Origin of the sequence: Methylobacterium iners, assembly GCF_022179305.1 — a bacterium.
Lineage (GTDB): Bacteria > Pseudomonadota > Alphaproteobacteria > Rhizobiales > Beijerinckiaceae > Methylobacterium > Methylobacterium iners.
Genome location: NZ_BPQP01000036.1, coordinates 56148 through 111559 on the forward strand (window position 1 = coordinate 56148; position 55412 = coordinate 111559).

55 protein-coding genes and 1 pseudogene (2 of these 56 cut by a window edge) are annotated in these 55412 nt (G+C 67.6%); 25 read left to right on the plus strand and 31 right to left on the minus strand.

Annotated features, from left to right (window positions below):
* On the plus strand, window positions 1–278 hold the final stretch of the coding sequence (locus MFF55_RS13125; protein ID WP_238244542.1) for a hemerythrin domain-containing protein. Its footprint begins 292 nt before the window's first position; 278 of the gene's 570 nt are visible here — the last part of the coding sequence; its start codon lies beyond the left edge, outside the window; its stop codon occupies window positions 276–278.
* Between the two features lie 78 nt (window positions 279–356).
* Window positions 357–590, plus strand: a complete 234-nt coding sequence (locus tag MFF55_RS13130; RefSeq protein WP_238244543.1) for a WGxxGxxG family protein — start codon at window positions 357–359, stop codon at window positions 588–590.
* 65 nt (window positions 591–655) lie between these two features.
* Here MFF55_RS13130 and MFF55_RS13135 read toward each other — a convergent pair whose 3' ends face one another.
* From MFF55_RS13135 to MFF55_RS13145, 3 genes are all read right to left on the minus strand, one after another.
* Complete coding sequence (locus MFF55_RS13135) at window positions 656–1033, minus strand: hypothetical protein (RefSeq protein WP_238244544.1); 378 nt, start codon at window positions 1031–1033, stop codon at window positions 656–658.
* Complete coding sequence (locus MFF55_RS13140; RefSeq protein ID WP_238244545.1) at window positions 1033–2559, minus strand: ADP-ribosylglycohydrolase family protein; 1527 nt, start codon at window positions 2557–2559, stop codon at window positions 1033–1035. The genes MFF55_RS13135 and MFF55_RS13140 overlap by 1 nt, the downstream gene beginning before the upstream one ends.
* Window positions 2560–2880: 321 nt before the next feature.
* Window positions 2881–3105 (minus strand): hypothetical protein, encoded by a 225-nt coding sequence (locus tag MFF55_RS13145; RefSeq protein ID WP_238244546.1) that lies wholly within the window; start codon window positions 3103–3105, stop codon window positions 2881–2883.
* 1090 nt (window positions 3106–4195) lie between these two features.
* Here MFF55_RS13145 and MFF55_RS13150 point away from each other — a divergent pair.
* The 4 genes from MFF55_RS13150 (at window position 4196) to MFF55_RS27145 (ending at window position 6720) form a co-directional block, all read left to right on the plus strand.
* Window positions 4196–4402, plus strand: coding sequence for a hypothetical protein (locus tag MFF55_RS13150; protein ID WP_238244547.1), 207 nt, complete (start codon window positions 4196–4198; stop codon window positions 4400–4402).
* 4 nt (window positions 4403–4406) lie between these two features.
* Window positions 4407–4841, plus strand: coding sequence for a LexA family protein (locus tag MFF55_RS13155; RefSeq protein WP_238244548.1), 435 nt, complete (start codon window positions 4407–4409; stop codon window positions 4839–4841).
* A complete protein-coding gene (locus MFF55_RS13160) occupies window positions 4838–6118 on the plus strand; it encodes a Y-family DNA polymerase (protein WP_238244549.1) in 1281 nt (426 codons plus the stop codon). Before MFF55_RS13155 ends, MFF55_RS13160 begins: the two co-directional genes overlap by 4 nt.
* A gap of 452 nt (window positions 6119–6570) precedes the next feature.
* On the plus strand, window positions 6571–6720 hold the full coding sequence (locus tag MFF55_RS27145; protein WP_373874803.1) for a DUF4113 domain-containing protein: 150 nt from the start codon (window positions 6571–6573) through the stop codon (window positions 6718–6720).
* Window positions 6721–6995: 275 nt separating this feature from the next.
* Here MFF55_RS27145 and MFF55_RS13165 read toward each other — a convergent pair whose 3' ends face one another.
* Both MFF55_RS13165 and MFF55_RS13170 read right to left on the minus strand, forming a co-directional pair.
* Window positions 6996–7196, minus strand: coding sequence for a hypothetical protein (locus MFF55_RS13165; protein ID WP_238244550.1), 201 nt, complete (start codon window positions 7194–7196; stop codon window positions 6996–6998).
* Between the two features lie 572 nt (window positions 7197–7768).
* On the minus strand, window positions 7769–8026 hold the full coding sequence (locus MFF55_RS13170) for a DUF6894 family protein (protein WP_238244551.1): 258 nt from the start codon (window positions 8024–8026) through the stop codon (window positions 7769–7771).
* Between the two features lie 221 nt (window positions 8027–8247).
* Between MFF55_RS13170 and MFF55_RS13175 the strand changes: the two genes are divergently transcribed.
* Window positions 8248–8958 carry a sigma-70 family RNA polymerase sigma factor gene (locus MFF55_RS13175; protein ID WP_238244552.1) on the plus strand — a complete coding sequence of 237 codons (711 nt, stop codon included), beginning with the start codon at window positions 8248–8250 and terminating at the stop codon, window positions 8956–8958.
* 93 nt (window positions 8959–9051) lie between these two features.
* Here the strand turns inward: MFF55_RS13175 and lpdA are convergent, their stop codons facing one another.
* The 8 genes from lpdA to MFF55_RS13215 all read right to left on the minus strand — a co-directional run bounded on the left by lpdA (window position 9052) and on the right by MFF55_RS13215 (window position 16475).
* Window positions 9052–10491, minus strand: a complete 1440-nt coding sequence (lpdA, locus tag MFF55_RS13180) for a dihydrolipoyl dehydrogenase (protein WP_238244553.1) — start codon at window positions 10489–10491, stop codon at window positions 9052–9054.
* Window positions 10492–10983, minus strand: coding sequence for an endonuclease domain-containing protein (locus MFF55_RS13185; RefSeq protein ID WP_238244554.1), 492 nt, complete (start codon window positions 10981–10983; stop codon window positions 10492–10494).
* A gap of 187 nt (window positions 10984–11170) precedes the next feature.
* The gene (locus MFF55_RS13190; protein ID WP_238244555.1) at window positions 11171–12586 is read right to left on the minus strand and encodes a pyruvate dehydrogenase complex dihydrolipoamide acetyltransferase; all 1416 of its coding nucleotides are present in this window, start codon (window positions 12584–12586) and stop codon (window positions 11171–11173) included.
* A 17-nt stretch (window positions 12587–12603) separates the two neighbouring features.
* Window positions 12604–13197 (minus strand): Uma2 family endonuclease, encoded by a 594-nt coding sequence (locus tag MFF55_RS13195; protein ID WP_238244556.1) that lies wholly within the window; start codon window positions 13195–13197, stop codon window positions 12604–12606.
* A gap of 10 nt (window positions 13198–13207) precedes the next feature.
* Window positions 13208–13483 (minus strand): DUF5076 domain-containing protein, encoded by a 276-nt coding sequence (locus tag MFF55_RS13200; RefSeq protein ID WP_238244557.1) that lies wholly within the window; start codon window positions 13481–13483, stop codon window positions 13208–13210.
* A 9-nt stretch (window positions 13484–13492) separates the two neighbouring features.
* Window positions 13493–14941, minus strand: coding sequence for a pyruvate dehydrogenase complex E1 component subunit beta (locus MFF55_RS13205; protein ID WP_238244558.1), 1449 nt, complete (start codon window positions 14939–14941; stop codon window positions 13493–13495).
* 50 nt (window positions 14942–14991) lie between these two features.
* Window positions 14992–16068 carry a pyruvate dehydrogenase (acetyl-transferring) E1 component subunit alpha gene (pdhA, locus tag MFF55_RS13210; protein WP_238244559.1) on the minus strand — a complete coding sequence of 359 codons (1077 nt, stop codon included), beginning with the start codon at window positions 16066–16068 and terminating at the stop codon, window positions 14992–14994.
* Between the two features lie 95 nt (window positions 16069–16163).
* On the minus strand, window positions 16164–16475 hold the full coding sequence (locus MFF55_RS13215) for an FtsB family cell division protein (RefSeq protein WP_238244560.1): 312 nt from the start codon (window positions 16473–16475) through the stop codon (window positions 16164–16166).
* A gap of 53 nt (window positions 16476–16528) precedes the next feature.
* On the opposite strand from MFF55_RS13215, the gene MFF55_RS13220 reads away from it, so the two are divergent.
* Both MFF55_RS13220 and mntR read left to right on the plus strand, forming a co-directional pair.
* On the plus strand, window positions 16529–17419 hold the full coding sequence (locus MFF55_RS13220; RefSeq protein WP_238244605.1) for a LysR substrate-binding domain-containing protein: 891 nt from the start codon (window positions 16529–16531) through the stop codon (window positions 17417–17419).
* Window positions 17420–17523: 104 nt separating this feature from the next.
* Window positions 17524–17976 (plus strand): manganese-binding transcriptional regulator MntR, encoded by a 453-nt coding sequence (mntR, locus tag MFF55_RS13225; protein ID WP_238244561.1) that lies wholly within the window; start codon window positions 17524–17526, stop codon window positions 17974–17976.
* A 58-nt stretch (window positions 17977–18034) separates the two neighbouring features.
* On the opposite strand, the gene MFF55_RS13230 is transcribed toward mntR, so the two are convergent.
* Together MFF55_RS13230 and MFF55_RS13235 are read right to left on the minus strand one after the other, a co-directional pair.
* Window positions 18035–18571, minus strand: coding sequence for a Dps family protein (locus MFF55_RS13230; protein ID WP_238244562.1), 537 nt, complete (start codon window positions 18569–18571; stop codon window positions 18035–18037).
* A 101-nt stretch (window positions 18572–18672) separates the two neighbouring features.
* Window positions 18673–19563, minus strand: a complete 891-nt coding sequence (locus MFF55_RS13235) for a L,D-transpeptidase (RefSeq protein ID WP_238244563.1) — start codon at window positions 19561–19563, stop codon at window positions 18673–18675.
* 225 nt (window positions 19564–19788) lie between these two features.
* Between MFF55_RS13235 and MFF55_RS13240 the strand changes: the two genes are divergently transcribed.
* Window positions 19789–20022 carry a hypothetical protein gene (locus MFF55_RS13240; protein ID WP_238244564.1) on the plus strand — a complete coding sequence of 78 codons (234 nt, stop codon included), beginning with the start codon at window positions 19789–19791 and terminating at the stop codon, window positions 20020–20022.
* Window positions 20023–20112: 90 nt separating this feature from the next.
* Window positions 20113–21339, plus strand: a complete 1227-nt coding sequence (locus MFF55_RS13245; RefSeq protein WP_238244565.1) for an exonuclease SbcCD subunit D — start codon at window positions 20113–20115, stop codon at window positions 21337–21339.
* A 227-nt stretch (window positions 21340–21566) separates the two neighbouring features.
* On the opposite strand, the gene MFF55_RS13250 is transcribed toward MFF55_RS13245, so the two are convergent.
* Both MFF55_RS13250 and MFF55_RS13255 read right to left on the minus strand, forming a co-directional pair.
* Window positions 21567–22085 (minus strand): GNAT family N-acetyltransferase, encoded by a 519-nt coding sequence (locus MFF55_RS13250; RefSeq protein ID WP_238244566.1) that lies wholly within the window; start codon window positions 22083–22085, stop codon window positions 21567–21569.
* On the minus strand, window positions 22082–23644 hold the full coding sequence (locus MFF55_RS13255; protein ID WP_238244567.1) for an OpgD/OpgG family glucan biosynthesis protein: 1563 nt from the start codon (window positions 23642–23644) through the stop codon (window positions 22082–22084). The genes MFF55_RS13250 and MFF55_RS13255 overlap by 4 nt, the downstream gene beginning before the upstream one ends.
* Before the next feature lie 703 nt (window positions 23645–24347).
* Between MFF55_RS13255 and MFF55_RS13260 the strand changes: the two genes are divergently transcribed.
* From MFF55_RS13260 to MFF55_RS13285, 6 genes are all read left to right on the plus strand, one after another.
* Entirely contained in the window at window positions 24348–25514 is a 1167-nt protein-coding gene (locus MFF55_RS13260) for a type III PLP-dependent enzyme (protein ID WP_238244568.1), read from the plus strand.
* Between the two features lie 202 nt (window positions 25515–25716).
* Window positions 25717–26274: a GNAT family N-acetyltransferase gene (locus tag MFF55_RS13265; protein ID WP_238244569.1), complete on the plus strand. Its 558-nt coding sequence runs from the start codon at window positions 25717–25719 to the stop codon at window positions 26272–26274.
* Between the two features lie 175 nt (window positions 26275–26449).
* Complete coding sequence (locus tag MFF55_RS13270) at window positions 26450–27895, plus strand: homospermidine synthase (RefSeq protein WP_238244570.1); 1446 nt, start codon at window positions 26450–26452, stop codon at window positions 27893–27895.
* Window positions 27896–27967: 72 nt separating this feature from the next.
* Window positions 27968–28534: a Uma2 family endonuclease gene (locus MFF55_RS13275; RefSeq protein ID WP_238244571.1), complete on the plus strand. Its 567-nt coding sequence runs from the start codon at window positions 27968–27970 to the stop codon at window positions 28532–28534.
* A gap of 25 nt (window positions 28535–28559) precedes the next feature.
* A complete protein-coding gene (locus MFF55_RS13280) occupies window positions 28560–28901 on the plus strand; it encodes a hypothetical protein (RefSeq protein WP_238244572.1) in 342 nt (113 codons plus the stop codon).
* Window positions 28902–28946: 45 nt separating this feature from the next.
* Entirely contained in the window at window positions 28947–30938 is a 1992-nt protein-coding gene (locus MFF55_RS13285; protein ID WP_238244573.1) for an SDR family NAD(P)-dependent oxidoreductase, read from the plus strand.
* 28 nt (window positions 30939–30966) lie between these two features.
* On the opposite strand, the gene MFF55_RS13290 is transcribed toward MFF55_RS13285, so the two are convergent.
* From MFF55_RS13290 to MFF55_RS13300, 3 genes are all read right to left on the minus strand, one after another.
* A complete protein-coding gene (locus MFF55_RS13290) occupies window positions 30967–31899 on the minus strand; it encodes an NAD-dependent epimerase/dehydratase family protein (protein ID WP_238244574.1) in 933 nt (310 codons plus the stop codon).
* Entirely contained in the window at window positions 31896–32921 is a 1026-nt protein-coding gene (locus MFF55_RS13295) for an MraY family glycosyltransferase (RefSeq protein WP_238244575.1), read from the minus strand. The genes MFF55_RS13290 and MFF55_RS13295 overlap by 4 nt, the downstream gene beginning before the upstream one ends.
* A 225-nt stretch (window positions 32922–33146) precedes the next feature.
* On the minus strand, window positions 33147–35201 hold the full coding sequence (locus MFF55_RS13300) for an ethylmalonyl-CoA mutase (RefSeq protein ID WP_238244576.1): 2055 nt from the start codon (window positions 35199–35201) through the stop codon (window positions 33147–33149).
* A gap of 273 nt (window positions 35202–35474) precedes the next feature.
* Here MFF55_RS13300 and ccrA point away from each other — a divergent pair, with 273 nt between their 5' ends.
* On the plus strand, window positions 35475–36761 hold the full coding sequence (gene ccrA, locus MFF55_RS13305; protein WP_238244577.1) for a crotonyl-CoA carboxylase/reductase: 1287 nt from the start codon (window positions 35475–35477) through the stop codon (window positions 36759–36761).
* Between the two features lie 6 nt (window positions 36762–36767).
* Here the strand turns inward: ccrA and MFF55_RS13310 are convergent, their stop codons facing one another.
* Window positions 36768–36941 (minus strand): hypothetical protein, encoded by a 174-nt coding sequence (locus MFF55_RS13310; protein ID WP_238244578.1) that lies wholly within the window; start codon window positions 36939–36941, stop codon window positions 36768–36770.
* Between the two features lie 203 nt (window positions 36942–37144).
* Here MFF55_RS13310 and leuD point away from each other — a divergent pair, with 203 nt between their 5' ends.
* The 3 genes from leuD to MFF55_RS13325 all read left to right on the plus strand — a co-directional run bounded on the left by leuD (window position 37145) and on the right by MFF55_RS13325 (window position 39398).
* The gene (gene leuD / locus MFF55_RS13315; protein WP_238244579.1) at window positions 37145–37747 is read left to right on the plus strand and encodes a 3-isopropylmalate dehydratase small subunit; all 603 of its coding nucleotides are present in this window, start codon (window positions 37145–37147) and stop codon (window positions 37745–37747) included.
* Between the two features lie 80 nt (window positions 37748–37827).
* Window positions 37828–39015 carry a lytic murein transglycosylase gene (locus MFF55_RS13320; RefSeq protein ID WP_238244580.1) on the plus strand — a complete coding sequence of 396 codons (1188 nt, stop codon included), beginning with the start codon at window positions 37828–37830 and terminating at the stop codon, window positions 39013–39015.
* Window positions 39012–39398 (plus strand): RidA family protein, encoded by a 387-nt coding sequence (locus MFF55_RS13325; RefSeq protein WP_238244581.1) that lies wholly within the window; start codon window positions 39012–39014, stop codon window positions 39396–39398. The genes MFF55_RS13320 and MFF55_RS13325 overlap by 4 nt, the downstream gene beginning before the upstream one ends.
* Before the next feature lie 21 nt (window positions 39399–39419).
* On the opposite strand, the gene MFF55_RS13330 is transcribed toward MFF55_RS13325, so the two are convergent.
* Genes MFF55_RS13330 through MFF55_RS13340 form a run of 3 tightly spaced genes read right to left on the minus strand, consistent with a single transcriptional unit; the run spans window position 39420 to window position 46161 of the window.
* The gene (locus MFF55_RS13330) at window positions 39420–40334 is read right to left on the minus strand and encodes a transglutaminase family protein (protein WP_238244582.1); all 915 of its coding nucleotides are present in this window, start codon (window positions 40332–40334) and stop codon (window positions 39420–39422) included.
* On the minus strand, window positions 40331–42880 hold the full coding sequence (locus tag MFF55_RS13335) for a circularly permuted type 2 ATP-grasp protein (RefSeq protein ID WP_238244583.1): 2550 nt from the start codon (window positions 42878–42880) through the stop codon (window positions 40331–40333). Before MFF55_RS13335 ends, MFF55_RS13330 begins: the two co-directional genes overlap by 4 nt.
* Complete coding sequence (locus MFF55_RS13340) at window positions 42877–46161, minus strand: transglutaminase family protein (RefSeq protein ID WP_238244584.1); 3285 nt, start codon at window positions 46159–46161, stop codon at window positions 42877–42879. Before MFF55_RS13340 ends, MFF55_RS13335 begins: the two co-directional genes overlap by 4 nt.
* Before the next feature lie 223 nt (window positions 46162–46384).
* Here MFF55_RS13340 and MFF55_RS13345 point away from each other — a divergent pair, with 223 nt between their 5' ends.
* The gene (locus tag MFF55_RS13345; RefSeq protein ID WP_238244585.1) at window positions 46385–47533 is read left to right on the plus strand and encodes a zinc-binding metallopeptidase family protein; all 1149 of its coding nucleotides are present in this window, start codon (window positions 46385–46387) and stop codon (window positions 47531–47533) included.
* Window positions 47534–47539: 6 nt separating this feature from the next.
* On the opposite strand, the gene MFF55_RS13350 is transcribed toward MFF55_RS13345, so the two are convergent.
* Window positions 47540–48199 (minus strand): response regulator, encoded by a 660-nt coding sequence (locus tag MFF55_RS13350; RefSeq protein WP_238244586.1) that lies wholly within the window; start codon window positions 48197–48199, stop codon window positions 47540–47542.
* A 165-nt stretch (window positions 48200–48364) separates the two neighbouring features.
* Here MFF55_RS13350 and MFF55_RS13355 point away from each other — a divergent pair, with 165 nt between their 5' ends.
* The gene (locus MFF55_RS13355; protein ID WP_238244587.1) at window positions 48365–49528 is read left to right on the plus strand and encodes an FIST N-terminal domain-containing protein; all 1164 of its coding nucleotides are present in this window, start codon (window positions 48365–48367) and stop codon (window positions 49526–49528) included.
* Between the two features lie 10 nt (window positions 49529–49538).
* Complete coding sequence (locus MFF55_RS13360) at window positions 49539–50879, plus strand: ATP-binding response regulator (protein WP_238244588.1); 1341 nt, start codon at window positions 49539–49541, stop codon at window positions 50877–50879.
* A gap of 1 nt (window position 50880) precedes the next feature.
* Here MFF55_RS13360 and MFF55_RS13365 read toward each other — a convergent pair whose 3' ends face one another.
* The 6 genes and pseudogenes from MFF55_RS13365 to MFF55_RS13385 all read right to left on the minus strand — a co-directional run bounded on the left by MFF55_RS13365 (window position 50881) and on the right by MFF55_RS13385 (window position 54353).
* Window positions 50881–51471 (minus strand): histidine phosphatase family protein, encoded by a 591-nt coding sequence (locus MFF55_RS13365; protein ID WP_238244589.1) that lies wholly within the window; start codon window positions 51469–51471, stop codon window positions 50881–50883.
* Window positions 51468–52088, minus strand: coding sequence for a cysteine hydrolase family protein (locus tag MFF55_RS13370; protein WP_238244590.1), 621 nt, complete (start codon window positions 52086–52088; stop codon window positions 51468–51470). The genes MFF55_RS13365 and MFF55_RS13370 overlap by 4 nt, the downstream gene beginning before the upstream one ends.
* Before the next feature lie 211 nt (window positions 52089–52299).
* Window positions 52300–52956 carry a sigma-70 family RNA polymerase sigma factor gene (locus MFF55_RS13375; protein WP_238244606.1) on the minus strand — a complete coding sequence of 219 codons (657 nt, stop codon included), beginning with the start codon at window positions 52954–52956 and terminating at the stop codon, window positions 52300–52302.
* Between the two features lie 217 nt (window positions 52957–53173).
* Window positions 53174–53575 (minus strand): sigma factor-like helix-turn-helix DNA-binding protein, encoded by a 402-nt coding sequence (locus MFF55_RS27150; RefSeq protein WP_373874804.1) that lies wholly within the window; start codon window positions 53573–53575, stop codon window positions 53174–53176.
* A pseudogene (locus MFF55_RS27155) lies at window positions 53526–53903 on the minus strand (sigma factor); the annotation flags it as partial. The gene MFF55_RS27150 and the pseudogene MFF55_RS27155, both read right to left, overlap by 50 nt.
* Before the next feature lie 141 nt (window positions 53904–54044).
* Window positions 54045–54353 carry a helix-turn-helix domain-containing protein gene (locus MFF55_RS13385; protein WP_238244592.1) on the minus strand — a complete coding sequence of 103 codons (309 nt, stop codon included), beginning with the start codon at window positions 54351–54353 and terminating at the stop codon, window positions 54045–54047.
* A gap of 327 nt (window positions 54354–54680) precedes the next feature.
* On the opposite strand from MFF55_RS13385, the gene MFF55_RS13390 reads away from it, so the two are divergent.
* A protein-coding gene (locus MFF55_RS13390; protein WP_238244593.1) for a type I secretion system permease/ATPase crosses the window boundary here: on the plus strand, window positions 54681–55412 show its start. The gene runs 1032 nt beyond the window's last position; 732 of the gene's 1764 nt are visible here — the first part of the coding sequence; its start codon is at window positions 54681–54683; its stop codon lies off the right edge, out of view.

A 55412-nucleotide genomic window follows, 5' to 3' on the forward strand; every position in this document is an offset into this window, starting at 1 on the left:
GGCTCAACAACTTCGAAGACACAACATACCTTATTGATCATCATCTTCACAGATATAAGCATGAACTGATCCCAGCGGCACGTCAGCTTCTTGGGCTCGAGGAAGTTACTGACATCACTCGTCTATTCATTCGAGCGAAGGTGCGCCTGATTAAATCGAGAAACCCTACCATCCTAAGTAGGTTCATCTCAAAAGACCTTGCTCTTGGCTTCGTTTTTTGTGCAACGGTTCTCGGGCTTGTATTCTTAGCTAAACGTAGCACATATTCACATCGATAAAAATGGGGAACCATCAACTATTATTGTCGGTTATACGAGTACGATCGGTCGCTTGTGACTGTGCGTAGGAGGAATATTATGAAGATTGTTCATGCTTCACTTTTGGCGCTGACGCTTGTGACTGCGGCTCCGGCTCTTGCCCAGAACACAAGCCCGGCCACTCCTTCCACTACGGCTCCTCGCGTGGAAAAAGACGATAACGATTTTGACTTGGGTTGGCTCGGTCTACTCGGTCTTCTTGGCCTTGCAGGCTTGATGGGACGCAACCGCCGTCATGATACTGTCGCAGGTGTGAACACAAGAACACACTAGTAATATCTGCCGTGGAGGGTTCCCTTACTCCACGGCCAACCCATATCCTGATATATATTAGCTGACTATTTCAGTGATAGTACAACACTGCCCTTCGTAGTAGCAGTGATTGCTGTTCCGAACGTCATTGACCTAGACAAATGCTTAGTCACGTTGCCCTTCAAGTCGAAGATGGTTGCACGATCACTGGCAAAGTTGATGCATAATCCGGTCGGTTTGCCGAAGGCCGGAAGCTGCCCGGAACCGTTGCTACCGATGTTCCATCGTTCAAGCCGTTCTCTAAGCTCTGTCACGGCCTGATCAAGGAAGGTGACCTCCGGCTGGGTAACGTCCAGATCAATACGCTTCAGCTTGTCCACGCCTATGATGCCTGCAACCCATATGGGTGATGGCACCGATCGTTCAGTGATGATGATCGCGTGTGGTTTGAAGGCGTCGTCCATCAGAGGCTCGCATCGAACAATTGTTGTGCGCGATCCTCGATCCGATCACGCCAAGCGACCCGGTTCAGCCAACGATCTGGAATGCCGGACAGCCCATAAAAAGCGCCGGCAAGCTGGCCCACGATGGCCCCTGTCGTATCCGCGTCATCTCCTAAATTCGCGCCCTTAAGAACGGCTCCCTCGAACGATCCGGACGACCCTACGCACCAAAGGGCGGCTTCTAGGGAATGGATCACGTATCCGGACGATTGGACCTGATCGCGGGCCTTCCCACGCCATGATCCGTCGAGGATCGCTTGGACCTGATCGCCGAATGCACCGTAGAACCCCCTCAGCACGTCCGTGAGCGCCTTTCCCTGGATCGCCTTCGCTAGGATCGTCCCAAAGGCTTCACAGGCATCTACGGCTTCCCTGGCACCATGCGTTGTGTAGCTCTGGCGTCTGGCAGCGTCCCTCAATCGTTCGGGGTCATTCCAGAATCGGATTGCGACCGGGCTGAGCCGCATAAGTGATCCATTTCCTGCCGTTCTTGGGTCGGTAGGACCAGCGTAGATGTCTCCGGTCGATTCGAACCGTTCAAGGGCCGTGCGGGTGACATTACCGATATCAAAACATGTCCCGGTGACGCTGTTCTCCCCATTCCGAAACCAGCGGCAGAACCGTTCGAGAAGGTTGCGTTCGTTCAAACCGTCGTGGGCAAGGAGACTATCGGCAAGGCACCGGGACATGGAGGTATCGTCAGTCCACTCCCCGGTTTTCAGACCGAAGGGGCCACCACCGACCATGTCCGTTAACGGTTCGTAGGTATCGCGTTCCCGAAACTCGAGGGTCGTCCCCACAGCATCACCGACCGCAAGGCCAACCATGGCACCCAAGGCCCTGTCGCGGATCGCATTTAGTGTTGTTGAGGGCTGACGTTCCCGGACTGGCGTTTGATCGCGAACGTAGGCTTCCTGTTCCTCGGTCTCGATCGCACCGGGTCTTATCGAACGAACGGCATCGATAGCGTCAGAAGGATTGGACCCAAGTTCCACCAACAGCTTCGCGGCTATAGAACCGGCGCGGCCGAGCCCTCCCTTACAGTGCACGACAACGTTGAAGCCGTTCCGTAAGCGCGACCTCAAACCCTCACCAACGGTCGTCCATCGCGCCTCGAACACCGCATCAGGAACGGACACGTCGTGGATCGGCAGGTGGAGCCAATGAATCCCGTGCTTCTGGCAAACAGCCCCTAGCTCACGGACATGTAGCGCCTCAATCTCGTGGTCCTCGATGAGCGTTACGAGAACGACCGCACCGAACGCCTGTATCGCCTTGATATCGGTTGCTAGGTCGCGGCTCCATGATCCGGACGCAGCGTCAGCCTGCCGTTTCCCGGGACAAAAACAAAGCCCAATCCTTCCGCCACCATCGACCGTTCCAACAGAAGCAATCTTAAGCGGATGCGTTTCACTTGTTCTGTCTTGTCTCACTCGACTATGAGAACCAAATACGGTTTGAAAGACGTGGTATTCATCTCCTGACATTGCATTACTCCCTCCTGAAACAATAAGGGAGTTTGTCATAGAACGCAATAATACTTCTCTGATGGAAACAGGAAATGCACGCTTGCGATGAAGCTAGGTTCTACGCTCGGGCATAAGATCAGCAATGCCTACCAGTAGCCGCGCATCATTGATAGTTAACCTATGAAATGTCGCGTCAAGTCTAGCCTTTGGGCCAACTAATGCCTTGTCCTCGCTAACTTCTTCGAACATATAGGCAAGCAGCACTTTCTTTGCATAAGACCAAGGTCTCACAAGCTTACGAGAACAATGTTCTTGTCGGGCTTTAACGGCAACGCGAACTCACGTGCTAGTCGGATTAAGCTGTTCGATGAAGCGTGTGCCCTCCCAAAGTTCGACGGCATGACCATCGACCATGCTTTTGGCAATCGTGAGAGCCGCATTGTCGTCAAAGGCAGAAAAGCTGACAGCATTCAGGACATGCCCATCCGTATGGAGCATGATCGCGCGATATCGGCGGACCCCATCAGCACGATCAATCTCGTGGGCTTGAAGATCGACCGTCATCCAAGTTGGGCCTATTTAGAACGGATCGCACTATACCCTTTGTTGTTCATCGACATCAACTCACGATGCCATCTAGGCCCTCTGGTTGTGTCATGTAGATTGGAAACTGAGGATTGAGAGTTGTTGCTGCGGACGGACCCAGGTCTGACTGCCAGCTTGGCCCTGTAGAGCCTATAACCAACACGTTCGCCTCATATCGCGCCCCTCAGAAGAGCAATCTGGCACAACACCGAACGACGGGCCCGAACGAGACGATCCCTCAACGCGCGGATTTCTACGCCATCGAAGCAAGCTTCTTCGACCTCCCTGCAAAGACGAGAGAAGCCGATGAATCCAAGAGAACCAGCCGCAGACACCATAACGTGGGCCTGATACGCCAGAGTCGCGCTATCATTGCACGTGGCAGCGAAGAGTTCCTGAAGCTCTGCGGCGAGAAGACCAAGTAAACTTTGCATTTGTTCGTATCCTAGTTGGGATCGAACGTCATCCAGCACCTTAAGATCGAGTGATGTTGGACCAGCGCAATCAAGCGCAGTTGGGTTATAAGAGCTAATGTCCATATCACTATCAACCAATGATCCGAGGCCGAAGCCGCATCAAAGTCTTCAACGCACTGAACGCAACGAAGCAGGGTTACAAATCGATTGTTGCAAAAATATAATATTAATAGATCATTGTCATACTATGCTTCAAAAGTCAAGGGAAGCTTGACCATTAAGAAGTATCTCGTGGATCATTTCGTATCGGGAACAACCTTAAGTCGGACACTCTAGCCAATACTTCGAAGGTGGATCTCGGCTGCTAAACCGTTGATGATGGTTGGCAATCAGCGGTCTTGACTGAGAGTGGCGTCCTTCCCACGCCAGATTGATGATCCAAGACGCTTATCCAACAAGTTGAACCGCATGGCCCGATCACTGTCGACGTGACGCTCACGATGTCGAGTGCCACACCCAGACGATCCTTAAACCCTTGATATGTAGCGATAATACGATAACCCTCCCCGAAATCCACAGGCTCCCCTTCCGATCTTGACCCCCGCGACGTGATCCTATGTTCTGCATATGTTCTTACTCGACGGATGGCTACGATGACGGCAAGCGAGATGGCAGCGTTCGCGGATATGAGCGATGCCGAGACTACCGCCGTTGCCTATGTGGAAGCGGCTGGCGGTGATCCGAATCGTGCGTTGCTATGGGCCATCGAGGACCTGATCGCGCTGGAACACCGATTCGCTCAGGCCCAACGTTCAGTGTCCAAGGGCTATATCCGCGCAGCTGCGATGGAACGGGCCTAAGACCATGGACATCTTTGGCGTCACCATCGGCTTGCCCGTTCCCCTCCCATTGCTTCGCCGTCCTGTGCGCGCAGGGTTTCCATCCCCGGCCGACGACTTCATCGAAGAGACAATCGACCTTCAGCGCCTACTGATCACGAATCGACCGGCTACCTTCCTTGTGCGTGTCGTGGGTGATTCGATGATCCTGGCCCGGTTGTTCGATGGTGACCTCGCTGTGGTCGATCGTTCCCTAACACCTGCGAACGGTGACGTGGTGGTCGTGGATATCGACGGTGATCGGTCGTTCAAGGTGTGGTCGAGACAAGGCCCCCGCATCCGCCTCTCGTTCGCGAACCCTCGTTATCCTGAGTTCCGTCTGTCCCCTGATGCCTTGGTTGAGGTTTGGGGGGTGGTGTCATCATCCATCAGTCCGAAGCGCCGTGCGGCGAAGGGGTGACCCGGGCCTACGCTCTCTCGGATGGAAACAGCTTCTATTGTTCTTGTGAGCGCGTCTTTGATGCTCGATTAGCGCGCGTTCCCGTCATCGTCCTATCCAACAACGATGGCTGCGCGATCGCGAGGACGGTGGAAGCTAAGGCTCTCGGGATCAGGATGGGTGCTCCATTCTTCATGATCCGGGACCTGTGCCGGCATCGTGGGGTTCGGGTCTACTCGTCGAACTACGCCCTCTACGGTGACATGTCGGCTCGGGTGAACGAGGTTTACCGCCGGTTCTCACCCCGCATCGAAGTCTACTCCATTGACGAGAGCTTCCTTGATCTGAGCGACGTGAGGCCGAAGGATCGTGTCACCCTCGCCCGTGATATGCGGTCTGCTGTCTTAAAGTGGACTGGCATTCCAACTTGCGTCGGCATCGGCCCCACAAAGACCCTTGCCAAGCTAGCCAACGCTCTTGCGAAAGGCATTCCGGAACTCAGTGGTGTGTGCGACCTAACCGACGAGGACGAACGGGCCGCTTGGTTGGGTCGCACGCCGATGAATGAGATTTGGGGCGTTGGACCGGCTACCACCCGCAAGCTGGAAGCACTCGGCTGCGATTCGGTAGCCGACGTTCGCGATCTTGATCCACGTCTTGCCAGGAAAGGTCTGACAGTCGTCGGCGAGCGGTTGGTCTATGAGCTTCGTGGGATTGCGTGCCTGGACCTAGAGACGTTGGCGGCGACGAGGAAGGGTTGTGCGGTCACTCGGTCATTCTCGAGCCGCGTGGACGAGCTTGCGACCATGCAACAGGCCGTTTCAACTCACGCGGCACGGTTAGGCGAGAAGCTACGGCGTGAAGGGCTTGGAACGGACCACCTGACGGTCTTCTTCCACACGTCCGAACATGATCGCGGCGACCCACAACGATCCGTATCGGCAGTGGTCACGTTCCCGGAGGCTACTAACGACACGCTGATTCTATCGAAGGGCGCGATGTCGGGCGTTCGTCGAGTGTGGAAGGACGGCTACCGCTACAGCAAAGTGGGCATCATCACGACTGATCTGATGGACCTGGATGGTTCGCCACGTGCCCTAATCAACGGCTTCAATCGTGAGCGGAGCGGACCACTGATGAACGCCTTGGACGATTGTAATCGACGATGGGGACGGAGATCGGTCGTCGTGGGGTCATCGGGTTGGACGAAGGACCAATCATGGTCGACCAAGTTCGAGATGCGGTCTCCGCGATACACGACACGGCTCGAAGAGTTGCCAAAAATCAGGGCTGCGTAACGTTGGGCATCGGAGGAAACTGAGACTGGACTCGAACCCACGGTTTGTTCCCGACGACATCGACCATACGAGCTTTGCCATATTCAGGCCACCTTAGACCTCTCGATTAACCATCCGTTAACCATGATACGTTTCCGTATGGTCAAGCTTGGATGGAGCGTTCTATGTCGACGATCACAATCCTTGATCCCATCTCGGGCAAGTTGATTACGATCCAAAGACCTAGACCGAGGGTGGGGCAGGCGAAGTTCAAAGCATCGTGCTATGGCGACGCTTGACCGCCGATGATCCGGTAGACTTGCATTCAAGAGCATCCTAGGCCCTTGGCGATTGCAGCCGGTCCCGTGCCCTCCGCCATCATCACGACTGACCTGATGCCTCTCGATGGATCGCCAGGTGCCCTAATCGATGGCTTCAATCGTGAGCGAAGCAGACCACTGATGGATGCATTGATGATTGTAATCGACGATGGGGGACGGGGATCGGTCGTCGTAGGATCGTCGGGGTGGGTTAGGGACCGATCGTGGTCAACCAAGTTCGAAATGCGTTCGCCGCGCTACACAACGAGGATCGACGAACTTCCTGCAATCAAGGCTGCGTAATTATGGCTAAGGTCGAACAATCCACGCCAATGGTGCGTTGAGAGTCATGCAGTGTGTCGGACTTGCCTAGCTTAATCCGACCACATTCCTAATACGGGAACAAACAAATGGCACTCTTCTTCGCGCTTCTGCTTATTGGAACTCCACTGGCGTTCGCAGTAATGAACCTTCTTAGCATGGGCAAGCATTCACCGGCCGCGACACGACAGCTTTAACATTATCTGCCATAATAATATGAGTCTGGAAGCCTCTTAGGTACTCAGGCTCATTCTCGTTCAGGCGGCAAGTTCTAAACTGAGTGGCCGAGTTTCAGAGGTCAACGCAGCTTCTTCTAGGCCACGACAGTAGAGCTTTGCCACAATCTGCCAGAAGTCTATTTGCTCCCCGGTTGCAAGAGCATTGATACGTGTGTCGATGAATGCGCGGGCCTCGTCGGCAGCTAGGATATCGTCGGGTTCGAGACGCGGGCCCATCATACCGAACTCTCCCGTCAGATATGTTAATGTCCGTAACATCAACGATCACGCCGGACATTCGATCCCGGGAGAACGACATCAATCGGTCAAGCTAGCTCGTTCGATAAAAAAGCCGTGCCTACCCTTCAATCGAGCGTAGGCACGGCGGAAATGACAAAGGCTCGTTCAGTTGGCCCAGGAACCGAGCGCTTGTTCAGCGAAGGCCGAAGAACGACAACACGGCAAGAACCACGACGATCAAGCCGATGATGTAAATGATGTTTCTCATAAGTGCCCCCTTGTTGATGCTGATCGGCAACATGCGGAGTGGGCATACCGTTCCCAAAACATCTATGCGTCCATGCGTATCGGCTCGGTTGGATGCGCATTTTCTCGGTAGGACTAGGACCATTGTCACGCCGGAACGACAAGGGCTTTGTAGACTTGCATCCGGGAACATCCGAGCGCCTTTGCGTTGACGGTCGGCTCAGTCTCGTCGGCTTTCATTGCTGACACGCGGTCACGATCAGCCCCGCGTAGTACCCCCTTTGTAGGATGGGAACTCTGTCTATGACGACAACGTCGGCTTCAGCTTAGTGGACCGTCTTGATCCCCTCAGGAGGCGGCGTAAGGGCCTCCGCAAACGGAAACTCTAGCACCACCTCGCCGGCCTCGTCAGTGACAACTAGAGAAGCCGCTAGGAGCGTCGTTTGCGTAGCCGGGTCTTGGAGCATGGCATGGGCTGTGTCCCGCGCGACCTCCCAAGCCTGTTCAGGATCGCGTAGCTCCGCGCCTCCCTCGTCCTTGATGAAGTCGCCTTCAATGCGCGTGTTGAAGAAGTAGCGGGGCATTGTTGCTTGTCCTTGCCTGAGCCTCCCGACACCAACATCTATGACGAGCGTCCGGCCCACTCCTAGCGCCCACATCACAAGTTTCCTATCGCGCACGCCGCCTTGTCGAAGATCGGCAATACGCTTCGTTAGGAGGCGCGCCGCATCCCTCTGCCAGCCGCTCCCACGCGATCTCCCGGATCACCCCGGAGACAGTCCTGGAGCGACAAGCGGACATTGTGATGCAAGCTGATCAGGTTGGTGCGGTGCTCTCTCAGGCGGATCGTGAATCGACACCCGTTCCAACGTGCGAATTGCCCCGACAGGTTCAGTACCACCTCGGCGCGGAGCTTAAAGGGCTCTATGCCGCGTTGATCGTTGAGGAGCAGCCGCGTCGCTTCCTTGATCTGATTGCTCAACTCGACGCGTCCCTCACGACAGGTGGGCCAGCGATCGTCTCAGACTTCCGCAAGGACCTTGTGGCCGCACTTCCAGGCCTTCGAGCGTTTGCCCTCTCGCTCACTAACAGTCCCACCCAAGCCGACGACCTTCTCCAAGAGACGCTGTTGAAGGCATGGCAGTACCAGAGCAGCTTCCAGGCGGGCACCAACTTCATGGCTTGGCTGTGCACCATCATGCGCAACCACTTTTACAGCGTTTGCCGGAAGCGTAAGCGCGAGGTCGAAGATGCGGACGGGGTTCATGCTGGCAAGCTGGTCGTGTTGCCGGCCCAGGAGCATCGGATCGAGTTGCAGCAAGTCTGGACAATGCTCGCCAAGCTGCCGCTCCTCCAGCGTGAGGCGCTTCTGCTCGTGGGTGCACAAGGTTTGACCTACGAGGCCGCAGCCGAGGTCACGGGCTGCCAAGTTGGCACCGCAAAGAGTCGGGTGTGCCGTGCGCGGGCGTTCCTGGCGGGATCACTCGGGCTGTCGGATGACCGCCTTACGGCCTGAGTAGGGGTTAGAGGCCGCTACGGCCCACTTGAATAGGTCGTAGCTAGTGTGTCAAGTGATTGAAAGGGCTATGGTATTTAGGATCATCGAAGCTTAAGTGTGGATCACCCGCCCATACGCATCGAGCACGCTCTCGTGCATCATCTCCGAGAGCGTCGGGTGCGGGAAGACCGTGTGCATCAGGTCCTCCTCGGTGGTCTCGAGGTTCATCGCCACCACGTAGCCCTGGATCAGCTCGGTGACCTCGGCCCCGACCATGTGGGCGCCGAGCAGCTGGCCGGTCCCCGCGTCGAAGATCGTCTTCACCAGCCCGTCGGGCTCGCCGAGCGCAATAGCCTTGCCGTTGCCCGCGAAGGGGAAGCGGCCGACCTTCACGGCGAAGCCGAGCTCCTTCGCCTTGGCCTCGGTGAGGCCCACGGAGGCGATCTGCGGCTGGCAATAGGTGCAGCCGGGGATCTTGGCCTTGTCCATGGCGTGGGTGTGCAGGCCCTTGATGGTCTCGACGCAGAGCACGCCCTCGTGCTCGGCCTTGTGGGCGAGCATCGGCGGACCGGCGACGTCGCCGATCGCGTAGAGGCCGGGCACGTTGGTACGCCCTAAGCCGTCCGTGACGACGATGCCGCGCTCGATCTTCACGCCGAGCTTTTCGAGCCCGATCCCCTCGATGTTGCCGACGACGCCGACGGCCGAGATCAGCTTCTCCGCCGTGAGGGCCTGGCTCTTGCCGTCGCCGGTCTCGATGGTGGCAGTGACGGAATCGACCGCCTTCTCCACCTTCGTCACCTTGGCGCCGGTGAGGATCTTGATGCCTTGGCGTTCGAAGCGCTTGCGGGCGAGCCCGGCGATCTCGGCATCCTCGACGGGCAGGATCTGCGGCAGGAGCTCGATCACCGTCACCTCGGCGCCCATGGTGCGGTAGAACGAGGCGAACTCGATGCCGATGGCGCCCGAGCCCATCACGAGCAGGCTCTTGGGCATGCTCTCGGGGACCATGGCCTCGTAGTAGGTCCAGATCTGCTTCTTGTCCGGTTCGATGCCCGGGATGGCGCGCGGCCGCGCGCCGGTCGCCACGATGATGTGCTTGGCCTCGTAGGACCCCGCCCCGAGCGCGCCCTTCGGCGCCGGCGCGCGGGCGGTCTCCTTCACGGTGACCCGGCCCGGCTGGTTGCCCTTGGCCGCCGCATCGACCGAGGCCTCGCCCCAAATGACGTCGACCTTGTTCTTCTTGAGCAGCATGCCGACGCCGCCGTTGAGCCGCGACGAGACCCCGCGCGAGCGCTTCACCACCGCCGCGGTGTCGAACGAGACCTCCTTGGCCGAGAGCCCGTAATCGCCTGCGTGCTGCATGTAGTGGTAGATCTCGGCCGTGCGCAGCAGCGCCTTCGTCGGGATGCAGCCCCAGTTCAGGCAGATGCCGCCTAAGTGCTCGCGGTCGACCACCGCAGTCTTGAACCCGAGCTGCGCGGCCCGAATCGCCGCGACGTAGCCGCCGGGGCCGGCGCCGATGATGAGGATGTCGTAGGTGTCGGGCATCTATCGCTCCGCGAATTCTCCTCCCCCTTGCGGGGAGGAGGTAGGAGGTGGGGGTGGCGCCGGATCAGGCTGTCGCGGTGCTGCCTGCACCACCCCCGGCTCCTCCCCGCAATTACGCAGGGAGAGCTCGGCAAAGATCGTATCGAGACCGACGTCAATCTCGCGCATCACGTCGGCGTTGGTGAAGCGCAGCACTTGGAAGCCGTAAGCGGCGAGGGTTGCGTCGCGCTGGGTATCGTAGGCGGTGTTTCGGTCCGTGCCATGCTGCCCGCCATCGACCTCGACGATGAGCCGCGCCGAGAGGCAGCAGAAATCTGCAACATAGGCGCCGATTGGAACCTGTCGGCGGAAGTGAGTTCCGTGGATTGGTAGGCGGTGACGGAGGTGCCACCAGAGACGCCGCTCAGGTTCAGTCAGTGCCTTGCGCAGCGTCTTGGCATTCGTGGCGGCACGAGGGGTGACAGGTTTGGTCGAATCCTCACGCCAAGCCATCGTCAGCACAGAAAATCCGGGCTCGTCGCTACTGCCCTATACAGGCGAGACTCTTCCCTCCCCCTTGCGGGGAGGGGTAGGGGTAGGGGTGGGGGTGGTGCAGGATCGAGCGTCACGGTGCCTTCTGCACCACCCCCACCTCCAACTCCTCCCCGCAAGGGGGAGGAGAGCCCGTCAAGCAAGCCCCTCACACCAGCATCCCCATCGGCTTCTCGATGAGCCCCTTGAAGGCCGAGATCAGCTCGGCGCCGAGCGCGCCGTCGAGGACGCGATGGTCGCAGGAGAGCGTGCAGGTCATCATCTGCACGACCGCCGGCGCGCCGTCCTTCACCACCACGCGCTTCTCGCCTGCGCCGACCGCCAGAATGGTCGATTGCGGCGGGTTGATCACCGCCGTGAAGTGCTTGATGCCGAACATGCCGAGGTTCGAGACCGAGGTGACGCCGCCCTGGTACTCCTCGGGCTTCAGCTTCTTGGCGCGCGCCCGGCCCGCGAAATCCTTCATCTCGTTGGAGATGGTGGACAGCGTCTTCTGGTCGGCCTTGCGGATGACGGGCGTGAAGAGGCCACCGTCGATGGCCACGGCGACGCCGACCTCGGCGTTGTTGAAGCGCAGGATCCGGTCCTCGGCCCAGACGGCGTTGGCCGCCGGCACCCGCATCAAGGCGAGGCCCATCGCCTTGATGACGAAGTCGTTGACCGAGAGCTTGAAGGCCGGCTTGCCGTCCTTGTCCTTGCCCGCGCTGGCGTTGATCTGCTCGCGCAGGGCCATGAGCGCGTCGAGCTCGCAATCGACGGTCAGGTAGAAGTGCGGGGCCACCTGCATCGCCTCGGTGAGGCGCTTGGCGATGGTCTTGCGCATCCCGTCGAGGGGCACCTCCTCGAAGCTGCCCTTGGCGTAGAAGCCGCGGACCTGGTCGGCCGTCAGCCCGGGCGTGGCCGAAGCGGCCTTCGCCGGGGGCAACGGGACCTCGGTCGCCTTGCCCACCTCGGGCGCCGCCTTCGCGGCCGGGGCCGCCTTGCCCGTGCCGGCCTCCAGGGCCGCGCGCACGTCGCGCTCGATCACCCGTCCGTGCGGCCCTGAGCCCTTCACCGCCGAGAGATCGATGCCCTCCTGACCCGCGATGCGGCGGGCGAGCGGCGAGGCGAAGACGCGGCCCTCCGGTGCCGCGCCGTTCGCCGTCGCCGGCGCGCCCTGCGCAGGCCTGGCACCCTCGGGCGCCTCGTTCACCCGGGCATAGGACATGGTCCCCTCGCCCGGTGTTGCATTCGCGGCGCCCGCCGCCTCGGGCTTCGGCGCCTCGGATTTGGGCGGCGCGGCGCCGTCACCGGCCGGAGCCTGCACGCTGCCCGGGTCCTCGCCGTCGGAGGCGATGATGGCGATGAGGTCGTTCACCGGCACGTCGGCCGTGCCCTCCGGCACCAGGATCTTGGCGAGCACGCCCTCGTCGATGGCCTCGACCTCCATGGTCGCCTTGTCGGTCTCGATCTCGGCGAGCACGTCGCCGGACTTGACCGCATCGCCCTCCTTCTTGAGCCACTTGGCGAGGTTGCCCTTCTCCATCGTCGGCGACAGGGCGGGCATCAGGACGTTGATCGGCATGGGAACGATTCCTGGCGTCAGGTCTCTGGCGAGTTGGGGGCGGCCGGATCGTCGAAGGCGAACAGGTCGTCGAGCGGGAACGAGACGGCATCGAAGGGCGGCAGGCTGACCGCCTCGCCGCGCTGGACGGTTCCGAGCAGCAGCCATTGCCCGTCGGTGGGGGCAAAGGCTTCGAGCACCCCGTCCGCCGGATCGAGCAGCCAGAGATGGCCGACGCCCGCCTCGGCGTAGATGCGGTGCTTCGGTCCGCGATCGAGCCTGGCGGTCGGGGGCGACAGGACTTCGCAAACCCAGTCCGGCGGCGTCTCGATAAATGCGGCATCGAGTTCCGCCAGCATCCGACCGTTTTGCCAGCCGGCCATATCCGGAACCACCACTTGAGAACCGAAATGAAATTCCGGCCGCCAGCAGAACATCCAATTGCCTGGCCTTCCCTGAGGACGGCCGAACGCCGGGCCCAACTCGCCCATCAGCGCCGTTGCCGCAGCCCCATGCCGAGGCGGCAGAGACGATTGTGTCTCCAGCCTCCCATCGATGATCTCGGCCACGAGATGCGCCGGGACCGCCTCAGGATCGGCGTAGGTGGCTTCGCGGATCGCGGCCTCGGCCATCGGACCCCCGTCAGTTCAACCCGCCGGGGTCGAGGCTCTCGGCCTCCCACCCGGCGCGGATGCGCTCGAACGCCTCCTCCTCCGACATCTCGGTCTCGAGGCTGTACGCACGAGCGGCCTGCCGGGCGAGGTCGATGAGGAGACGGCCCCAGGTCGAGGGGTCCTCGAAGGAGCGACGCAGGGCCACGCTCACGGCCCCGTCCACGACGGCCGCGCGCAAAACCTCCACGCCGCCCTGTTCGAGGGCGTCCGGGGGCACCGAGAGTTCGGCGAAGGGCTCGCTCACGATCCCGCCCTAACAGTAGCACACCGCCTTCGCCGCCTCGATCACCTCGGCGACGTTGGGCAGCGCGAGCTTTTCGAGGTTGGCCGCGTAGGGCATCGGCACGTCCTTGCCCGTGATGCGCAGCACCGGCGCGTCGAGATAATCGAAGGCGTCGACCATCAGCCGCGCCGCGATCTCGGCGCCGATGCCCGATTGCGGGAAGCCCTCCTCCACCGTGACGCAGCGACCGGTCTTCTTCACCGACTCCACCACCGTGTCGGTGTCCATCGGCCGGAGCGTGCGCAGGTCGATCACCTCCGCCTCGATGCCCTCCTCGGCGAGCGCCTGCGCCGCCTTCAGCGCGTAGGTCATGCCGATGGCGAAGGAGACGATCGTCACGTCCTTGCCCTCCCGGTGGACCTTCGCCTTGCCGATGGGCAGCACGAAATCGTCGAGCTTCGGCACCGGGAAGCTCTGGCCGTAGAGGATCTCGTTCTCGAGGAAGATGATCGGGTTTGGGTCGCGGATCGCGGCCTTGAGCAAGCCCTTGGCGTCCGACGCCGTGTAGGGGGCGATCACCTTGAGGCCCGGCACGTTCGAGTACCAGGCGGAGTAATCGTGGCTGTGCTGGGCGCCGACGCGGGCCGCCGCGCCGTTGGGGCCCCGGAACACGATCGGCGCGCCGAGCTGCCCGCCGGACATGTAGAGGGTCTTGGCCGCCGAGTTGATGATGTGGTCGATCGCCTGCATGGCGAAGTTGAAGGTCATGAACTCGACGATGGGCTTCAGGCCCGAGAGCGCCGCGCCGACGCCGATGCCGGCGAAACCGTGCTCGGTGATCGGCGTGTCGACGACGCGCCGCGCCCCGAATTCCTGCAGCAGCCCCTGCGTGACCTTGTAGGCACCCTGGTACTCGGCGACCTCCTCGCCCATCACGAAGACGGCATCGTCCCGGCGCATCTCCTCGGCCATGGCGTCGCGGAGCGCCTCGCGCACCGTCATGGTCACCATCTCGGTGCCTTCCGGGAACTCGGCCATCACCGGCTCGCGAGCCTTGTTGGTGATGGTGGCGGGCGCCGCCGGCGCGTTCGGCTTGTCGTCCGGGGTCCTGGCCGTCGGCGCGCTCTTCTCGGCTTGGCCCTCGGCCTGCATGTCGGGCGTGGGGGCCGGCTGCGGCTCGGAGGCCCCGTTCGGCTTAGGCCCCCCGCCGGAGGCCGCCGCGGCCGAGACGTCCTCGCCCTCGCCTGCGATCACCGCGATCGGCGTGTTGACCTTCACGCCCTCGGTGCCCTCGTCGACGAGGATCTTGGCGAGCACGCCCTCGTCGATGGCCTCGACCTCCATGGTCGCCTTGTCGGTCTCGATCTCGGCGAGCACGTCGCCGGACTTGACCGCATCGCCCTCCTTCTTGAGCCATTTCGCGAGCTTGCCCTCCTCCATGGTGGGCGAGAGCGCGGGCATCAGGATGTCGGTCGCCATGGATTACTCGTGCGGTCGGGGTTGGCGGGAGCCTCGCGGGGTCGGACGCGTCAGGCTCTCGCTTCGAGCAGGATGTCCGTCCAGAGCTCGGAGGGATCGGGCTCGGGATCGTGGGTGGCGAATTCCGCCGACTCGTTGACGATCTCGCGCACCTTGGCGTCGGTGGCCTTGAGGTCGCCCTCCGGCACGCCATGCGCTTCGATCAGGCGCTTGCGCACCATCTCGATGGGGTCGTGCTCGTCGCGCATCTTCGAGACTTCGTCCTTGGTCCGGTACTTGGCCGGGTCGGACATCGAGTGGCCGCGATAGCGGTAGGTCTGCATCTCCAGGATGTAGGGGCCTTCCCCCGAGCGGGCATGCGCGATGGCCCGCGTCGCCGCCTCGCGCACGGTGCGGACGTCCATGCCGTCGACCTGCTCGCCCGGGATGCCGAAGGAGATGCCACGCTTGGAGAAATCCGTCTGCGCCGAGGCGCGGGCGACCGAGGTGCCCATGGCGTAGCGGTTGTTCTCGATCACGTACACGACCGGCAGCTTCCAGAGCTGGGCCATGTTGAAGCTCTCGTAGACCTGGCCCTGGTTGGCCGCGCCGTCGCCCATATAGGTGAGGCTGACCTTGCCGTTCTTCGTGTAGGCGTCGGCGAACGCCAGCCCGGTGCCGAGCGAGACCTGGGCACCGACGATGCCGTGGCCGCCGAAGAACTGCTTCTCGCGGGAGAACATGTGCATCGAGCCGCCCTTGCCGCGGCTGTAGCCGCCGCGCCGGCCGGTGAGCTCGGCCATGACGCCTTTGGGGTCCATGCCGCAGGCGAGCATGTGGCCGTGGTCGCGGTAGCCGGTGATGACCTGGTCGCCCTCCTCCGAGGCCATCTGCATGCCGATGACGACGGCCTCCTGGCCGATATAGAGGTGGCAGAAGCCGCCGATCAGACCCATGCCGTAGAGCTGGCCGGCCTTCTCCTCGAAGCGGCGGATCAGCAGCATCTCGTGATAGGCGTGAAGGTCGTCCTCGCGGCTGAATTGCGGGATGTTCGGGGCCGGCGCGTGGGATTGAGAATCCTGGGACGCGGAGTTCTCAGCGGCGACCGGTTCGACCTTGGCGGGGCTCGCCTCTTTCGCGGCATCCATCGGCAACCTCCCGTGAACGGCTCTTGGCAGAGGTTCTAGGGCAGGGCCTCCCGGAAAGCGAGGGCTTACGCCGGCGGAAGGCGGCGCCGATACAGTCAGGGATTGATGATGACGACGTCGTTGGCGTGGACGCGGCCGAGCACGACGCGGGCCCGCTCCTCCAGGAGGTCGCGGTCGATCTGCTCGCTGCGCAGCAGCGCGACCCGATGCTCCCAGACCGCCCGCTCCGCCCGGGCGGCGGCGAGCTCCTGGTTGAGGCCGTAGGCCTGGATCTTGAGGGCGCGCTTGGCCTCGAGGCCGCGATTGCCGCTCTCGGCCTGATGCACGAAATAGCCGACGCACAAGCCCGACACGGCGTAGAGGCCGAGCGGCAAGAGGACGGAACGGACGCGACGGCGGACCACCATGGCGCCAGGATCGCGCCCTACGGTTAAGGAAAGCTTTCAAGGCACACACCATGATGCGCTTCGACCTCGTCGATCTCGGCCTGTTCCGCCACGTGGTCGAGGCGGGCTCGATCACCCACGGCGCGGCGCGAGCGAACCTGGCGCTCGCCGCGGCCTCCGTGCGCATCCGCGCGATGGAGGAGACGCTGGGCGCGGCGCTGCTCACGCGCGGGCGGCAGGGCGTGACGCCGACGCCGGCCGGGCGCACGCTGCTCGCCCATGCCCGCGCGCTCATGGACGGCATCGACCGGATGCAGGGCGAGCTCGCCGCCTATTCCGGCGGCACCGTCGGCCAGATCCGGGTCCTGTCGAACACCAATGCCCTGACCGAGTTCCTGCCGGAGGTCCTGAGCGCCTATCTCGCCCGCCACACCGGCGTCAGCGTCGACATCGAGGAGCGGACCTCGGACGAGATCGTCGGTCTCGTCGCGGAGGGCACGGCCGACCTCGGCATCGTGGCCGGCACCGTCGATACCGGGACGCTCGAGACCTACCCGTTCCGCCAGGACCGCTTCGTCGTGGTCGTGGCCCCGACCCATCCCCTGAGCCGCCGCGAGGCGGTCACCTTCGCCGAGGTCCTGGCCCACGACCTCGTCGGCCTCGACAGGGCGAGCGCGCTGACCCGGTTCCTCGCGGACAAGGCGGCGCGCAGCGGCACCCCCATGCGCCTGCGGGTGCAGCTGCGCAGCTTCGACGCGATCTGCCGCTTGGTCGAATGCGGCGTCGGCCTCGGCATCGTGCCCGAGACGACCGCCCGGCGGGCCGTGCGCGTCATGGACATCGCGCTGGTGCCGCTCACCGACCCCTGGGCGGCCCGCGATCTCACGCTCTGCCTGCGCGCCCTGGAGAGCCTGCCCGCCTTCGCCAAGGATTTCGTCGCCCATCTGCGCACGTCGACGCTGTGAGCGCGGGGACTCCCCTCGGGCCGCCGGCTTGGGCTAAACAAGGGGACGACGCGCGTTCAGCGCCTCCAAATGATGCGCCTTCAAGAAGCGGGAGCAGGCCGCAGATGCGGGATTCGTCGCGATCCGCGCCCGAGGCGGCGCTCATCGACCCGGACGTGCATGTCGAGAGCTTCCGTCAGGCCCGCGAGGCGCGGCGCCTCGAACTCGTCGAGGATTACGTCGAGCTCATCGCCGACCTGATCGGCGATGGCGGCGAGGCGCGCCAGGTCGACATCGCCGCCCGCCTCGGCGTCGCCCAGCCGACGGTGGCCAAGATGCTCAAGCGCCTCGCCGAGGACGGGCTCGTCCTGCAGCGGCCCTATCGCGGCGTGTTCCTGACGCAGGCGGGCCAATCGCTGGCCGAGCAGAGCCGCGAGCGCCACCGCATCGTCGAGCAATTCCTGCGCGCGCTGGGCGTCAGCGCCGAGACGGCGCGACGCGACGCCGAGGGCATTGAGCACCACGTCAGCGCCGAGACGCTGGACGCCTTCCGCCGCTTCTCGGAACGGGCAAGCTAAGAAAAAGGCTCCCCGTCGGCGACGGGGAGCCCTCCAGCGGCCGGATCGTCGGGCGCGATCAGTGGCCCGTCTGGGTGGCGGACCGGGTCGCCTCATAGAGGAACCAGGTACGCTCTTCGGCCTGGTCGATCCATTCCTCGATCAGGCTCGTGGTCGAGAAATCGTTGTGCTCGTCCGTCATCTCGTGGAGCTCGCGCAGGTTGGCGGTGAGCGCTTTGTTGTCGTCCCTGAGCTCCGCCAGCATGTCGAGCGGGTTGACGTACTCGGCGTCGTTGTCCCGGATGCGCGACTTCGCATGCGCCTGGCCGAGCGAGCGCAGCGTGGTGCCGCCGATCTTGCGGGCGCGCTCGGCGACGTCGTCGGTGATCGCGAAGATCTGCTCGGATTGCTCGTCGAGCATCAGGTGATAATCGCGGAAGTTTGGGCCGCTGACGTGCCAGTGGAAGTTCTTGGTCTTCAGATAGAGGGCGAAGAGGTCCGAGAGCAGGACCGTCAGTCCCTCGGAGATCTTCTTGGTCGCCTCGGGCGACAGGTCGGTCGGGGTGTTCAGGCGGTCGGCCTCGACGCGCGTGCGTCCGCTCAAGCTCTTGGCCATGGTCGTGCAGTCTCCGAAATGAATGGCGTGCGGGCGCGCGCCCTCAACGGCGCGCCTCATGCCCTGGGCCAATTCGACGGCTGCGCGATGGTTCCCCGGCCTCAGGTGAGCACGACGACGCGGGTGCCGATCTCGACGCGGCCGTAGAGGTCGATCACGTCTTGATTGATCATCCGGATGCAACCCGACGAGACGCTCTGCCCGATCGTCTCGGGCTCGAGGGTGCCGTGGATGCGGTAGAGCGTGTCCTTGTTGCCCTGCCAGAGGTAATGCGCCCGGGCGCCGAGCGGGTTGCGAGAGCCGCCGGGCACGCCGAGGCCGCTCTGGAGCTTCGTCACCTCGCGCGCGATCCTCGGCGTGCGGGCGATCATCTCCTTGGGCGGGTACCAATCCGGCCAGGCCTGCTTCGAGTTCACCGTCGCGACGCCCGACCAGGCGAAGCCCTGCTTGCCGACGCCCACGCCATAGCGGCGGGCGCGGCCGCCGGCCTGGACCAGAAACAGGTGTCGGGCGCGGGGATCGACCACGATCGTGCCGGCGGGCTCGCGGCCGGAATAGGCGATCTCCTGGCGCAGGAAGACCGGGTTCGCGCGGCGCCAGTTGAAGGCCGCGATGGGGAACGGCTCGTCGGTGATGGCGGCGTAGGCGCGGGCGTAATCGATCGGGCCGTCGTCGACGGGGCGCGAGGCGGCCGCCCGGCCGCTCGGCCGGGCCTCGCCGGAGCCCTCCCGCAGCGGATCGAGGTCGGGCTGCCGGCGCGGGGCGGCGGAGCGGCCGTCATACGGCTCGTAGCGTCCGCCGCGCTTGCGGAAGAGCTGGCCCGCCTCGTCGCGGTAGATCAGGTCGTCGTCGAAGGGATAGCCGCCGTCGATGGCATCGTCGGGCAGCGGGCCGCGCCGCTGCGCGAAGGCGGGTCCGATCGTACCGAGGATCAGGCTTGCGCCGGCCCCGCCGAGAAGCAGGCGGCGGGTGGGGGTGATCGAATCTGACATGGCGGGCGCTCTGCATCTCCTGCGGCGGCGAATTCAAGGCGGCCCCTAGCAAGACGGCCGCGTCCCGTCACTCCGCATCCGCCGCGGTCAGGGTGCCGGACCGCACCTGCCTGTGCGCAGGCCACGAAAAGGGAGGGAAAAGGATCGTCCGGGCGATTGCGGAATCGCGCGCACCACCAACATACGATGAAGCCTTCCGGCCAAGCTCACCCTCGGAGTCGATTCGTGCCGGTTTTTCACCGCAGCCGCCTCGCGATCGCCCTCGTCGCCCTGGCGCTTCCCCTCGCGGCGGCCGCGGAGCCCGCGCCGCGGAAGCCGACGGCCGTCGCATCCGGCGTCAAGGCCACGAACCCGACCTGGACCTCGGCAGAGCCGGAGCCCTCCTGCCACCGCAGCCGCCGCAAGCTCTGGCAGGACGGCGAGGGTTGGGTGGTCAAGACCGTCACCGTCTGCCCCTGATCCGAGCCCCTCTCGAACGCGTCCTCACTCCGCGCTACAAGCCCCGCCCATGAGCGGGGCGAGGGCCGCCCGCGCGATGGGAGGGCTCCGGTGATCCGCGTCCTGCATACGGGCGACTGGCATATCGGGCAGAGCCTGCGCGGCCACACCCGCGAGCGCGAGCACCGCCTCGTCTTCGCGCGGCTCGAGTCCATCGTCGTCGAGCGCGAGGTCGACGCGCTCGTGGTGGCGGGCGACGTCTTCGACAGCCAGAACCCGTCGGGCGAAGCGCAGGCGCTCTTCTACGGTCTGCTCCTGCGCCTGCACCGGGCGCGACCGGGCATGACCATCGTGATTACGGCCGGCAACCACGACGCCGCCGGCCGGCTGGAGGCGCCCCGCCCGCTCCTCGACGCGATCGGGGTTCACGTCATCGGCAACATCCGGCGCCGCGACGGCGCCATCGACATCGCCCGCCACCTCGTGCCGCTGAAGACGAGCGGCGGGGTCGCCGCCCAGGTCCTCGCCGTGTCCTATCCCACGGCCGCCTGCCTGCCCTCCCTCGCGACGCTCGCCGAGGCGGAGGGCTCGCCGATCGTGCGGGCGGTGCGCAGCCTCTACGAACAATTGTTCGAGGCCGCCCTCCCCCGCCTCGACGGCCTGCCCCTCGTGGTGACCGGCCACCTGCACGTCGCGGGCGGGCTCGAATCGGAAGGGGCGGAGCGGCGCATCCTGGTGGGCGGCGAGCATGCCGTTCCTGCCGACGTCTTCCCGGCCGAGGCCCGCTACATCGCGCTCGGGCACCTGCACAAGGCGCAGGGGATCGGCCGCGCCAGCGTGCGCTATTGCGGCTCCCTGATCCCGCTCTCGGCCGCCGAGCAGCCCTACGATCACGGCGTCACCCTCGTGACGCTCGACGGCGGACCGGCCCGGATCGAGCACATCCCGATCGCGCGCCCCGTCGCCTTCCTGCGCCTGCCGACCTCCGGCGACATGCCGCTCTCGGAACTCGCCGACCGCCTGGCCGCCCTCGACCTCGATCCGGGCCTGCCCCAGGACGAGCGGCCCTACCTGCAGATCCGGCTCTCGCGCGAGGGGTTGAGCGCCGGCTACCGGGCCGAGGTCGACCGGATCGCGGAAGGCTTCCCGGTGCGCGTCGTCGATCTGCGCGTGACGCCGCAGGCCGCCCCCGCGGCGGAGCCCGAGCCGGTCCCGGCCGCCCGCCTCGCCGAGCGCGATCCGGAGGATCTCTTTCGCCTCGCCTTCGCCCGGGCCCGGGGCGCACCGCCCGAGCCCGCCCATCTCGACGTGTTCCACCGCGTGCGCGCCGAGGCCTGAGGTCTGAAACCGCGTCCGGTCGATCGCTTTGGCTGCGCCGCCCTTTCCCGGACGCCTGGAGCGTCAGCGGAAGGCGATCCGGGATCCAGCGATTGAACTTGCCGCGCCAGCGGCTCTCGACAGATGGCGCCGACGTTCGGCCGCTTCGCGGCTTCTCGCGCTGGATCCCGGATCGGGGTTCGCTTCGCGCCACCCGTCCGGGAAAGGGGAGAGTGACGCGACCGAAGCTATTGACCGAAGCCGATACGCGGCGACAGCGCCCTGACGTAGCGCCAGGCCTCCATCCCGTCCTCGTAGTAATCCGGGATCACGCCGAACCGCGTATAGCCGTGCCGCTCGTAGAGCCGGATGCCGGCGCCGTTATCGGCGCGGACCTCCAGGCGGAGATGGCTGCAGCCATGCGCCCGGGCGTCCGCCTCCGCCGCATCGAGCATGATGCCGCCGAGCCCCGAGCCGGCGCGGGCGGGCGAGACCGCGATCGACGAGAGCCGGGCGTTGCGACTGTTCCGCCGGCGCTCCAGCGTCGCGGCGCCGACGAGGACCTCCTCCCCCGCTCCGTCGTCGCCCAGCGCCACGAGAACCGACATGGTCGGCGAGCGGATCGCGTGGCGGATCGCCCGCCGCTCGGCGCGGTCCCCCGCGAAGGCGGCGTGTTCGAGAGCCACCAGCGCGTCGAGATCGTCGATGCTCGCCGTGCGGATGCGAACGGCCGGTGCCGTCCGGGACCGGCTGGGATGCGGGCTCACGCGGCGGTCCAGGGATAGAGCCAGGTCTCGGTCAGCGCCCGGTCGCCCGCCCGCAGGAAGGCGCGCAGCTCCGTCGATTGCCCGATCGCGTCGAGCGCGAGGTCGAGCGCCGCGCGAAGCCCCCCGGTCTCGGGGTTCGGCGTGATCGAGGTCGCGGTGATGCGCCCTGCCGAGGCGCTCGCGACGACGGCGATGCCGGATGGGTCCGCGAAATGGTCCCCGAGATTGCCGCCCGCGAAATCGATGAGGAAGCGCCGGCGCAAGCCCGAGCCCGGTTCCCTGGCGCCCGGCGCCGCGCCGCTGGCGGCCGGCGCGGCGGTGAAGGTGTTCAGGACGCGCCCGCCCGGATGAAGCGCGCCGCCGGTGCTGCGAAGGCGGTAGGACAGGCTCACCGGCCGGCCCGCGGGGTAGGGCTCCTTCGGCCGCCAGAACGCGACCACGTTGTCGTTGATCTCGGTGTCGGTGGGCAGCTCCACCAGCATGACGCTGCCCTCGCCCCAGGCGCCGTCCGGCTCGACGAAGTAGCCCGGCCGCCGGTGATAGGCGGCCTCCAAGTCCTGGTAATTCGCGAAGAGCCGGTCGCGCTGGATCAGGCCGAACCCCTTCGGGTCGGTATCCAGGAAGGACGAGATCCGACGCGCCGGAGGATTGCCGAGCGGCCGCCACAGCCACTCGCCGGACGCGGTCGCGATCTGGAGCCCGTCGGAATCGTGGAGCTCGGGCCGGTAATCGTCCACGTGCCGCCGGTCGTTCTCGCCGGCGAGGTACATCGAGGTCAGGGGCGCAAGCCCGACTGCGTCGAGGGCGACGCGGGGATGCAGGCTCGCCCGCACGGCGACCTGCGTCTCCTCTCCCGGCGCCACCGTGAACCGGAAGGCGCCCGCGAGCGAGGGGGAGTCGAGCAGCGCGTGCACGATGCAGGAATCCGGGTTCGCCTCCGGCACCTCGACCCAGAACTCGCGAAACAGAGGAAACTCCTCCGGGCCGCCCCGGCCCTCGACGTTGAGCGCGAGCCCGCGCGCCGACAAGCCGTAGAGCTGGTCGCGCCCGAGGAACCGGAAGTAGCTCGCGCCGACGAAGACGATGAGCTCGTCGAGCCGGTCCGGCTTGTTCAGGTTGGTGTGGAGCCGAATGCCCGCGAAGCCGAGATCGCCGGGCAACGGCGCCTGCATCGTCGTGCGCCCGAAATCGAACAGGTCCGCCCGGTACGCGATCGGCGTGGCGACGCGATCGCGGACGAGGTTCACCCGCACCGGCTGCTTGTAGAGGAAGCCGAGGTGGAAGAGCTGAAGCCGGAACCGGGTCTTCTCCAGTAGGGCCCGGTCCGGGCGGAAGCGGATGTCGCGCCAGGCATCGTAGTCGAGCCGCGCGATGGGCTCGGGCAGGGCCGGGAGCGAGGGGTCGTAGGGTCGCGTCGCGAGGTCGCGCGCACGGCGGTCGACCAGCTCGAAGCCGAAAGGCCCCAGCTCCTGCGCCGAGGCCGCGCCCGGCAGGACCTGATCCGACAAGGCAGCGGCGGCGAGGCCCGTGACGACGGCGCGGCGAGTCGGTTGCGTCATGGATCCTGCGCTTCTGGCGGCCTGTCCTGCCGCGTCCGGGCAGGCTGCCGGGCGGGGGCCTCCCCGCGAACCGCCCGCTTGATGGCCGGTCCGGGCCGGCTTGAAAAGGCCCGCCGGGGCCGAGCGCGACCATTCTGCAACAATGGCGGTGCGCGATCGAGTTTCTTCACCCCGGGGCGCGATTTTTCCTTGTCCCGCGAACCCCCTCCACGTATATGCGCCTTGCCCAATTTCGCACGTGCCTGTGGCCGCGTGTCGGTTGGTGGGCATCCGGCCAACTGCCGGACAGCCGCCAGGGGTCTTAAAGGAGCGATGGTCGACAGGGTGGATTCCCTCCGGCCGGCATCCAGGTGGCAACACCGGACCCCGACAACAACCGGCAGCCGGAGGCGAAACCGGCGAACCCCGCTCTCCACGGGGGACGCAGCTTAAAGCAACGACGAACGGGCTTTTTTGGTCTCGTCGGCCCTCCAAAGGCCGGCACCGAAGAGGCTTGTTTCTCTTTGCCCGGCGTGCGGTAGGGACACCCCCACCAATCCACGGCAGCTTCCGGGTGCTCTCGCGCCCGTATCGTCCGCGTGTCTCCAAAGCACGCGGCGCGATGCGACGCAGCGCCCCCAGACGCCGGACGACTCACGTCGTCCAGACATTCGACAGCGCGTCCCCGCGAAACGGGGCGCTCGCGAACCTGTGGGTTGGAAACATGACCGATCGCATCCGCGACTTCCTGCGCGCTCGCCGCGAGATGGGCCAGGACGAAGGTCCGGTGATGGTGCTCGACCTCGACGTCGTGCGCGACAACTACACGGCCTTCGCCCGGGCGCTTCCCGACACCCGCGTGTTCTACGCCGTGAAGGCGAACCCGGCGCCGGAGGTGCTGCGCCTGCTCGCCGAGATGGGCTCCTGCTTCGACACGGCCTCCGTCGTCGAGATCGAGATGGCGCTTGCCGCCGGCGCCACCGCGGACCGCGTCTCCTTCGGCAACACCATCAAGAAGGAGCGCTGCATCACCCGCGCGCTCAAGCTCGGCGTTCGCCTCTTCGCCGTCGATTGCGAGGCCGAGGTCGAGAAGATTTTCCGCGCGGCCGAAGCGGCTGACGTCGAGGCGGGCGACGTGCAGGTGTTCTGCCGCATCCTCTGCGACGGCGCCGGCGCCGAGTGGCCGCTCTCGCGCAAGTTCGGCTGCGTGCCGGAGATGGCCGTCGACGTGCTGGAGCACGCCCACCGCCAGGGGCTCACCGCCTACGGCGTCTCGTTCCATGTCGGCTCGCAGCAGGGCAACACGGGCGCCTGGGACGGGGCGCTCGCCTCCGCCTCCATGATCTTCCGCGAATGCGCCATGCGCGGCATCGCGCTCTCGATGGTCAATCTCGGCGGCGGCTTCCCGACCAAGTACCTCAAGGCGGTGCCGGGCGTGGAATCCTACGGCGACGCGATCTTCCGGGCGCTCACCAAGCATTTCGGCAACCAGCTGCCCGAGACCATCATCGAGCCGGGCCGCGGCATGGTCGGCAATGCCGGCATGATCGAGGCCGAGGTGGTGCTCGTCTCGAAGAAGTCCGAGGCCGAGGACGAGATCCGCTGGGTCTACCTCGACATCGGCAAGTTCGGCGGGCTCGCCGAGACCATGGACGAGTCGATCCGCTACCGCGTCCGCACCGAGCACGACGAGGACCGTATGAGCCCTTGCGTCCTTGCCGGCCCGACCTGCGATTCCGCTGACGTGCTCTACGAGAAGGTGCCCTATCCGCTCCCCGTGTCGCTCTCCATCGGCGACAAGGTCCTGATCGAGGGGGCGGGCGCCTACACCACGACCTACGCGGCGGTCGCCTTCAACGGCTTCCCGCCCCTGCAGCAATACGTGATCTGACGGTCACCTCTCCTCCCCTTGTGGGGAGTGGAGGTGGGGGTGGCGGGGCGACCCTGCCGCCCGCCAGGCGGACCGACTCCTCCCCATGAGGGGGAGGAGATTCCCGCGTCTCATCTTCGTTCCATCGTCCCGGACGGCCGGCCTCGAAGGGCTCGGTGCGAGGGCTGTTTTCTCCCGCCTTGAGCCTAGGGAGGCTACGGCCGTGATCCAGATCCGCGAAGAGCGCCCCCAGGACATCGCAGCCCGCGAGGCGCTTCTCCATGCCTGTTTCGGGGCATCGCGCTTCGCCAAGACCTCGGAGCGCCTGCGCGAGGGCCGCCTGCCGGCCGAGGGCCTCGCGCTGAGCGCGGAGCGGCAGGGCCGCGTCGTCGGCACCGTCCGCCTGTGGCACGTCGAGGCCGGTCCCGACCGCCCTGCCCTGCTGCTCGGCCCGCTCGCCGTCGATTCCGGTTTGCAGGGTCTCGGCCTCGGCTCCGGGCTGATGCGCGCCGCCCTCGCCCGGGCTGAGCGCCTCAGCCACGGCGCCGTCCTGCTGGTGGGCGACGCACCCTACTACGCCCGCTTCGGATTCGACCCCCGGCTGGCGGAAGGGCTTGCCATGCCGGGTCCCTTCGAGCGCGAGCGCTTCCTCGGCCTGAACCTGCGCGCCGGCGCTCTCGACGGCGCGACCGGTCTCCTGCGCGCCACCGGCGCCCTCGACCTCCTGCCGATCCCCGCATTCGCCGACGAGGCGGCCGTCGCACGACGACGCGCCGCCTGACGCGTAGGGAACGGTCGGGCCTCATCCCTCTCGCGCAGAGGGGGAGGGTTGCTGTTCCTGACGGTTGACCGCGCCGCCCTCAGCCGCCACTGAGCCCGTCGCCTGTTCGTCACTTCCGCCGACTAAGGACACCGATCGCCTGTGCAAGGGGCGACCACAAGAAGGATTGCCGTCCATGACCGAAGCCGCGACCCAATGGCCCGTCCACGGCCGCATCACCGGCCCCGTCGTGATGATCGGCTTCGGCTCCATCGGCCGCGGCACCCTGCCCCTGATCGAGCGGCACTTCGAGTACGACAAGGCCCGCTTCACCGTCATCGAGCCCTCGGACGCGCATAAGGCGCTCGCCGACAAGCACGGCCTGCGCTTCGAGCAGGTCGCGCTGACGCGCGAGAATTTTCGCGATGTCCTCACCCCCCTCCTCACCGAGGGCGGCGGCCAGGGCTTCTGCGTGAACGTCTCCGTCGACACCTCGTCGCGGGCGATCATGGAGCTCTGCCGCGAGCTTGGCTGCCTCTACATCGACACCGTCGCCGAGCCCTGGCCGGGCTTCTACTTCGACAAGTCGAAGAGCCAGGGCGACCGCACCAACTACGCGCTGCGCGAGGACATCCTCGATGCGCGCAGGCAAAAGCCCGGCGGCACCACCGCGGTCTCCTGCTGCGGCGCCAATCCCGGCATGGTGTCCTGGTTCGTGAAGCAGGCGCTCCTCAACGTCGCGGCCGATCTCGGCCTGACGACGCCCAAGCCCAAGACCCGCACGGAGTGGGCCGCGCTGATGCGCGAGGTCGGCGTCAAGGGCGTCCACATCGCCGAGCGCGACACCCAGCGCGCCAAGAACCCGAAGCCGCAGGGCGTCTTCGTCAACACCTGGTCGGTGGAGGGCTTCGTCTCCGAGGGCAACCAGCCGGCCGAGCTCGGCTGGGGCACGCACGAGACCTGGAAGCCGGCCAACGCCCGCGAGCAGGAGAAGGGGTCGCGCTGCGCGATCTACCTGCTCCAGCCCGGCGCCGACACGCGCGTGCGCTCCTGGACGCCGACCGCCCAGTCGCAGTTCGGCTTCCTCGTGACCCACAACGAGGCGATCTCGATCTCGGACTACTACACCGTCATGGAAGGCGAGCGCGCCGCCTACCGGCCGACCTGCCACTACGCCTACCACCCGGCGAACGACGCCGTGCTCTCCCTCCACGAGATGTTCGGCAACGCCGCGCGTGTGCAGGAGAAGCACCACATCCTCGACGAGACCGAGATCGTCGACGGCATCGACGAGCTCGGCGTGCTCCTCTACGGCCACGCCAAGAACGCCTACTGGTTCGGCTCGCAGCTCTCCATCGAGGAGACCCGCCGGATCGCGCCCTACCAGAACGCGACCGGCCTGCAGGTGACCTCGGCGGTGCTCGCCGGCATGGTCTGGGCGCTGGAGAACCCGGAGGCCGGCATCGTCGAGGCGGACGAGGTCGATTTCCGCCGCTGCCTCGAGGTGCAGATGCCCTATCTCGGGCCAGTCGTGGGCGTCTACACCGACTGGAATCCCCTCACCGACCGTCCGGGCCTCTTCCCCGAGGACATCGACGAAAGCGACCCCTGGCAGTTCCGCAACGTGCTGGTGCACGGCTGAGATCAGCGCCGCCCGTATTGTTGCGGGCGGCGGCGGTGATACGATCTCGCCCTTGATCGGGAGGATGTCCCCATGGGCGTTGCGGTTCGACGCGAGACGCGGATGAGCGTCGCCGAGTACCGGATCTGGGTCGAAGACCGGCCGGACTGGGAGCGCTGGGAGCTCATCGACGGCGAGCGGATCCTCATGTCTCCTCCCCGCGAGCGGCATCAGACGATCGTCGCTAACCTCATCCTAGGCCTATCCGACCTCGCTAGGCCGAAGAACTGCCGCGCCCTACCCGGTCTCGCCATCCTCAGCGAGGCGATGGACGATTTCGCACCCGTCCCCGATGTCGTCGTCCGGTGCGGACCGCCCCTGCCGGACGGGTACGCTTCCGATCCGGTCCTGGTGGCCGAGGTGCTGTCACCCTCGACAATGACCCTCGACCGCGGACGCAAGATCGACTTCTACAAGACGGTCGGGTCGCTCCGACGCTTTCTCATCGTCTACCAGGCCGAAGCCCGGATCGAGGTGTTTTCGCGTCGTGATGCCGAGGAGTGGGAGAGCGCGGCGCTCGGGCTCAACGACAGCCTCGATCTGCCCGAACTCGGTGGTGCGGTCGCGGTCCGCGACGTATATCGTGACGTCGTTTTCTGAGCGGATACGCACACCAGGCTCGCCCTTGCCCCATTTCGAAGATTTCTACGCCAACAAGCTGCGCGGCGCGCTCGGCGTCACCGACGCGGAGTCGGTGCTCGACCTGCGCGGCACGAACCGCCCGACGGCGGAGGCCTCCCTGAAGGAGATGCTCGAGCGCAGCCGCTTCGCGAAGGGCAAGACCGTGGCGATCCGGCTCGACCCGCCACCGGAGGGCGGCGGCGAGACCCTGTTCCAGCCGGCCGGGCGGCTGCTCCTCGACGCCAAGCGCCGCGGCTGGGTCGAGCGGCTGCAGACCCTGCCGGCCGGCGACGGGCTCGGCTTCTACGTGGCGCTCGCCGGCAAGGCGCAGCGGGAGCCTGACTAGGGCCCGCGTTGACATCGGCCGGGGCCGCGCCGATTGAGGCCGCCGATGCAGCAGCGCACCTACAAGAATGCGGTGATGGTCGCCCACGACCTCGTGGCGACGGCCGCCGCCGTGATCCTCACCTTCGTGTTCCGCTTCGACGGCGAGCTCCTCGCGGAGCGCCTCGCCGCGCTGCCGCTCCTGCTGCCGCCCTTCTGCCTCTTCGCCGGCCTCGTCTACGCGCGGTTCAAGCTCTACCGGACGAAGTGGCGCTTCGCGTCGCTGCCGGACCTCGCCGGGATCGTGCGGGCGGCGAGCGTGCTGGCCCTGGCCCTGCTCGTCCTCGACTACGTGCTCGTCTCCTCGACGATGTACGGGTTCTACTTCTTCGGGAAGATCGCGATCGGCCTCTACTGGGTGCTGCAGGTCTTCCTGCTCGGCGGCCCGCGCCTCGCCTTCCGCTACCTGAAATACGCCCGCTCCCGCCAGAGCCAGGCGCGGGCGGCCACGGTCCCCACCCTGCTCCTCGGCCGCGGCGCCGATATCGAGATCCTGCTGCGCGCCATCGAGGCGGGCTCCGTGCGCCGGCTCGGGCCGAAGGGCATCCTCTCGCCCCGCGCCGACGAGGCCGGTCAGATGATGCGCGGCGTGCCGGTGCTCGGGGGCTTCGGCGACCTCGAGGCCGTCGTCGCCGGCCTCGCCGAGCGCGGCACGCCGGTCCGCCGCCTCGTGGCGACGCCGAGCGCGCTGGCGCCGGAAGCCGAGCCCGACGACCTTATCGCCCGCGCCCGCCGCCTCGGCCTGCCGCTGTCGCGGGTGACGAGCCTCGGCGAGGGCATGCGCGACAGCGAGCTCGCGCCCCTGGAGATCGAGGATCTGCTCCTGCGCCCGACCGTGGCCATCGACAGGCCCCGGCTGGAGCGCTTCCTCGGCGGCAAGCGGGTGATCGTGACGGGCGGCGGCGGCTCCATCGGCTCGGAGATCTGCGCCCGCGCGGTCGCCTTCGGCGCCGCTTCGGTGCTCGTCGTCGAGAGCTCGGAACCGGCGCTCCACGGCGTGCTCAGCCGGCCCGACCTCGCTGGCGCGGAGGCCGAGGTGACGGGAGCGCTCGCCGACATCCGCGACCGCGAGCGCCTGCACGCGGTCTTCTCCGCGTTCCGGCCCGACTACGTCTTCCACGCCGCCGCGCTGAAGCAGGTACCCTATCTCGAGCGCGACTGGACCGAGGGGGTCAAGACCAACGTGTTCGGCTCGATCAACGTCGCCGATGCGAGCCTCGTGGCGGGCGCCCGGGCCATGGTCATGATCTCGACCGACAAGGCGATCGAGCCCGTCTCGCAGCTCGGCGCCACCAAGCGCTTCGCGGAGATGGTCGCCCAGGCGCTTGATGCCGAACAGGCCGGGCGGGCCGATGCCGCGACGCGGCTGATCGCGGTGCGCTTCGGCAACGTGCTCGGCTCGGTGGGCTCGGTGGTTCCGGTCTTCAAGGCGCAGATCGCGCGGGGCGGCCCGGTGACGGTCACGCATCCCGACATGGTGCGCTACTTCATGACGGTGCGCGAGGCGGCCGACCTCGTCCTCACGGCGGCTTCGCATGCCGACCGCGAGGCGCGGGCCCTCGCCGAGGCCGACCAGCGCGCCGCCGTCTACGTCCTCAAGATGGGCCAGCCGGTCCGCATCCGGGAGCTCGCCGAGCGCATGATCCGGCTCGCGGGTTTCGAGCCCGGCGAGGAGATCGAGATCGCCTTCACGGGTGCCCGGCCGGGCGAGCGCCTGAACGAGATCCTGTTCGCCCGCGAGGAGCCGCGGGTGAACCTCGACGGCATCGACGGCGTCATGGCGGCCAAGCCCGTCTTCGCCGATCGCGCCGTGCTGGAGGGCTGGATCGCGCGGCTCCGGGGGGCGGTGACGAACGACGATCGCGCCGCGGCCGAGGCCGTGTTCGAGGCCGCGATCCCCGATTTCGGACGACGCGAGCCCGCCCGTCCGGGCCGGGAGGCGGCGCTCGCCGGCGGAGCGGCGGATGCGGCACCCGTCGAGGCCGTGGCGACGGCCTGAGGGCGGAGCCCGACGGTCGAGGCCGTTCTCAGGCGGGCCGGCTTTCGCTCCGGGCCAGCGCGGCGAGGCCTTCCCGGGCGGTGCCCGCCGGCGCCCAGCCCAGCGCCGCGAGACCGTCGGCCCGTGCGACCAGATCCGTCGAGAGCCGGGCATAGGCCTCCTCCCGTCCGGTCAGCCGGCAGGCGAGGCCGAGGAGCGGCGTCGGGCAGGGGACGAGGCCGGGACCGCGGCCGAGGCCCTGGCGCAGGGCCGCGATCATCTCAGGGAGCGTCAGCGGGTCGGGCTCGGCCACGAGGAGCGGGCGTCCGAGCGGAGCCTCCGCGCGCAGGACCGTCTCCACGGCGCCGGCCAGGCTCTCGACGGAGACCAGGGAGCGCCGCCCACGGAGGCTCGCCAGCGGCAGCGGATAGGGCGCGCGGGCGAGCTGCAGGAGCGCGGCCATGTTGCCCTTGACGCCCGCACCGTAGACGAGGACCGGGCGCAGGGCGACCCAGTCGATCCCGACCTCGGCGAGCGCCGCCTCCGCTGCGAGTTTCGAGCGGCCATAGGCCTCCGTCGGCGCCGGCGGGGCCGCCTCGTCGACGATGCCGTCCGCGCTGGCGCCGACCTGCGCCCGGATCGAGGACAGGAACACGAAGCGCCGGACCCGCGCCTTGGCCGCGGCCTCGGCCAGGCGTCGGGTCGCCTCCGTGTTGGAGGCGCGGTAATCGTCCTCCGGCGTGCCCGACATGGCGTGGGCGAGCCCCGCCGAGTGCACGACGGCGTCGACGTCCGAGAGCGCGGCGGCCATGTTCATGGGGCGCGTCAGGTCGCCGACCACGGCGCCGCTCGCGCCGTCGGGCACCTCCACGGGCCGCCGCAGCAGCACCCGGACCCTGTAGCCCCGCGCCGAGAGCGCCCGCAGGAGGTGGCGGCCGATGAAGCCGGTAGCGCCGGTCAGCGCGATGACGGGACCGCTCATCGGACGACCTCCTCCTTTGCCGCCAAGGAGCGGGGCCGCGCGAAATCCAGGAGCAGTCCGGCGACGAGGGCGACGCCGAGGGCGAGCGCTCCGGCGAGGACCGGCCAGGAAGGCAGCGCCACGGTGAGGGTGGCGAGCCCGGCCAGGGCCAGATTCACGCAGAACACCCGCGTCACGACACCGGTGACGGACAGGCCATTCACGGTCGCGCGCTGGTAGTAGTGGCTGCGATGCGCCTGCCAGACCGGCTCGCCCCTGAGCGCACGCCGGGCGAGGGTCAGCGTGGCGTCCGCGAGGTAGTAGAGCGGCAGCAGGATCGCCGCGGCGAGGCCCCCTTCCAGGGCGAGGCGATAGAGGAGCCAGGCGACGATCAGCCCGATCGGCAGCGAGCCGACGTCCCCGAGGAAGAGCCGGGCGACCGGCCGGTTGAACGGCGCGAAACCCAGCATCGCCCCGAGCAGCGAGGCCGCGACGAGCGTCGGCAGAGCCGGGAGCCCGTCGGCGAGGCCGAGCAGCGTCAAGGTCCCGGTGAGGGGCACGATCTCCGCGACCGTCATCCCATCGAGCCCGTCCATGAAGTTGGTCAGGTTGACGAACCACACGCCGGCGATCACGGCGGCCGCCCGTTCCAGCGGCAGGGGCAGGTCGGGAAGCAGCCGGCCGCCGACACCGAACACGACGCCCGCCACGACGATCCCCTGGACCGCCAGGCGCAGCGACGCGGGCAGCGGGCGGATGTCATCCACCGCGCCGAGAACGGCCAGCGCCAGCACGGCCAGCGCGAGGAGGCCGGCCTCGACGGCGTCGAGCCCGGGGCCGAGGCTCGCGAGCGCAGATCCGCACACGACGATCACCGCCAGGACGACGGCGATTCCGCCGCCCTGCGGCGTCGGCACCGTATGACTCGACCGCGCGTTCGGCCGCGCCAGGGCGTAGCGCTGCAGGAGCGGCCGCAGCAGGAGGATCAGCCCCGCGCTGAGGCCGGCGGCGAGCGGTAGGGCGACGAGCGGCGCGAGGGACATGCGGTGGGGCGTTTTCCTGAGGCGTTCAGGTCGATCGGCCTGGCGAGGTTTCCCGCGGGTAGCATTGCGCGCCTCTCCTTCCCCTTGTGGAGAGGAGCCGGAGGTGGGGGTGGCCGGGTGACCCGCTGCGGAGGCAAGCGGAACCACCCCCACCCCTACCCCTCCCCACAAGGGGGAGGGGAATCCCTTCAGGGTGTCGGTGTCGTGGCGCCAGCACGATGTCCCTCAGAACACCTGCTCCGCGCCCTCCCCGCGGCTTTTCGCGCCCGCGATCCCCGCGGCCACATCGGCCCGCTCGGCGGCCTGCTTGTCGAGCGCCCGCTCGATCACCTTCGCGATGCCGACCATGATCTTGTCGATGACGTAGTCCTTGGGCGTGTAGACCGCGGTCACGCCCATGTTCTTGAGCACGAGCTCGTCTTCGGCTGAGATGATACCGCCGACGACGACCGGCACGTGGTCGAGCCCGGCCTCGCGCAGCTTCGCCTTCACGTCGCGCACCAGCGGCACGTGGGAGCCCGACAGGATCGAGAGGCCGATGACGTGGGCGCCGGTCTCCCGCGCCTTGGCGACGATCTCGGCCGGCGTCTGGCGGATGCCGTCGTAGGTCACGTCGAAGCCGACGTCGCGGGCCCGCAGCGCGATCTGCTCGGCGCCGTTCGAGTGGCCGTCGAGGCCGGGCTTGCCCACCACCATCCTGGGCTGCTCGCCCAGGCGCTCGCCGAGGTCGGCGATGAGGAGCTTGGCCTCCTCCGCCGCGCCCGAGGAGATGGTCTCCAGGGTGACGCCGGTCGGCGCGCGGTACTCGCCGAAGACCTGGCGCAGGCGCCCGCCCCACTCGCCGGTGGTGACGCCGGCCTTGGCCGCGGCGATCGAGACCGGCATGATGTTGGCGCCCGAGCGCGCCGCCGCCTCGAGGTCGTCCAGCGCCTTCTCGACCGCCCTGCCGTCGCGCTTGGCCCGCCATTCGCGGATGCGGCTCTCGGCCTCCATCTCGACGGTCTCGGAAACGGTGAAGATGGCGCCTTCGCCTGCGGTCAGCGGCGAGGGCTCGCCGGCCTGGAACTTGTTGACGCCGACCACGATCTGCTCGCCGGCCTCGATCGCCGAGATGCGCTTGGCATTGGACTCGACCAGCGCCCGCTTCAGCGCCCCGGTCTCGACGGCCGCCACGGCGCCGCCGATGCCGCCGATCTGTTCCAGGGCCGCGCGGGTCTCGGCCTTGAGCGACTCGACCTTGGCGTCGATCACGTGCGAGCCGTCGAAGATGTCGTCGTATTCGAGGAGGTCGGTCTCGAAGGCGAGGATCTGCTGCATGCGCATGGACCATTGCTGGTCCCAGGGACGCGGCAGGCCGAGCGCCTCGTTCCAGGCCGGCAGCTGCACGGCGCGCGCCCGGGCGCGCTTCGAGAGCGTGACGGCCAGCATCTCGATGAGGATGCGGTGGACGTTGTTTTCGGGTTGCTGCTCCGTCAGTCCGAGCGAGTTGACCTGCACGCCGTAGCGGAAGATGCGCTTCTTCGGGTCGTCGATCCCGTAGCGCTCCTGCGCGATCTCGTCCCAGAGCTCCGAGAACGCCCGCATCTTGCAGATCTCGGTGACGAACCGCATCCCGGCATTCACGAAGAATGAGATGCGCCCGAACACCTCGGGGAAGCTCGCTTCATCGAACTCGGGGTCCTCGCGCACGGTGTCGAGCACCGCGATGGCGATGGCCAGCGCGTAGGAGAGCTCCTGGACCGGCGTCGCCCCCGCCTCCTGCAGGTGGTAGGAGCAGACGTTCATCGGGTTCCACTTCGGCACGTTCTTCGTGGTGAAGAGGATCACGTCCTTGGTCAGCCGGAGCGACGGCGCGGGCGGGAACACGTAGGTCCCGCGCGAGAGGTATTCCTTGATGATGTCGTTCTGCGTCGTGCCCTGGAGCTCGGAGATCGGCGCGCCCTGCTCCTCGGCGACCGCGAGGTAGAGCGACAGCAGCCACGGCGCCGTCGCGTTGATCGTCATCGAGGTGTTCATCTGCGAGAGCGGGATCTGGTCGAACAGCGTCCGCATGTCGCCCAGATGCGCGATCGAAACGCCGACCTTGCCGACCTCGCCGCGCGCCAATTCGTGATCGGGGTCGTAGCCCGTCTGCGTCGGCAGGTCGAAGGCCACGGAGAGGCCGGTCTGGCCCTTGGCGAGGTTGCCGCGGTAGAGCGCGTTCGATTCCTTGGCGTTGGAATGCCCCGCATAGGTGCGGATGATCCACGGCTTGTCGCGCTTCAGAGTCGGGGCGTTCATCGCTCTCGCTCGCTCGATCGATCCACGGGCCGCAAAGCCGGCGGCTGGGCTGCATGCTAGCCGAGCCCTAAGCCGACGTCATCGGTCTGTGAAGCCGTGCCGGTTGCGTTGATCCGGCGCCGCAAAGGATCTCGCGGGCGTGAAATATTGAATACCTCTTGCGGTCCTCCGGATCTGCCCTTGTCTGCGTTGTTTGCTGGACTTTGGAAGGCCTTGGAGCGCCGGAAGATCGTCGTTATAGCGTCGCCAAGTCGAAGACGAGGGAGAGCCATCATGGCGGCGAGTGCGGCGGTGCAGCAGGGCGAGACGAAGGATCTCTACGAGCTGGGCGAGATCCCGCCGCTCGGTTACGTGCCGGCGAAGATGTATGCCTGGGCGATCCGGCGCGAGCGCCACGGGCCGCCCGAGGAATCGCACCAGCTCGAAGTGCTGCCCGTGTGGGAGATCGGCGACGACGAGGTGCTCGTCTACGTCATGGCCGCCGGCGTGAACTACAACGGCGTCTGGGCGGGCCTCGGCGAGCCGATCTCGCCCTTCGACGTGCACAAGGGCGAGTACCACATCGCCGGCTCGGATGCCTCGGGCATCGTCTGGAAGGTCGGTTCCAAGGTGAAGCGCTGGAAGGTCGGCGACGAGGTCATCATCCACTGCAACCAGGATGACGGCGACGACGAGGAGTGCAACGGCGGCGACCCGATGTTCTCGCCCACCCAGCGCATCTGGGGCTACGAGACCGGCGACGGCTCCTTCGCGCAGTTCTGCCGCGTGCAGTCGCGCCAGCTCATGGTCCGGCCCAAGCACCTGACCTGGGAGGAGGCCGCCTGCTACACGCTCACCCTCGCCACCGCCTACCGCATGCTGTTCGGCCACGCGCCCCACACCGTGCGTCCGGGCCAGAACGTGCTGATCTGGGGTGCATCGGGGGGCTTGGGCGTGTTCGGCGTGCAGCTCTGCGCGGCCTCGGGCGCCAACGCCATCGCGGTGATCTCGGACGAGTCCAAGCGCGACTACGTCATGAGCCTCGGCGCCAAGGGCGTCATCAACCGCAAGGACTTCGATTGCTGGGGCCAGCTGCCGAAGGTGAACTCGCCCGAGTTCCACGCCTGGACGAAAGAAGCGCGCAAGTTCGGCAAGGCCATCTGGGACATCACCGGCAAGGGCAACGACGTCGACATCGTGTTCGAACACCCCGGCGAGCAGACCTTCCCGGTCTCGGCGCTCGTGGTGAAGCGCGGCGGCATGGTGGTGTTCTGCGCCGGCACGACCGGCTTCAACATCACCTTCGACGCCCGCTACGTCTGGATGCGGCAGAAGCGCATCCAGGGCTCGCACTTCGCCCACCTCAAGCAGGCCTCGGCCGCCAACCAGTTCGTGCTCGATCAGCGCATCGATCCGTGCATGAGCGAGGTCCTGCCCTGGAGCCGCATCCCGCACGCCCATACCAAGATGTGGAAGAACCAGCACCCGCCGGGCAACATGGCGGTGCTCGTCAACGCCACGCGCGCCGGGCTGCGCACCGTCGAGGACGTGATCGAGGCAGGCCCGCTCAAGGCGATGTAAGGCCGCCTACCTGCGCCTGCCCTCTTCGGAGGGCAGGTGCTTGGCGTAGGCCTCCCGTTCCTCGCGCTCCTTGATCAGGTCCGCGTAGGCCTGCCGCATCTCCGGCGAGACGGTGACGGAGCGCGCCTTCTCCTTCTTGCGCTTGGGCGCCTTCTTGAACTGGTTCGTCGTCTCGCTCATCGGGGACCCCGTCGGATGATCTGCCGCCCAGCATAGGCGCGCGGGACGACGACCGCGAGACGGGAGACTGGTGTCATGCCTGTATCGGCTCTACTAAGCCCCGAAACGTCAGACGCGAACGCGCGGGTCCCCTCTCCTGAGGGGAGAGGGAGCCCGTCGCGGTTCCTCTGGCCCTCGGAGCGAAACCCGGACCTGCGACGACCATGGAAAAATTCACCACCCTGGAGGGCGTCGCCGCCCCGATGCGGATCATCAACGTCGACACCGACCGCATCATCCCCAAGCAGTACCTCAAGACCATCAAGCGCACGGGTCTGGGCAAGGGCCTGTTCTCGGAGATGCGCTACCGCGACGACGGCACCGAGAACCCGGACTTCGTCCTCAACAAGCCCGCCTACCGCAACGCCAAGATCCTCGTCGTCGGGGACAATTTCGGCTGCGGCTCCTCGCGCGAGCACGCGCCCTGGGCGCTGACCGATTTCGGCATCCGCTGCGTGATCTCGACGAGCTTTGCGGACATCTTCTTCAACAACTGCGCGAAGAACGGCATCCTCGCCATCACGGTCTCGCCCGAGGATCTCGAGAAGCTGTTCCAGGATGCCGAGCGCGGCGCCAACGCGACGCTGACCGTCGACCTCGAAGCCCAGACCATCAAGGGGCCGGACGGCGGCACCCTGCATTTCGACATCGACGAGGGCCGCAAGCACAGCCTCCTCAACGGCCTCGACGAGATCGGGCTGACGCTCCAGCGTGCCCCGAGGATCGACGCCTACGAGGCGAAGCTCGCCGCGCGCGGCTGGGCCTGAGCGCGCGGTTACGGTTCGTTTACCATGAGCGCGCCTTAAACTGAGGGTATCGCTGACGAACCGCCCCGGAGACGGCCCGAATGACCGCGCGCGCGACCACCACCGCCCTCCTCTGCCTCGCCGGCCTCGCGGCGGGCCCGGCCCGCGCCGACTTCCAGTCCTGCCTCGCCGGTCTCCAGTCGCAGGCGGCCGCGCAGGGTATCTCGGCCCAGGCCTTCCGCCGTGCCACCGACGGGATCGCCTACGACGACAAGGTCATCGAGCTGTCCCAGGCCCAGCCCGAGTTCAAGACGCCGATCTGGGACTACATGGCCGCCCTCGTCGACGAGGAGCGGGTCGATGACGGCAAGGCCGCGATGCGCCAGCACGCCCAGGCGCTCGCCGCGGCGGAGGCGCGCTACGGCGTCGACCGCCACACCATCGCCGCCGTCTGGGGCGTCGAATCGAACTTCGGCAAGAACCTCGGCAAGATGCCGCTGATCCAGTCGCTCGCGACGCTGGCCTGCTCGGGCAACCGCCGCCGCGACTTCTTCCGCGGCGAGCTCATGGCGACGCTCAAGATCATCGAGCGCGGCGAGATCGAGCCCTCGCGGCTCACCGGCTCCTGGGCCGGCGCCTTCGGCCAGACCCAGTTCATGCCGACCACCTACCAGCGCCTCGCCGTCGACCTCGACGGCGACGGGCGTCGCGACGTCGTGGATTCCGTGCCGGACGCGGTCGGCTCGACCGCGAACTTCCTGCGCGCCGCCAAGTGGTCGAACGGGCAGCCCTGGGGCTACGAGGTCCGGCTGCCGCGCGGCTTCAACGCCGCGGCCGCGGGCCGCAAGAACAAGCATTCGGTCGGGCATTGGGCCTCGCTCGGCGTCACCCGGATCGATGGTCGCCCGCTCAGCGCCGAGGGCCCGGTCGGCATCCTGGTGCCCGCCGGGGTCGATGGTCCCGCTTTCCTGATCACGAAGAACTTCGACGCGATCTATTCCTACAACGCGGCCGAGTCCTACGGGCTCGCCATCGCCGTCCTCTCCGACCGGCTGAAGGGGCGTCCCGGCATCCAGGCGGAATGGCCGACCGACGACCCGCCGCTGTCGCGGGCCGAGCGCCGCGACCTTCAGGTGCGCTTGGCCGCGCGGGGCTACGATGTCGGCGAGCCCGACGGTCGGGTCGGCGCCAAGACCCGCGAGGCGATCAAGGCGGTCGAGCGCCAGCTCGGCATGCCCGCCACGGGCCGGCCGGGCGCGAAGGTGCTCGAAGCGCTCCGGCGCGGATGAGCGAACGGCGGCTGATCTCGTCGGGCTCACCCTTCGAGACGGCCTACGGCTATTCGCGGGCCATCGTGCAGGGTGGGTTCGTCTTCGTTGCCGGCACGACCGGCTACGATTACGCGACCATGACCATGCCGGGCGATGCCACCGCCCAGGCCGAAGCCTGCTGGCGCACGATCGCCGCCGTCCTCGAAGAGGCCGGAACTTCTCTGAACGCCATCGTTCGGGCAACCTACTACGTGACCGACCGTGACGATGCCGAAGCGGTGCTCGGCGTCTGCGGGCGCGTTCTCGCGGCGATCAGGCCGGCGGCTACGATCGTGATCGTGGCCGGCCTGCTGAGACCTGAGATGAAGGTCGAGATCGAAGTCACTGCGATCGCGGAATAATCGCAGGTTCGTGTCCGCGGCTCAGCTTGCTTCTTCCAGGGTCTCGATCGCCTCCGGCATCGGCTCCCCGTCCGGAATCACGTCCACCTCGACCTTGAGCTTCTGCGAGCCCGAGGACGACACGATGCCGTCGATGGGCGAGACGTCGGTGTAGTCCCGGCCCCGCGCGACCAAGATGTGGTCGTCGCGCACGCCGATCCCATTGGTCGGGTCGAGGCCGATCCAAGCGTCGCCGCACCAGACCGAGACCCAGGCGTGGCTGGCATCGGCGCCGCGCAGGCGCGGCCGGCCCGGCGGCGGGATGGTGCGCAGGTAGCCGCTGACATAGGTCGCCGGCAGGCCGAGGCCCCGCAGGGCCGCGATCATGATATGCGCGAAGTCCTGGCAGACGCCGGCCCTGAGCGCGAAGGCCTTGGCGAGCGGCGTGTGCACGTTGGTCGCCTTGGCGTCGAACCGGAAATCGGCCCGCATCCGCTGCATCAGGTCGAAGGCGCCGCCATAGGCGCTGCGGCCGGGCGGGAAGCTCTGGCGCGCGTAATCCGTCACCGCCGGCACCAGGGGCACGCGCGCGCTCGGGAAGAGGTAGTGGATCGCCGCGTCGGGGTCGAGCGAGCGGGACGCCAGGACCCCTGCTCTGACCCGCTCCCAGGGCGCGCCGGATTCGGGCTCGGGCAGGGCTGGGCGATCGACGCGGACGCGGGAGCGGGCCTCGACGCGCAGCTCGCTGTGGGGCGTGTCGATCGTGACCGAGACGGTCTCAAGCCCGAAATAATCGTGGCGCACCACCTGAGTGCGCGGCTCCGGGTCGATCGTGACGCGGCTCTCCAGCACCGTCTGGCCCTCGCCGTCGCGCGGCCTCAGCCGCATCGCGCAGCGCGCGAAGCGGACGGGCTTGCCGTAGCGGTAGCGGGTCAGGTGGCGCAGCGTGTAGATCACGCGAGCCCCACGAGCTTCTCCGGTCGCAGCGCGTGCGGCCCGTTGGGGAAGTAGCGGCCCGCGATGGCGTCGGCGAGGCTCTCCAGGGCGTTCTCGAAGCGGGCGAGCGCCGCGCCGTCGAACGCGGCCGGCTCGCCCGTCGAGAAGGCGCTGGCGAGCTGGAGCGCGTGGCGCCGGTGCGGCTCCGGGATGCCGTCGACCCTGAGCGCCGGCAGGTCGGCGAGGTGGCGGGTGATCGCCTCGATCTGGAAGGCGACCGAGCGCGGGTTGTAGGGGTCGAGCAGCACCATGTCGCGCACGGGGTCGAGGGCGACGCCGTGCAGGTAGCGCGCGCCGTAGGAGATGTGGGAGTCGCACAGCGACAGCATCACGGCGAGGTCCTCGGCGCTCGCCGCGTCGCCCGCGAAGGTCACGGCGAAGGTACAGGTGTTGATCGCCCGCTCGATGCGCCGGCCGAGATCGACGAAGTGCCAGCCCACCGTCCGGTTCATGTTCTCGCCCGCGAGCCCCGAGAGCGCCGCGATGTGGCTGAGCGCCCGCTCCGCCAGGCCGAGGAGCTGCGCCTCGGCCATCTCCTGCGCCGCGCTCCCGTTCTGGCCCTCGTCGAGGTCGAGGAGTTCCCGCAGGTCGGTGAGAACGCGCCAGGCCTCGCCCGAGAGGCGCTCGCGCAACGAGGTGGCGTTGTTGCGCGCCGCCAGGCTGTGGGACAGGGCCGAGCCGTAGAGCGCGCGGCTGCTGAGCGCCTCCCGGGCGAGCGCCGCGGTGGAGAGATCCGGCGCGCTCACCGCGTGCCATTTGTCGAGGAGGGCGCGGATGCGCAGGGCGGTCGGCGCCTTGGTGTCGCCGGCCACGTCGGCCACGACCGCGTCGCCGACATGCCCGAGATGAGCGATCGTGAGGCGGATCACGGCCTCCGCGCGCTCGACGTAGCGACCGAACCAGAACAGGTTGTCGGCCGCGCGCGAGGGTAGGTGACCGGCGATCCGGCGCACCCGCGGCCCACCGGGCTGGAGGAGCGAGACGGGCTCGACGGGGCGATCCGACAGGATCCAGACATCGGCCGACTTGATTCCCGCCCGCATCTCGACGGGCTCCACGTCCGGGCGCTCCGAGATGCGGCAGAAGCCGCCCGGCATCACCCGCCAGCCGTCGGGCGTCGCCGCCGCGAAGACCCGTAGGGCGAAGGGGCGAGGAACCAGCCGCAACCCGTCCTCGGTCCGGTCCCATCCCGGTGTGGTCGAGAGGGGCGAGGATTCCTGTGCGACGTAGTCGAAGGGGCGGTCGCCGAGGGCGGCTAGCACCCGGTCGCGCTCGGCGCCGATGGTCTGCGGCCCCATGATCGCGTCGCGGGCCATGCCCTTGCGCGGGGTCGCCACAGGGCGAAGGGCGAGTCCGTCGAGATGGTCGCGGACATGGGCGAGGGAATCGGGGTCGCCGCACCACCAGGTCTTCGGCCCCCCGAGCTCGAGCTCGCTGCCGAGGAGGTGGCGTGCGATCCCCGGCAGGTAGGCGGCGAGCGCCCCGGATTCGAGGATGCCGGACCCCGGCATGTTGCCGACGACGAGGCTGCCGTTGCGCAGGGCCTCGATCATCCCCGGCACGCCGAGCCGCGAGGTCGGGTTCAGTTCGAGGGGATCGACGAAGTCGGAATCGATCCGCCGCCAGAGCACGTCGGCGCGCTTGAGGCCCGAGACCGTGCGCACGTGGAGCACGCCGTCCTGCATCACGAGGTCGTCGCCCTCGACGAGCAGCAGGCCGAGATAGCGGGCGAGCGCCGCCTGCTCGACATAGGTCGAGCTGAAGGGGCCGGAGGTGAGCAGGCAGATGCGCGGATCGCTGCGGCGGGCACCCGCGATCAGCCCGTCGCGGAAGGCCTGGAAGAAGGCGGCGAGCCGCTCGACATGGAGGTCGGCGTAGAGGTCCGGGAAGGCCCGCCCCAGCACCAGTCGGTTCTCCAGGGCGAAGCCCGGCCCGGACGGGGCCTGGGTGCGGTCGGCCAGCACGCGCCAGCGCCCGTCCGGGCCGCGTCCAATATCGGCGGCGTAGAGCCTGAGCCAGCGCCCGCCCGGCGGCCGGATTCCGTGCAGCGGGCGCATGAATTCGGGGCTGCCGGCGACGAGGCCGGCCGGCAGCAGGCCGCGGGCGACGAGCTCGCTGGGCCCGTAGACATCACCGAGGATGGCTTCCATCAGCCCGGCACGCTGGATGATGCCGGCGCTCAGCCTCTCCCATTCCTCGCCGTCGATGACGAGGGGCAGCGATCCGAGCGGCCAGGCGTGCTCGCGCTGGTCGCCGTAGATCCGGTAGGAGATGCCGGTGTCGCGGATATGCCGCTCGGCCGAGGCGAAGCGGGCCGCGATCTCGGCCTCGTCCAAGTCTCCGAGCCGGTCGAGGAACCGCGGCCAGGCGCCCCTGGCCCGACCGTCCGAGCCCATGAACTCGTCCGGAACACCCGGTTGCGGCTGGTAGCCCTCGCTCCAGCGCGCCAGCCGCTCGGCGCGGCCCTCCGAGGGGCGTCCTGTCCGCGCTGCCGCCACGAAATTCATCGCGGGGCGGGCCTGCGCAGGTCGAGGGTGAGCGGGAACTCGGCGTTGGGCTCCTCGGGCGGCATCGCGACCTTGCCCGGGGTGTGGCCGTGCGCCTCGAAGCGCGCGAGGCGGCGCCCTTCCGCCTCGTAGGTGTTGACGGGGAAGGTCTCGTAGTTGCGGCCTCCGGGATGGGCGACGTGGTAGCGGCAGCCGCCGAGCGAGCGGCCGGTCCAGGCGTCGAGGAGGTCGAAGGTCAGGGGCGCGTGGGCGGGGATGGTCGGGTGCATCGAGGCCGCTGGCTGCCAGGCCTTGAAGCGCAGGCCGGCGACCGCCTCGCCGGCCGTGCCGGTCCCCGTCATCGGCAGGCGCCGCCCGTTGCAGGCGACCACGTGCCGGCCGGGGACAAAGCCCTCGACCTTGACCTGCAGGCGCTCGACCGAGGAATCCACGTACCGCACCGTCCCACCGATCGCGCCTTCCTCGCCCAGCACGTGCCAGGGCTCGAGGGCCTGTCGCAATTCGAGGGTCGCGCCCCCGCGCTCGACCTTGCCGAAGACGGGGAAGCGGAACTCCCGCTGCGCCTCGAAGGCCGATGGATCGAAGTCGTAGCCGGCGCCGCGCAGGTCCTCCAGCACGTCGAGGAAGTCCATCCAGAGGAAGTGCGGCAGCATGAAACGATCGTGCAGGCCCGTGCCCCAGCGGACACAGCCTCCCGTCTGCGGCTCGCGCCAGGCCCAAGCCACGATCGCCCGCAGCAGGAGCTGCTGGGCGAGGCTCATGCGCGGGTCCGGCGGCATCTCGAAGGAGCGGAACTCGAGAAGGCCGAGGCGGCCCGTCGGCCCGTCCGGCGAGTAGAGCTTGTCGATGCAGATCTCGGAGCGGTGGGTGTTGCCGGTGACGTCAACGAGGATGTTGCGGAACACCCGGTCGACGAGCCAATGCGGGATGTTGGGCTCGCCCGATGCGGGCACCTGCGCGAGCGCGATCTCCAATTCGTAGAGCCCGTCGTGGCGGGCCTCGTCCATGCGCGGCGCCTGGCTCGTCGGGCCGATATAGAGGCCGGAGAACAGGTAGGAGAGCGAGGGGTGGCGCTGCCAGTAGAGCACGAGGCTCTTCAGGAGGTCCGGCCGGCGCAGGAAGGGTGAGTCGGCGGGCGTGGCTCCCCCCATGACGACGTGGTTGCCGCCGCCGGTGCCGGTGTGCCGGCCGTCGATCATGAACTTCTGGGCGCCGAGCCGGGTCTCGCGGGCATCCGCGTAGAGGTCGGTGGTGATCGCCACCGCCTCCCGCCAGGACTTGGCCGGGTGGACATTGACCTCGATCACGCCGGGATCGGGCGTGACCTTGATGACGTTGAGGCGCGGGTCGTAGGGCGGCTCGTAGCCCTCGATATGCAGCGGCAGCTTCAAGCCGGTCGCCACCTCCTCGAGGTATCCGAGCAGTTGGAGATACTCGTCCGCCCGCTCGAGCGGCGGCATGAACACGCAGAGCAGCCCGTCCCGCGGCTCGATCGCCAGCGCCGTGCGCACGGCGACGCCCGTTACGCCGGAGCCGTTGGCCGTCGCTTTGCCGGGCTGCCCGTCCGGCAGTGCGCCGCGTTCCTCCAGCGGGTCTCTTTTCTCGAGGGGGTCTTGGGGCTGGTAATAGGGATAGTGCTCCGGCGGGACGTGGGGCAGCGAGCTCAGCGGCAGCCGGTAGCCCACCGGCGAGTCGCCCGGCGTCAGGAAGGCGTGGCCGCGGCGGAACTCCCAGGCCTCCGAGATCCATTTGCGCTCCGCATCCTTCCGACCCACCGCCAGGCTCGCGAGCGGCAGCGCGAAGCCGGCGGGCTCGCCGAGGCCCCGCTCGAACACGCGGGCCATGCGGGCGTTGGTCTCGGGATTGGCGGACTTGGCATCCTCCGGCGTCACGTTGACGGGGAGCTCGTCCTTCCGATCCGCCCAATAGGCCGGATCCTCGTAGGCCGGCAGGACGTAGGCGCCCAGGCCCAGGCGCGCGGCGAGGCCGTCGATCAGGCTCTTGGCGCTCGCCGCGTCGGCCTCGCGGGGGCCGGTCTCGGGGGCGATCAGGTCGGCGTTCCGCCAGATCGGCTTGCCGTCCCGGCGCCAGTACAGGGCGAAGGCCCAGCGCGGCAGGCTCTCGCCGGGGTACCACTTGCCCTGGCCGTGATGCAGCATGCCGCCCGGGGCGAAGCGGGTGCGCAGGCGGCGGATGAGCTGGTCGGCGAGGCCGCGCTTGGTCGGTCCGACGGCGGCGGCGTTCCATTCGGGCGATTCGAAATCGTCCACCGAGACGAAGGTCGGCTCGCCGCCCATGGTGAGCCGGACGTCCTGCTCGGTGAGGTCGGCGTCGACGCGCTCGCCGAGCGCGTCCATCGCCGCCCAGACCGAATCCGAGAACGGCTTGGTGATGCGCGGCGCCTCCGCCACGCGGGTGACGGTCATCTCGAAGCCGAACTCGACCTGAGCCGGTTCCGCCAGTCCCGAGATCGGCGCGGCCGAGCGGTAATGCGGGGTGGCCGCCAGCGGGATATGCCCCTCCCCGCAGAGCAGGCCCGAGGTGGCGTCGAAGCCGATCCAGCCGGCGCCCGGCAGGTAGACCTCGGCCCAGGCGTGGAGGTCGGTGAAATCCGTGGTGGTACCGACAGGTCCGTCGACCGCCGTGGTGTCGGGCACGAGCTGGATCAGGTAGCCGGAGACGAAGCGGGCCGCGAAGCCGATCCGGCGCAGGATCTGGACGAGCAGCCAGGCGGAATCCCGGCAGGACCCGCTCCTGAGCCTCAGGGTCTCGGCGGGCTTCTGCACGCCCGGCTCCATGCGCACGCCGTAGGCGACCTCCGAGCGGACGAGGGCGTTCAGCGCCACCAGGAACATCACCGTGTTCGTCTCAGTCGGCAGGCGCTCGAGGAAGGCGTCGATCTCGGGCCCCTGGGCGTCATCCGTGACGAGGTAGGGCTTCAACTCGGCCGTCAGGTCCTCCTCGTAGGCGAAGGGGCGCGTCTGAGCGTAGTCCTCGACGAAGAAGTCGAACGGGTTGATCACCGCCATCTCGGCGATGAGATCGACCTCAATCTTCAGCTCGCTCGTCTTCTCCGGAAAGACGAGCCGGGCGAGCCAATTGCCGTTCGGGTCCTGCTGCCAGTTGATGAAGTGGTTCTCCGGCGTCACCTTGAGGGAATAGGCCGGGATCTGGCTGCGCGTATGCGGCGCCGGTCGCAGGCGGACGACCTGCGGCCCCAGCGCGATCGGCCGGTCGTACTTGTAATGGGTGACGTGGTGCAGGGCGGCTTTGATCGACACGAAGGCTCCCGCTGGTTCGACGGCGGCGCGGACCCGGGCAACGCTCCTGCGGTGCCCGGGAGCGGCATGCTATAGGCCGGGGATGGTAGGCTTGTAAGCGAATCGAGGCGAATCCCGGTCGCGCCGCGCGTTATGGTCCGCGATCAAGCAAGACCCGTGCAGCATCGCCGCGCGGCGAATGCGCGACCCCGGTCCCGCGCGGTTCAGGGCACGAAACATCGCCATGAAGATCTTCCAGTGCCAGGCCTGCGACCAGCCCGTCAGCTTCGAGAGCAGCCGCTGCGAGAGCTGCGAGCGGCGGCTCGGCTACGTGGTCGGCCTGCATGAGATGTCGGCGCTGGAGCCTTCGGGGGGCGCCTGGCACGCCTATGCCGATCCCGGGCGCAAGTACCGGTTCTGCGCGAATGCCGATGAGGGCGCCTGCAACTGGCTGGTGCCGGACGAGGCCCCGGACCGCTTCTGCACCTGCTGCCGCCACAACCGGGTCGTGCCGGACCTGACCATCGCCTGGAACCTGACCCGCTGGCGCCAGATCGAGGCGGCCAAGCACCGGCTGTTCTACTCGCTTCTGCGCCTCGACCTGCCCCTGACGACGCGGGACGAGGACCCGGTCAACGGCCTCGCCTTCGACTTCCTGGTCGATCCGGCGGAGAGCTACAGGGTCGGACCTCCCGTGCTGACGGGGCACGACAACGGGTTGATCACCCTCAACATCGCCGAGGCCGACGACGTCGAGCGCGAGCGCCGGCGGATGCTGTTCGGCGAGCATTACCGCACGCTGCTCGGGCATTTCCGGCACGAGATCGCGCATTACTTCTGGAACGTCCTCGTCGGCGAGGACCGCAGTCTCTGGAGCTTCCGCGCGCTGTTCGGCGACGAGCGCCTGGATTACGGCTCCGCGCTGCAGCGCCACTACGCCTACGGCCCGCCGCCCGACTGGTCGGAGGCTTATGTCAGCGCCTACGCGACGAGCCACCCCTGGGAGGATTTCGCCGAGACCTGGGCGCATTACCTCCACATCGTCGACACGCTGGAGACGGCGAGCACCTTCGCGCTCCACCTGCGCCCGCAGCTTCGCCAGGGCCCCGATGCGCCCGTGACGATCGACTTCGATCCCTATCGCAGCGCCGATCTCGGCCGCATGATCGAGGCGTGGCTACCGCTGACCTACGCGATCAACTCGCTCAGCCGCAGCATGGGTCAGCCGGCGCTCTATCCCTTCAAGCTGACCCCGCCGGTCATCGCCAAGCTCGCCTTCATCCATGAGCGCATCGACGCGGCCAGGGCCGGCGGCGCCGGTCATGCGGGTTCGGACGTGCTCAAGGCGGTGATCACGGGCCTGCGTGGCCAGGTGGCGGCGCCGACGCTCTGAGGTGTGTCAGCCCGCGTGAGCGTGGCCGGCGTGATCGAAGGCCAGCGGCGCGGTCTCGATGACGATCTGAGTGCGGCTGATGACCTCGAGCTTGCGCAGGAGCTCGGAGACATGCGCCTTCACCGTCGAGTCACCCACGCCGAGCTCGTGGGCGATCTGCTTGTTGAGCTTGCCCTGGCGGATCATGGTCAGCACCCGCAGCTGCTGAGGCGTGAGCCGGGCCACGCGCTCGGCCAGAGGCGCCTTGCGGCCGGCGGGCGCCAGCTCAGGCGCGCCGGCGAGCGCGGGCGGCGTGTAGAGCGCGCCGCTGAGCACGGTGGCGATGGCCTGCGTCAGGGTGGCCTTGTCGACGGCCTTGGGCACGAAGCCGGCCGCGCCGTGATGGAGGGCCTCGCGCATGATGCGCGGGTCCTCGTGGCCCGACACGATCAGGATGGGCAGGCGGGGGAAGCGGGCGCGCAGGCTGAGCAGGCCGTCGAAGCCGGTGACGCCTTGCATGGCGAGGTCGAGCAGGATGAGCTCGATGCTGCGCCAAGCGGCGAGCACGTCGAGCGCGCTGCCGATGCTGTCGGCCTCGTGCAGCGCGGCGTCCGGGTAGGCCAAGCGGATCGCGCTGCCCAGCGCGTCCCGAAACAGCGGATGATCGTCAACGATCAGGAGATGCATGGAATCCTGCCGGAACTCTGGCGACGGCTTCGATCATCATCGCCGGAAAAGCAATTCGCCATTAGGGCTAGTCCTCGGCGCCGTGTTGCGCGCGATCCCTCCGCCCGACATACTCCGGTCGCTAGGAAGGGGCAGCAAGCCCACCCGCGGCGATGGGAGGGAGACGTGGGCCAGGGCACGCAGATGCGGACGCATCTGTGCGGGATCGTCACGGCGTGGACGGAGGCGGCGGACGCCGAGGACGCCGTCGCCGAGATCGCGGCCGCGATCGGGAAGCCCGCCCAGCTCGTCGTGTTCTTCTCCCCCGACTACCCGGTCGAGGCGCTCAATCGCGCGCTCTCGGAACGTTTTCCCCATGCGGACATCGCCGGCTGCACGATGTCGGGTGGGATCAGCCCGGCCGGCGGACTCGAGCGCGGCCTCGTCGTCGTCGCCTTCCCGGCCCGCGGCTTCCGGATCGTCTCCGCGCTCCTCGACGTAATCGACGACCTCGACGTGGAGCGCACCGCCTCGGCCGTCCGGGCCCTGCGTCGGACGCTCGCCCCCGAAGGCCCGGAGCAGCCGAGCGGCCACCGCTTCGCGCTCTCGCTGATCGACGGCCTCGCCAACGCGGAAGAGACCGTCGTCTCGGCCATCGCCTGGGCCCTCGACGGCATACCGCTGGTCGGGGGCTCGGCCGGGGACGACCTCACCTTCCGCGACACGGTCCTGCTGCATGGCGGCGCCATCCACCGCAACGCCGCGATCCTGCTGCTCGTCGAATCCGACTTCCCCGTTCAGATCTTCAAGAGCGACAATTTCGAGCCCACCACGACGAAGTTCGTGGTGACGGCCTCCGACGACGGACGCCGCATCGTCCACGAGCTGAACGCCGAACCCGCCGCCCGCGAATACGCCATGGCCGTGGGGCTCGATCCCGAGCGCCTCTCGCCGATGAGCTTTGCCGCCTACCCCCTCGCGGTGAAGATCGGCGGCGAGTATTTCTGCCGCTCGATCCGGCACATGAATCCGGACAGCAGCTTGAGCTTCTTCTGCGCCATCGACGAGGGCGTGGTGCTCACCCTCGCCCAGCCGCGCGACATCGTGGCGACGACCCGGGCCGAGCTCGCGCGCCTCGACGCGGCGCTCGGCGGAATCGACCTAGTGCTTGGCTTCGAATGCGTGCTGCGCCGTCTCGATGCCGAGAGCCGCCAGGTCCGCCAGGGCATCGACGACCTCTACCGGCGCTACAACGTGGTCGGGTTCGACACCTACGGCGAGCAGTACCGGGCGATGCACCTCAACCAGACCTTCACCGGCATCGCCATCGGCCGGGTCGTCGCGCCGTGACCCGCACTGCATGAACCTCCACGCCACCCCGTCCGAAGAGCCGCTGCTGCGGCGCATCGCCAAGCTCGAGCGCATCAACGCGGCCCTCATGGCCCATGTCGAGCGCAGCATGGACCAGCAGGGCGGCGCCTATTCCCTGTTCCAGACCGCGATCATGCTGGAGGGCCGCGTCCGCGCGCGCACCGAGGAGCTCACGGCGCTGATGCATTCGCTGGAACGCTCCAACGAGGCGCTGGTCGCGGCCAAGGAAGAGGCCGAGACCGCCAACCGCTCCAAGACCCGCTTCCTCGCCGCCGCGAGCCACGACCTGCTGCAGCCCTTGAACGCGGCGCGGCTCTCGGCCTCGGCGCTGGCCGACCTGCCGCTCGGCCCCGAGGCGCTGGCGATCTCCGGACAGGTCGAGCGCGGCCTGCAGATCATCGAGGACCTGATCAAGACGCTCCTCGACATCTCCAAGCTCGATGCCGGCGTGGTCCGCCCGGTGATCAAGCCGATCGCCCTGCCGGACCTGCTCTCGGCGGTGGCGGCGAGCTTCGCCCCGCTCGCCGCGCGAAAAGGTCTTCGCCTCAGGATCCGCTGCCCGGACCTCGCGGTGGCGAGCGATCCGATGATGCTCCAGCGCATCCTGCGGAACCTCGTCTCGAACGCCATCCGCTACACGGCCCGCGGCGGCGTCCTGATCGCGGCGCGCCGGCGCGGGCCGCTCTGCCGGATCGAGGTCATCGACACCGGACGCGGGATCGCGGAGGCCGAGCGCGACCTCGTCTTCGAGGAGTTCTACCGCGGCGGCGCTCCGGGCGAGGACGGCGAGCCCGGCCTCGGGCTCGGGCTGTCCATCGTGACCCGCATGGCCCAGGCCCTCGATCATCCCCTCGCCCTCACCTCGCGCCCCGGCCACGGCACCCGCATGGCCTTGAGCCTGCCCCTCTGCGCCGGCGCCCCCGACGCGGAGATCCGGCCCGACCCTATCGCGACGCGGCTCACCGGCGCGCGCATCCTGATCGTCGAGAACGATGTCGCCGCGGCCGAGGCGCTGAAGCGCCTGCTTCGCAACTGGGATGCCGAGGTCGAGGCCTACCGCGACCTCGGCGGGGTCGCGGCGGCAATGGAGGCCGGCACCGCCGCGCCGGACCTCCTCATCCTCGACTACCATCTCGACGACGGCGCCTGCGGGCTCGACGTCGCCACCCATCTGCGCGAGCGGACGGGACGAGTCCTGCCGGTCATCGTGACCACGGCGGATTACGCGCCCGAGATCGGGGCCCGGGCCGCCTCGGTCGGGGCAGAGATCGTCCACAAGCCGATCAAGCCGGCGCAGCTGCGCTCGCTCCTGACCTACATGCTGGCCTGAATCAGGCCGGCGCGCGGGCGAGGTCGAATTCCGTCGCCTCGCAGTTCTCCAGCCATCGACCCGTCAGATGGAAGAAGAAGGTGCCGTGTCCGACGACCGCGATGGTCCGTTCCGGGCGCGCCGCGAGCCAATCACGGAAGGCCAAGACCCGCCGGTCGAACAGGTGCCGCGGCTCGATGTGGAAGCCGCGCGCGTCGGGCTCGCCGTCGGCGTACCACCAGGTTTCGGGCAGGTGGTCGACCCGCATCTCGGGGAACTCGGCCGCGAGCGCCGAGGCCGCGCGGCCGACGTCGCAGCTGCTCTCCTGGCATTCCCGGTGCAGCACCTCGACGAGGATCTCGGGCCGGGTCGGGTGATCCGCGAACAGGCCGGCGGTGGTCTGAAGGGCGCGGGTCAGGGGCGAGGTCACCACGAGCTCGAACGGGATGGCCCGAAGCCCGGCCCGGGCAGCCTCGACCTGCGCCAGGCCGCGCTCGGTCAGGCGGGCATCGACGTGGCCGGGGTCCTGGCCGGTTTCGCGGTGGTGAGCGTTGAAGGTGGATTCGCCGTGGCGGATGCAGACGATGCGAGCGGGGGGCCGGCTCTCGGTCATTCGGTCCATTCTCGGATGACGGTCTCGGTCTGGACGGTCTCGACCTGCTGCCCGTAGCGCGAGCGGTACAGCGTGAGAAGCGCGTCATGCGCCTCGTCGGACGAGCTGCAGAGGGCGTCGATAGCCACCACGATGCGGTAGCCGCGGTCGACGGCCCCGAGCACGGCGGCGAGGACACAGACATCGGTCTCGCAGCCGCTCACGACAAGGGTATCGATGCCGCGGGCCTGGAGGCGGGCGTCGAGGCCGGTCTCCAGCCAGGGCGAGTAGACGCGCTTGTCCACGATCTCGGCGGGCGGCACGAACTCGGCCAGTTCGGGCATGAGCTCGACGAGGTCGGGATCGAGGGCCTCCAGGGTCATCCCGGACCAGCGCTTCGAATACTGGCTCCAGGTACCGCGTCCCTCGCCCGGGTAGCGGGCGGGAATGAAGCGGGTGAACCAGGTGCGCGCGGGCCAGGCCTCGACGATCCGGCGGACATTGGGCATCGCCCTCGGCATCCAGGGCGTGTGCCAGTCCGTCTTCTCGGCGAACATCCGCTGCATGTCGACGCAAAGATGGGCGCAGCTTCGCCCGAGGGGGCCGTAACGCAGCTCTTCGTTCCTGGTCTCCGCCATCCTGGTCCCCGCCCTGCGATCGCCGCCTTTGGGAGGCGAGAACCCTATGGGCAAAGACAATGTTCCGGCTCTCCACCGTGCCGGCCCGAGCCAAGGCAGACGGCCGATCAGGCGTCTGTTCGCTGCGTCCCATTGCGCACGAAGCTGCCGCTTCCCTCACGGGCAGGGTTCGGACGCCGTCCGAGCGCCGTTGCTTCCCCTGGCGGTTCGCTCACGCGGAGACCCGCCGAGCCGGGATCCCCAACGATCCGGCCAGCATCGCGCGGGCGCGGCTCACGCGACTTTTGACCGTGCCGACCTGACAGCCCACGAGGTCGGCGGCGGCCTCGTAGGTCAGCCCCTGGGCCGCGACGAGCAGCAAGGCCTCGCGCTGAACCGCCGGCAGCTTGCCGAGCAGGCTCCAGACCTGCTTCAGCTCGATCCCGTGCTCCTGCGCGGGCTGCACGGTCATCTGGCCCGCGGCGATGCCATCCGCGTCCTCGACCTCGCGCTTCCGCTTGCGGCAATCGGTGTAGAACTGGTTGCGCAGGATGGTGCAGAGCCAAGCCATCAGGTTCGAACCCGGCGCGAAGTGGTTCTGGTTCGCCCAGGCCTTCAGGAGCGTCTCCTGCACCAGGTCGTCGGCCCGGCTCGGGTTGAGCGCCAGGGACAACGCGAAGGCCCGGAGCCCGGGAAGCGCCGCAACGAGGTCGTTGCGGAAGGCGGCGTCATGCCCCTCCTCCGGCAGGCGCGCTTCGAGCCGAGCGACGAGATCCACCAACTGCTTCGGCAGCTCGTCGCTCAGACGCGCGGCGTAGAAGGCCAGGAGCTCACGCCCGAGGTGATCGCGGGAGGCTGCCGGGAGAGCGGGCCTGACCTCGGGCGACATCACGGCGAGGGGCGACGGGGCCAGGCGATCCAGGACGGTCTCATCACACACACTCAGCGTCATCGCACCCTCCCACTCACCACACGTGAGGCCTCAGCCTCGGTTATACAGTGAATACCATATAGCGCACTTTGGAACCCTTCAAGACGAAGCTGCGCCTCGCGCAGCTTGGGACACGCGGCGCTTGGGGCGAGGGTCAAATCGGGTGCGCCAGCCGTCATGCGCTCGACCGGGAATCCCGGTGCATGACGCCGATCGTGTCCGAGAGAAAGGCTCGCGCCCGGCTGACGCGGCTCTTCACGGTTCCGGTCTCGCAGCCGAGGATTGCGGCGGCCTCTCCATAACTCATGCCACTCGCGCCCACGAGAATGAGCGCGTCCCTCTGTCGAGAGGGAAGTTGCGCGAGCGATCTCCAGACGTCTTGGAGCGCAACACGATCGAATTGATCGGGTGGGGGACACGAGCTGCCCCGCGGCCTTTCCGTCGGGATCGTCGGTCTCATGCTTGGCCTTGTGGCGATCCTGGGAGGCTTGGTTGCGAAGGAGCGTGATGACCCAGGCCCTGAGGTCGGCACCCTGCTGGAAGCGATGCTGGCGCTGCAGCGCCTTGAGCACCGCATCCTGGACCAGATCGTCCGCCCGGTGGAGATCGGCGTCGATGGATCGGGCGAAGCGGCGCAGGGCGGGAAGCACCGCGAGCAAAGCTCCCCGGAACGCAAGGGCGTCGCCCCCGCCCTGCGTGGTCACGCGATCTTCGAACGCTGCGATAAGGGCGACGAACCGTTGTGGCAGGCTCTCATCGACGGCGGACGCGTAATGGGCCCTCAAGGGGGCTCGGAGATGGTCGCGAAGGGCGCCGCCCTGTAGAGCTTGGCGGGCGCCCCCGATCCTGTTCCTGGAGACGTTCCGGTCGCGTGGCAGCTCTCCGTTTCGGAGGTGCGATGACATCGCGCGCGTGCTCTGCGTCCGTGGGTGGGAGACGTCCTGGCGTCCCGTACAGCGATGCGATGTTATAAACTCACTGTACAGGCATCAAGGGCGCAGGCGGCATGACCCCGCGCCCGGACGAGGGTCTCACCTCGACGCGGATCAGCCCTCGGTTCCGGTTCCGAACAGGATCTCGTGGGTCAGCGGGTCGTAGAACCGCATCAGCGTCTTGACGAAGGGCCGAACCTCGACATGGAGCGCCTGCGCCCAAGCGCCGTAGCGATCCGGGGGGATGCGGCCGCGTCCCGTCTCGAGCTGGGAGATGAAGGTGTAGTACTCGGCACCCACGAGGTTCGCGAGCTGGCGCTGCGAGAGCCCGCGCGCCTCCCGCAACTCCTTCAGGTACCGGCCGCCCTCGCGGCGCAGCTCCTGCACCTCTTCCGATGCCAGGCGTTGATGATGAGCATACACGGCGGCCGCTGCCTTCTTCCAACCTTGAGCCGCAGAATGCCGGCCTATACAGTAATAAGTATATAGGCTTGTCGAGCGGGAGGAGTCCAGTGCGATCTCGCCGCGAATCCGGATGCACGGGCGAGGCAACTTCGCGCGGTCTTGGCGGTTAAGCCAAGTTGGTGCCGATGGGACGGGAGCAGGCGAATCGATGCGTATGGCGGTCAATCGCCCGTCGTCCCGGCCGAAGCGAACGCTGCGCTCGGGCGCATGCGCCCAGGGCCATCGGCGGGACCTGCTACGATCCGAAAGGCTCCGCCCTCCGACCGGTCTTGGTGAGTAAGCCGGATGCGTGACGATTGTTCCCCATCCGTGTTGAGCGACGGGCTGCGGGCCCTGAAACCTGTCTTCCTGACCGCGTTCGTCTTCGGGTTCTTCATTAATGTGCTGCTGTTCGTCAGCCCATTGTACATGCTTCAGATCTACGACCGCGTTCTCTTGAGCCGAAACGAGGGAACACTGCTCGGCATCACGGTGATCGCGGCTTTTGCACTCGTCGTCTACGCCGCGCTGGAGATGCTCCGCTCGCGCATTCTGGTTCGTGGCGGGATCATCTTCGATCAGCGGATCGCCGGTCCCATCTTCGATGCGGCGCATCGCGGCACGCTGCGGAAGCCGGGCGGCGGACAGGAGACGGCCCTGCGGGACGTGGACGTGCTGCGCGAGTTCCTCACGAGCAGCGGCATCCTCGCCTTCTTCGACGCGCCCTGGACCCCGATCTTCCTCGTCGCCTGCTTCATCCTCCATCCTTGGTTCGGGTGGATCGGGCTGATCGGCGGGGCGGTGATCCTGGCGCTCACGCTCCTGAACGAGCTTGCCACGCGCCGTTCGATCGACGCGGCGAGCCAGGCCGCCGGCACCGCCGCCCAGCAGGCGCGGGCCATGTTCCGCAACGCCGACGTGCTTCGCGCCATGGGCATGCTCGCCGCCGTGCGGAGCCTCTGGCGCTCCCGCCACGACGAGGCGCTGCTGTTCCAGGCCCATGCCAGCGACCGGGCCGGGATCATCGTCGCCGCGACG

What these genes read in the sequence shown, in the direction of transcription:
- MFF55_RS13130 (WP_238244543.1), top strand. Translation starts at nt 357, where the DNA reads ATGAAGATTGTTCATGCTTCACTTTTGGCGCTGACGCTTGTGACTGCG.
- MFF55_RS13135 (WP_238244544.1), bottom strand. Translation starts at nt 1,033, where the DNA reads ATGGACGACGCCTTCAAACCACACGCGATCATCATCACTGAACGATCG.
- MFF55_RS13140 (WP_238244545.1), bottom strand. Translation starts at nt 2,559, where the DNA reads ATGTCAGGAGATGAATACCACGTCTTTCAAACCGTATTTGGTTCTCAT.
- MFF55_RS13145 (WP_238244546.1), bottom strand. Translation starts at nt 3,105, where the DNA reads ATGACGGTCGATCTTCAAGCCCACGAGATTGATCGTGCTGATGGGGTC.
- MFF55_RS13150 (WP_238244547.1), top strand. Translation starts at nt 4,196, where the DNA reads ATGACGGCAAGCGAGATGGCAGCGTTCGCGGATATGAGCGATGCCGAG.
- MFF55_RS13155 (WP_238244548.1), top strand. Translation starts at nt 4,407, where the DNA reads ATGGACATCTTTGGCGTCACCATCGGCTTGCCCGTTCCCCTCCCATTG.
- MFF55_RS27145 (WP_373874803.1), top strand. Translation starts at nt 6,571, where the DNA reads ATGATTGTAATCGACGATGGGGGACGGGGATCGGTCGTCGTAGGATCG.
- MFF55_RS13165 (WP_238244550.1), bottom strand. Translation starts at nt 7,196, where the DNA reads ATGATGGGCCCGCGTCTCGAACCCGACGATATCCTAGCTGCCGACGAG.
- MFF55_RS13170 (WP_238244551.1), bottom strand. Translation starts at nt 8,026, where the DNA reads ATGCCCCGCTACTTCTTCAACACGCGCATTGAAGGCGACTTCATCAAG.
- MFF55_RS13175 (WP_238244552.1), top strand. Translation starts at nt 8,248, where the DNA reads ATGCAAGCTGATCAGGTTGGTGCGGTGCTCTCTCAGGCGGATCGTGAA.
- lpdA (WP_238244553.1), bottom strand. Translation starts at nt 10,491, where the DNA reads ATGCCCGACACCTACGACATCCTCATCATCGGCGCCGGCCCCGGCGGC.
- MFF55_RS13185 (WP_238244554.1), bottom strand. Translation starts at nt 10,983, where the DNA reads ATGGCTTGGCGTGAGGATTCGACCAAACCTGTCACCCCTCGTGCCGCC.
- MFF55_RS13190 (WP_238244555.1), bottom strand. Translation starts at nt 12,586, where the DNA reads ATGCCGATCAACGTCCTGATGCCCGCCCTGTCGCCGACGATGGAGAAG.
- MFF55_RS13195 (WP_238244556.1), bottom strand. Translation starts at nt 13,197, where the DNA reads ATGGCCGAGGCCGCGATCCGCGAAGCCACCTACGCCGATCCTGAGGCG.
- MFF55_RS13205 (WP_238244558.1), bottom strand. Translation starts at nt 14,941, where the DNA reads ATGGCGACCGACATCCTGATGCCCGCGCTCTCGCCCACCATGGAGGAG.
- pdhA (WP_238244559.1), bottom strand. Translation starts at nt 16,068, where the DNA reads ATGGATGCCGCGAAAGAGGCGAGCCCCGCCAAGGTCGAACCGGTCGCC.
- MFF55_RS13215 (WP_238244560.1), bottom strand. Translation starts at nt 16,475, where the DNA reads ATGGTGGTCCGCCGTCGCGTCCGTTCCGTCCTCTTGCCGCTCGGCCTC.
- MFF55_RS13220 (WP_238244605.1), top strand. Translation starts at nt 16,529, where the DNA reads ATGCGCTTCGACCTCGTCGATCTCGGCCTGTTCCGCCACGTGGTCGAG.
- mntR (WP_238244561.1), top strand. Translation starts at nt 17,524, where the DNA reads ATGCGGGATTCGTCGCGATCCGCGCCCGAGGCGGCGCTCATCGACCCG.
- MFF55_RS13230 (WP_238244562.1), bottom strand. Translation starts at nt 18,571, where the DNA reads ATGGCCAAGAGCTTGAGCGGACGCACGCGCGTCGAGGCCGACCGCCTG.
- MFF55_RS13235 (WP_238244563.1), bottom strand. Translation starts at nt 19,563, where the DNA reads ATGTCAGATTCGATCACCCCCACCCGCCGCCTGCTTCTCGGCGGGGCC.
- MFF55_RS13255 (WP_238244567.1), bottom strand. Translation starts at nt 23,644, where the DNA reads ATGACGCAACCGACTCGCCGCGCCGTCGTCACGGGCCTCGCCGCCGCT.
- MFF55_RS13260 (WP_238244568.1), top strand. Translation starts at nt 24,348, where the DNA reads ATGACCGATCGCATCCGCGACTTCCTGCGCGCTCGCCGCGAGATGGGC.
- MFF55_RS13270 (WP_238244570.1), top strand. Translation starts at nt 26,450, where the DNA reads ATGACCGAAGCCGCGACCCAATGGCCCGTCCACGGCCGCATCACCGGC.
- MFF55_RS13275 (WP_238244571.1), top strand. Translation starts at nt 27,968, where the DNA reads ATGGGCGTTGCGGTTCGACGCGAGACGCGGATGAGCGTCGCCGAGTAC.
- MFF55_RS13285 (WP_238244573.1), top strand. Translation starts at nt 28,947, where the DNA reads ATGCAGCAGCGCACCTACAAGAATGCGGTGATGGTCGCCCACGACCTC.
- MFF55_RS13290 (WP_238244574.1), bottom strand. Translation starts at nt 31,899, where the DNA reads ATGAGCGGTCCCGTCATCGCGCTGACCGGCGCTACCGGCTTCATCGGC.
- MFF55_RS13295 (WP_238244575.1), bottom strand. Translation starts at nt 32,921, where the DNA reads ATGTCCCTCGCGCCGCTCGTCGCCCTACCGCTCGCCGCCGGCCTCAGC.
- MFF55_RS13300 (WP_238244576.1), bottom strand. Translation starts at nt 35,201, where the DNA reads ATGAACGCCCCGACTCTGAAGCGCGACAAGCCGTGGATCATCCGCACC.
- ccrA (WP_238244577.1), top strand. Translation starts at nt 35,475, where the DNA reads ATGGCGGCGAGTGCGGCGGTGCAGCAGGGCGAGACGAAGGATCTCTAC.
- MFF55_RS13310 (WP_238244578.1), bottom strand. Translation starts at nt 36,941, where the DNA reads ATGAGCGAGACGACGAACCAGTTCAAGAAGGCGCCCAAGCGCAAGAAG.
- leuD (WP_238244579.1), top strand. Translation starts at nt 37,145, where the DNA reads ATGGAAAAATTCACCACCCTGGAGGGCGTCGCCGCCCCGATGCGGATC.
- MFF55_RS13320 (WP_238244580.1), top strand. Translation starts at nt 37,828, where the DNA reads ATGACCGCGCGCGCGACCACCACCGCCCTCCTCTGCCTCGCCGGCCTC.
- MFF55_RS13325 (WP_238244581.1), top strand. Translation starts at nt 39,012, where the DNA reads ATGAGCGAACGGCGGCTGATCTCGTCGGGCTCACCCTTCGAGACGGCC.
- MFF55_RS13335 (WP_238244583.1), bottom strand. Translation starts at nt 42,880, where the DNA reads ATGAATTTCGTGGCGGCAGCGCGGACAGGACGCCCCTCGGAGGGCCGC.
- MFF55_RS13345 (WP_238244585.1), top strand. Translation starts at nt 46,385, where the DNA reads ATGAAGATCTTCCAGTGCCAGGCCTGCGACCAGCCCGTCAGCTTCGAG.
- MFF55_RS13350 (WP_238244586.1), bottom strand. Translation starts at nt 48,199, where the DNA reads ATGCATCTCCTGATCGTTGACGATCATCCGCTGTTTCGGGACGCGCTG.
- MFF55_RS13360 (WP_238244588.1), top strand. Translation starts at nt 49,539, where the DNA reads ATGAACCTCCACGCCACCCCGTCCGAAGAGCCGCTGCTGCGGCGCATC.
- MFF55_RS13365 (WP_238244589.1), bottom strand. Translation starts at nt 51,471, where the DNA reads ATGACCGAGAGCCGGCCCCCCGCTCGCATCGTCTGCATCCGCCACGGC.
- MFF55_RS13370 (WP_238244590.1), bottom strand. Translation starts at nt 52,088, where the DNA reads ATGGCGGAGACCAGGAACGAAGAGCTGCGTTACGGCCCCCTCGGGCGA.
- MFF55_RS13375 (WP_238244606.1), bottom strand. Translation starts at nt 52,956, where the DNA reads ATGTCGCCCGAGGTCAGGCCCGCTCTCCCGGCAGCCTCCCGCGATCAC.
- MFF55_RS27150 (WP_373874804.1), bottom strand. Translation starts at nt 53,575, where the DNA reads ATGCGGTGCTCAAGGCGCTGCAGCGCCAGCATCGCTTCCAGCAGGGTG.